At 69.8% G+C, this 54,728-nt stretch carries 61 protein-coding genes and 1 tRNA gene (1 of these 62 running past the window's edge); 30 read left to right on the top strand and 32 right to left on the bottom strand.

The window, feature by feature from the left end:
* The 4 genes from hisC to C469_RS01960 all read right to left on the bottom strand — a co-directional run.
* A protein-coding gene (gene hisC, locus C469_RS01975; RefSeq protein WP_049910921.1) for a histidinol-phosphate transaminase crosses the window boundary here: on the bottom strand, positions 1–732 show its 5' portion. The gene continues 363 nt to the left of window position 1, outside the view; the window shows 732 of its 1,095 coding nt (coding positions 1–732); the start codon lies at positions 730–732; its stop codon lies off the left edge, out of view.
* A 123-nt stretch (positions 733–855) separates the two neighbouring features.
* Complete coding sequence (locus tag C469_RS01970; RefSeq protein WP_008003371.1) at positions 856–1,599, bottom strand: fumarylacetoacetate hydrolase family protein; 744 nt, start codon at positions 1,597–1,599, stop codon at positions 856–858.
* A 58-nt stretch (positions 1,600–1,657) separates the two neighbouring features.
* Positions 1,658–2,737 (bottom strand): zinc ribbon domain-containing protein, encoded by a 1,080-nt coding sequence (locus tag C469_RS01965; protein WP_008003370.1) that lies wholly within the window; start codon positions 2,735–2,737, stop codon positions 1,658–1,660.
* A gap of 45 nt (positions 2,738–2,782) precedes the next feature.
* A complete protein-coding gene (locus C469_RS01960) occupies positions 2,783–3,889 on the bottom strand; it encodes a sensor histidine kinase (protein WP_008003369.1) in 1,107 nt (368 codons plus the stop codon).
* A 247-nt stretch (positions 3,890–4,136) separates the two neighbouring features.
* Here C469_RS01960 and C469_RS01955 point away from each other — a divergent pair, with 247 nt between their 5' ends.
* Positions 4,137–4,859: a metal-dependent hydrolase gene (locus C469_RS01955; protein WP_008003368.1), complete on the top strand. Its 723-nt coding sequence runs from the start codon at positions 4,137–4,139 to the stop codon at positions 4,857–4,859.
* Between the two features lie 120 nt (positions 4,860–4,979).
* Complete coding sequence (locus C469_RS01950) at positions 4,980–5,378, top strand: OsmC family protein (RefSeq protein ID WP_008003367.1); 399 nt, start codon at positions 4,980–4,982, stop codon at positions 5,376–5,378.
* Between the two features lie 100 nt (positions 5,379–5,478).
* Here C469_RS01950 and C469_RS01945 read toward each other — a convergent pair whose 3' ends face one another.
* Together C469_RS01945 and C469_RS01940 are read right to left on the bottom strand one after the other, a co-directional pair.
* Positions 5,479–8,073, bottom strand: coding sequence for a response regulator (locus C469_RS01945; protein WP_008003365.1), 2,595 nt, complete (start codon positions 8,071–8,073; stop codon positions 5,479–5,481).
* A gap of 62 nt (positions 8,074–8,135) precedes the next feature.
* Complete coding sequence (locus C469_RS01940; protein WP_008003363.1) at positions 8,136–8,321, bottom strand: hypothetical protein; 186 nt, start codon at positions 8,319–8,321, stop codon at positions 8,136–8,138.
* A gap of 172 nt (positions 8,322–8,493) precedes the next feature.
* Between C469_RS01940 and C469_RS01935 the strand changes: the two genes are divergently transcribed.
* The 3 genes from C469_RS01935 to C469_RS01925 all read left to right on the top strand — a co-directional run bounded on the left by C469_RS01935 (position 8,494) and on the right by C469_RS01925 (position 10,425).
* Positions 8,494–8,856: a hypothetical protein gene (locus tag C469_RS01935; protein ID WP_008003361.1), complete on the top strand. Its 363-nt coding sequence runs from the start codon at positions 8,494–8,496 to the stop codon at positions 8,854–8,856.
* Positions 8,857–8,915: 59 nt separating this feature from the next.
* Positions 8,916–9,476 carry a thioredoxin family protein gene (locus C469_RS01930; RefSeq protein ID WP_008003359.1) on the top strand — a complete coding sequence of 187 codons (561 nt, stop codon included), beginning with the start codon at positions 8,916–8,918 and terminating at the stop codon, positions 9,474–9,476.
* A 205-nt stretch (positions 9,477–9,681) separates the two neighbouring features.
* The gene (locus tag C469_RS01925; RefSeq protein WP_008003357.1) at positions 9,682–10,425 is read left to right on the top strand and encodes a ThuA domain-containing protein; all 744 of its coding nucleotides are present in this window, start codon (positions 9,682–9,684) and stop codon (positions 10,423–10,425) included.
* Positions 10,426–10,434: 9 nt separating this feature from the next.
* Here the strand turns inward: C469_RS01925 and C469_RS01920 are convergent, their stop codons facing one another.
* From C469_RS01920 to C469_RS01900, 5 genes are all read right to left on the bottom strand, one after another.
* A complete protein-coding gene (locus tag C469_RS01920) occupies positions 10,435–11,220 on the bottom strand; it encodes a PHP domain-containing protein (protein WP_008003355.1) in 786 nt (261 codons plus the stop codon).
* 110 nt (positions 11,221–11,330) lie between these two features.
* Complete coding sequence (locus tag C469_RS01915) at positions 11,331–12,503, bottom strand: MFS transporter (protein WP_008003353.1); 1,173 nt, start codon at positions 12,501–12,503, stop codon at positions 11,331–11,333.
* A 74-nt stretch (positions 12,504–12,577) separates the two neighbouring features.
* Positions 12,578–13,144 (bottom strand): MOSC domain-containing protein, encoded by a 567-nt coding sequence (locus tag C469_RS01910; protein WP_008003351.1) that lies wholly within the window; start codon positions 13,142–13,144, stop codon positions 12,578–12,580.
* Complete coding sequence (locus tag C469_RS01905) at positions 13,141–13,539, bottom strand: hypothetical protein (protein WP_008003349.1); 399 nt, start codon at positions 13,537–13,539, stop codon at positions 13,141–13,143. Before C469_RS01905 ends, C469_RS01910 begins: the two co-directional genes overlap by 4 nt.
* Before the next feature lie 86 nt (positions 13,540–13,625).
* Positions 13,626–14,543 carry a PLP-dependent cysteine synthase family protein gene (locus tag C469_RS01900; protein WP_008003347.1) on the bottom strand — a complete coding sequence of 306 codons (918 nt, stop codon included), beginning with the start codon at positions 14,541–14,543 and terminating at the stop codon, positions 13,626–13,628.
* 123 nt (positions 14,544–14,666) lie between these two features.
* Here C469_RS01900 and C469_RS01895 point away from each other — a divergent pair, with 123 nt between their 5' ends.
* On the top strand, positions 14,667–15,074 hold the full coding sequence (locus C469_RS01895; protein WP_008003346.1) for a TlpA family protein disulfide reductase: 408 nt from the start codon (positions 14,667–14,669) through the stop codon (positions 15,072–15,074).
* Positions 15,075–15,621: 547 nt separating this feature from the next.
* On the opposite strand, the gene C469_RS16605 is transcribed toward C469_RS01895, so the two are convergent.
* Positions 15,622–16,149 (bottom strand): hypothetical protein, encoded by a 528-nt coding sequence (locus C469_RS16605; protein WP_147587228.1) that lies wholly within the window; start codon positions 16,147–16,149, stop codon positions 15,622–15,624.
* Between the two features lie 3 nt (positions 16,150–16,152).
* Entirely contained in the window at positions 16,153–16,332 is a 180-nt protein-coding gene (locus C469_RS17810; protein WP_449272112.1) for a hypothetical protein, read from the bottom strand.
* Between the two features lie 229 nt (positions 16,333–16,561).
* Here C469_RS17810 and C469_RS01885 point away from each other — a divergent pair, with 229 nt between their 5' ends.
* On the top strand, positions 16,562–16,864 hold the full coding sequence (locus C469_RS01885; RefSeq protein ID WP_241429976.1) for a hypothetical protein: 303 nt from the start codon (positions 16,562–16,564) through the stop codon (positions 16,862–16,864).
* Between the two features lie 152 nt (positions 16,865–17,016).
* Here the strand turns inward: C469_RS01885 and C469_RS01880 are convergent.
* Positions 17,017–17,090 (bottom strand) — tRNA-Ile (locus tag C469_RS01880).
* Between the two features lie 136 nt (positions 17,091–17,226).
* Positions 17,227–17,901, bottom strand: a complete 675-nt coding sequence (locus C469_RS01875; protein ID WP_049910918.1) for an FxsA family protein — start codon at positions 17,899–17,901, stop codon at positions 17,227–17,229.
* Positions 17,902–18,032: 131 nt separating this feature from the next.
* Between C469_RS01875 and C469_RS01870 the strand changes: the two genes are divergently transcribed.
* Positions 18,033–18,743 carry a DUF1405 domain-containing protein gene (locus tag C469_RS01870; RefSeq protein ID WP_008003339.1) on the top strand — a complete coding sequence of 237 codons (711 nt, stop codon included), beginning with the start codon at positions 18,033–18,035 and terminating at the stop codon, positions 18,741–18,743.
* Between the two features lie 72 nt (positions 18,744–18,815).
* Positions 18,816–19,862 carry a hypothetical protein gene (locus C469_RS01865; RefSeq protein WP_008003338.1) on the top strand — a complete coding sequence of 349 codons (1,047 nt, stop codon included), beginning with the start codon at positions 18,816–18,818 and terminating at the stop codon, positions 19,860–19,862.
* A 750-nt stretch (positions 19,863–20,612) separates the two neighbouring features.
* Here the strand turns inward: C469_RS01865 and C469_RS01860 are convergent.
* The 3 genes from C469_RS01860 to C469_RS01850 form a co-directional block, all read right to left on the bottom strand.
* Positions 20,613–20,939 carry a hypothetical protein gene (locus tag C469_RS01860; protein WP_008003337.1) on the bottom strand — a complete coding sequence of 109 codons (327 nt, stop codon included), beginning with the start codon at positions 20,937–20,939 and terminating at the stop codon, positions 20,613–20,615.
* 41 nt (positions 20,940–20,980) lie between these two features.
* On the bottom strand, positions 20,981–21,433 hold the full coding sequence (locus tag C469_RS01855) for a hypothetical protein (RefSeq protein WP_008003336.1): 453 nt from the start codon (positions 21,431–21,433) through the stop codon (positions 20,981–20,983).
* A 72-nt stretch (positions 21,434–21,505) separates the two neighbouring features.
* On the bottom strand, positions 21,506–23,437 hold the full coding sequence (locus C469_RS01850; RefSeq protein WP_008003335.1) for an aldehyde ferredoxin oxidoreductase family protein: 1,932 nt from the start codon (positions 23,435–23,437) through the stop codon (positions 21,506–21,508).
* A gap of 241 nt (positions 23,438–23,678) precedes the next feature.
* On the opposite strand from C469_RS01850, the gene C469_RS17440 reads away from it, so the two are divergent.
* Positions 23,679–24,251: a hypothetical protein gene (locus C469_RS17440; protein ID WP_241429975.1), complete on the top strand. Its 573-nt coding sequence runs from the start codon at positions 23,679–23,681 to the stop codon at positions 24,249–24,251.
* Between the two features lie 16 nt (positions 24,252–24,267).
* On the opposite strand, the gene C469_RS01840 is transcribed toward C469_RS17440, so the two are convergent.
* Complete coding sequence (locus C469_RS01840; protein ID WP_049910927.1) at positions 24,268–26,157, bottom strand: bifunctional metallophosphatase/5'-nucleotidase; 1,890 nt, start codon at positions 26,155–26,157, stop codon at positions 24,268–24,270.
* Positions 26,158–26,406: 249 nt separating this feature from the next.
* Here C469_RS01840 and C469_RS01835 point away from each other — a divergent pair, with 249 nt between their 5' ends.
* Complete coding sequence (locus C469_RS01835; protein ID WP_008003332.1) at positions 26,407–27,501, top strand: archaeosine biosynthesis radical SAM protein RaSEA; 1,095 nt, start codon at positions 26,407–26,409, stop codon at positions 27,499–27,501.
* A gap of 172 nt (positions 27,502–27,673) precedes the next feature.
* The gene (locus tag C469_RS01830) at positions 27,674–27,874 is read left to right on the top strand and encodes a hypothetical protein (RefSeq protein WP_008003330.1); all 201 of its coding nucleotides are present in this window, start codon (positions 27,674–27,676) and stop codon (positions 27,872–27,874) included.
* A 44-nt stretch (positions 27,875–27,918) separates the two neighbouring features.
* Here C469_RS01830 and C469_RS01825 read toward each other — a convergent pair whose 3' ends face one another.
* On the bottom strand, positions 27,919–28,809 hold the full coding sequence (locus C469_RS01825; protein ID WP_008003328.1) for a 5-formyltetrahydrofolate cyclo-ligase: 891 nt from the start codon (positions 28,807–28,809) through the stop codon (positions 27,919–27,921).
* A 116-nt stretch (positions 28,810–28,925) separates the two neighbouring features.
* Here C469_RS01825 and C469_RS01820 point away from each other — a divergent pair, with 116 nt between their 5' ends.
* The 3 genes from C469_RS01820 to C469_RS01810 all read left to right on the top strand — a co-directional run bounded on the left by C469_RS01820 (position 28,926) and on the right by C469_RS01810 (position 30,766).
* Positions 28,926–29,636, top strand: coding sequence for a DUF4013 domain-containing protein (locus tag C469_RS01820; RefSeq protein ID WP_008003326.1), 711 nt, complete (start codon positions 28,926–28,928; stop codon positions 29,634–29,636).
* A gap of 96 nt (positions 29,637–29,732) precedes the next feature.
* Positions 29,733–30,353 (top strand): GTP-binding protein EngB, encoded by a 621-nt coding sequence (engB, locus tag C469_RS01815; RefSeq protein WP_008003324.1) that lies wholly within the window; start codon positions 29,733–29,735, stop codon positions 30,351–30,353.
* Between the two features lie 44 nt (positions 30,354–30,397).
* On the top strand, positions 30,398–30,766 hold the full coding sequence (locus tag C469_RS01810) for a hypothetical protein (protein WP_008003322.1): 369 nt from the start codon (positions 30,398–30,400) through the stop codon (positions 30,764–30,766).
* Between the two features lie 28 nt (positions 30,767–30,794).
* Here the strand turns inward: C469_RS01810 and C469_RS01805 are convergent, their stop codons facing one another.
* From C469_RS01805 to C469_RS01790, 4 genes are all read right to left on the bottom strand, one after another.
* Positions 30,795–31,151 (bottom strand): AzlD domain-containing protein, encoded by a 357-nt coding sequence (locus tag C469_RS01805; protein WP_008003320.1) that lies wholly within the window; start codon positions 31,149–31,151, stop codon positions 30,795–30,797.
* The gene (locus C469_RS01800; protein ID WP_049910925.1) at positions 31,148–31,789 is read right to left on the bottom strand and encodes an AzlC family ABC transporter permease; all 642 of its coding nucleotides are present in this window, start codon (positions 31,787–31,789) and stop codon (positions 31,148–31,150) included. The genes C469_RS01805 and C469_RS01800 overlap by 4 nt, the downstream gene beginning before the upstream one ends.
* A 110-nt stretch (positions 31,790–31,899) precedes the next feature.
* Positions 31,900–32,733 carry an RNA methyltransferase gene (locus C469_RS01795; protein ID WP_008003317.1) on the bottom strand — a complete coding sequence of 278 codons (834 nt, stop codon included), beginning with the start codon at positions 32,731–32,733 and terminating at the stop codon, positions 31,900–31,902.
* A complete protein-coding gene (locus tag C469_RS01790; RefSeq protein WP_008003314.1) occupies positions 32,730–33,320 on the bottom strand; it encodes a hypothetical protein in 591 nt (196 codons plus the stop codon). The genes C469_RS01795 and C469_RS01790 overlap by 4 nt, the downstream gene beginning before the upstream one ends.
* 97 nt (positions 33,321–33,417) lie before the next feature.
* On the opposite strand from C469_RS01790, the gene C469_RS01785 reads away from it, so the two are divergent.
* On the top strand, positions 33,418–34,050 hold the full coding sequence (locus C469_RS01785) for a DUF192 domain-containing protein (RefSeq protein ID WP_049910916.1): 633 nt from the start codon (positions 33,418–33,420) through the stop codon (positions 34,048–34,050).
* Positions 34,051–34,056: 6 nt separating this feature from the next.
* On the opposite strand, the gene C469_RS01780 is transcribed toward C469_RS01785, so the two are convergent.
* Complete coding sequence (locus tag C469_RS01780; protein WP_008003310.1) at positions 34,057–34,287, bottom strand: hypothetical protein; 231 nt, start codon at positions 34,285–34,287, stop codon at positions 34,057–34,059.
* 205 nt (positions 34,288–34,492) lie between these two features.
* Between C469_RS01780 and folP the strand changes: the two genes are divergently transcribed.
* Together folP and C469_RS01770 are read left to right on the top strand one after the other, a co-directional pair.
* Entirely contained in the window at positions 34,493–35,704 is a 1,212-nt protein-coding gene (gene folP / locus C469_RS01775; protein ID WP_008003309.1) for a dihydropteroate synthase, read from the top strand.
* A 186-nt stretch (positions 35,705–35,890) separates the two neighbouring features.
* Entirely contained in the window at positions 35,891–36,607 is a 717-nt protein-coding gene (locus C469_RS01770; protein ID WP_008003307.1) for a 6-hydroxymethylpterin diphosphokinase MptE-like protein, read from the top strand.
* 13 nt (positions 36,608–36,620) lie between these two features.
* Here the strand turns inward: C469_RS01770 and C469_RS01765 are convergent, their stop codons facing one another.
* Positions 36,621–37,394, bottom strand: coding sequence for a creatininase family protein (locus tag C469_RS01765; protein ID WP_008003304.1), 774 nt, complete (start codon positions 37,392–37,394; stop codon positions 36,621–36,623).
* 152 nt (positions 37,395–37,546) lie between these two features.
* Here C469_RS01765 and C469_RS01760 point away from each other — a divergent pair, with 152 nt between their 5' ends.
* From C469_RS01760 to C469_RS01715, 10 genes are all read left to right on the top strand, one after another.
* Positions 37,547–37,960: a nascent polypeptide-associated complex protein gene (locus C469_RS01760; RefSeq protein WP_008003302.1), complete on the top strand. Its 414-nt coding sequence runs from the start codon at positions 37,547–37,549 to the stop codon at positions 37,958–37,960.
* 10 nt (positions 37,961–37,970) lie between these two features.
* On the top strand, positions 37,971–38,711 hold the full coding sequence (locus C469_RS01755; RefSeq protein WP_008003301.1) for a methyltransferase domain-containing protein: 741 nt from the start codon (positions 37,971–37,973) through the stop codon (positions 38,709–38,711).
* A 47-nt stretch (positions 38,712–38,758) separates the two neighbouring features.
* Positions 38,759–39,811: a transcriptional regulator TbsP domain-containing protein gene (locus tag C469_RS01750; RefSeq protein ID WP_008003300.1), complete on the top strand. Its 1,053-nt coding sequence runs from the start codon at positions 38,759–38,761 to the stop codon at positions 39,809–39,811.
* A gap of 25 nt (positions 39,812–39,836) precedes the next feature.
* Positions 39,837–40,958, top strand: a complete 1,122-nt coding sequence (locus C469_RS01745) for a pyridoxal phosphate-dependent aminotransferase (protein ID WP_008003299.1) — start codon at positions 39,837–39,839, stop codon at positions 40,956–40,958.
* Positions 40,959–41,062: 104 nt separating this feature from the next.
* Positions 41,063–42,265 (top strand): methionine adenosyltransferase, encoded by a 1,203-nt coding sequence (locus C469_RS01740; RefSeq protein WP_008003297.1) that lies wholly within the window; start codon positions 41,063–41,065, stop codon positions 42,263–42,265.
* 112 nt (positions 42,266–42,377) lie between these two features.
* Positions 42,378–43,424 (top strand): sensor histidine kinase, encoded by a 1,047-nt coding sequence (locus C469_RS01735; RefSeq protein WP_008003296.1) that lies wholly within the window; start codon positions 42,378–42,380, stop codon positions 43,422–43,424.
* A gap of 77 nt (positions 43,425–43,501) precedes the next feature.
* Positions 43,502–43,954: a DUF5804 family protein gene (locus C469_RS01730; RefSeq protein WP_008003295.1), complete on the top strand. Its 453-nt coding sequence runs from the start codon at positions 43,502–43,504 to the stop codon at positions 43,952–43,954.
* A gap of 80 nt (positions 43,955–44,034) precedes the next feature.
* A complete protein-coding gene (locus C469_RS01725; protein ID WP_008003294.1) occupies positions 44,035–44,727 on the top strand; it encodes a hypothetical protein in 693 nt (230 codons plus the stop codon).
* Positions 44,728–44,767: 40 nt separating this feature from the next.
* Complete coding sequence (locus C469_RS01720) at positions 44,768–45,184, top strand: hypothetical protein (protein ID WP_008003293.1); 417 nt, start codon at positions 44,768–44,770, stop codon at positions 45,182–45,184.
* Positions 45,185–45,319: 135 nt separating this feature from the next.
* Complete coding sequence (locus C469_RS01715; protein WP_008003292.1) at positions 45,320–45,646, top strand: DUF5789 family protein; 327 nt, start codon at positions 45,320–45,322, stop codon at positions 45,644–45,646.
* 40 nt (positions 45,647–45,686) lie between these two features.
* On the opposite strand, the gene C469_RS01710 is transcribed toward C469_RS01715, so the two are convergent.
* The gene (locus tag C469_RS01710; RefSeq protein ID WP_008003291.1) at positions 45,687–45,989 is read right to left on the bottom strand and encodes a PRC-barrel domain-containing protein; all 303 of its coding nucleotides are present in this window, start codon (positions 45,987–45,989) and stop codon (positions 45,687–45,689) included.
* 226 nt (positions 45,990–46,215) lie between these two features.
* On the opposite strand from C469_RS01710, the gene C469_RS01705 reads away from it, so the two are divergent.
* Positions 46,216–49,293, top strand: coding sequence for an FAD-binding and (Fe-S)-binding domain-containing protein (locus tag C469_RS01705; protein ID WP_008003290.1), 3,078 nt, complete (start codon positions 46,216–46,218; stop codon positions 49,291–49,293).
* A gap of 154 nt (positions 49,294–49,447) precedes the next feature.
* On the opposite strand, the gene C469_RS01700 is transcribed toward C469_RS01705, so the two are convergent.
* From C469_RS01700 to C469_RS01690, 3 genes are all read right to left on the bottom strand, one after another.
* A complete protein-coding gene (locus tag C469_RS01700) occupies positions 49,448–49,765 on the bottom strand; it encodes an RPA12/RPB9/RPC11 RNA polymerase family protein (RefSeq protein WP_008003289.1) in 318 nt (105 codons plus the stop codon).
* 82 nt (positions 49,766–49,847) lie between these two features.
* A complete protein-coding gene (locus C469_RS01695; RefSeq protein WP_008003288.1) occupies positions 49,848–50,843 on the bottom strand; it encodes a DUF5787 family protein in 996 nt (331 codons plus the stop codon).
* Between the two features lie 73 nt (positions 50,844–50,916).
* Positions 50,917–51,363 carry a bis(5'-nucleosyl)-tetraphosphatase gene (locus C469_RS01690; RefSeq protein WP_008003287.1) on the bottom strand — a complete coding sequence of 149 codons (447 nt, stop codon included), beginning with the start codon at positions 51,361–51,363 and terminating at the stop codon, positions 50,917–50,919.
* Between the two features lie 205 nt (positions 51,364–51,568).
* Here C469_RS01690 and C469_RS01685 point away from each other — a divergent pair, with 205 nt between their 5' ends.
* On the top strand, positions 51,569–51,901 hold the full coding sequence (locus C469_RS01685; protein WP_008003286.1) for an uS10/mL48 family ribosomal protein: 333 nt from the start codon (positions 51,569–51,571) through the stop codon (positions 51,899–51,901).
* 32 nt (positions 51,902–51,933) lie between these two features.
* On the opposite strand, the gene C469_RS01680 is transcribed toward C469_RS01685, so the two are convergent.
* Both C469_RS01680 and C469_RS01675 read right to left on the bottom strand, forming a co-directional pair.
* Positions 51,934–53,283, bottom strand: coding sequence for an MFS transporter (locus C469_RS01680; protein WP_008003285.1), 1,350 nt, complete (start codon positions 53,281–53,283; stop codon positions 51,934–51,936).
* 586 nt (positions 53,284–53,869) lie between these two features.
* Positions 53,870–54,728, bottom strand: an 859-nt coding sequence (locus C469_RS01675) for a molybdopterin dinucleotide binding domain-containing protein (RefSeq protein ID WP_147587227.1), incomplete at its 5' end; no start/stop codon positions are given.

Raw genomic sequence — 54,728 nt, 5'->3', positions numbered from 1 at the left:
GTACGCCTCGCCCCACGCCTCCGGGACGACGCTGTACCCGATCCGGAGCCCGGCGAGGCCGTACGCCTTCGAGAAGGTGCGGAGCACCGCCACGTCGTCGCGCTCGTCGACCAGCGGGATCGCGCTGTCGACCGCGGCGAACTCGCCGTACGCCTCGTCGACGACGACGAGCGTCTCCTCGGCGGTCGCGTCCGCGATCGCCCGCACCTCGTCGAGCGGCATCACCGACCCCGAGGGGTTGTGCGGCGAGGTGAGGTAGACGATCCGCTCGCCGCCGTAGGCGGTCAGCACCGTCTCGGCGTCCTGCGCGAAGCCGTCGTCCGGCGAGAGCGCGTACTCCGAGACCTCGCCGTGGTGGTACCGGGCGGACATCGCGTAGTAGGCGAAGCCGGGCTCCGGGACGAGGACCTCGTCGCCGGGTTCCAACGCGGCCCGCGAGAGGTAGTCGATCGAGCCGTCGGCGCCGGGAGAGACCCACACCTGCTCGGTCGACACGTCCCACTTCTTGGCCAGCTTCGCGGTGAGGTCGGTATGCGAGGACTTCGGGTAGGCGCTCACGCGGTCGGCGTGCTCCCGGATCGCCTCGACGGCCGCCGGGCTCGGGCCGTGCGGGTTCTCGTTCGAGGAGAGCTTGATGAGGTCGTCGGGGTCGATCCCGCGCTCGCGGGCGACCTCCTCGACGCCCCGACCCGGCACGTACGGCGAGTGATCGGAGAGATCCCGTGGTTGCATGCGCGTGAATCCGGGCGGGGCGCTCTTAAGAGTGGCCGAACCGGTCGTTCACCGGAAACGCGGTGTGGGACCGGGCGGCACGGCGGAGGGTGAAACGAAGTCGGTCGAGCGGTGCGGACGGCGTCAGGGGACCCGCACGTCGTGTTCGAGCGTCCCGACGCCCTCGACCTCCACCTCGACGGTGTCGCCGTCCGAGAGGGCGCCGACGCCCTCGGGCGTGCCGGTCGAGATCACGTCGCCCGGCTCCAAGGTGAGGTAGGTCGTGATCTCTTCGATCAGCGTCGGCACGTCGAACATGAGGTGCGAGCGGTCGCTCGACTGCTTCGTCTCGCCGTTGACCCGGAGTTCGACGCTCGCGTCGGCGGGGACCTCGTCGGGGGTCGCGAGCACGGGGCCGAGCGGCGCGGCGCCGTCGAACGCCTTGCCCCGCACCCAGTTCTGCTCGCGGTTCTGGTCGTCGCGGTTCGACACGTCGTTCATGCAGGTGAAGCCGGCGACGACGTCCATCGCGTCGGCGGCGTCGACCGACTTGCACTGCTCGCCGATGACGACCGCGATCTCGGCCTCCCAGTCGATCCGGTCTTTCCCCGCGGGGACCGCGATCTCGTCGCCGTGGCTCGCCAGCGCGTTCGGCGGTTTCAAGAAGAGGAGCGGTCGGTCCGGCACCTCGTTGTCGAGCTCGGCGGCGTGGTCCGCGTAGTTGCGGCCGATACAGACGATCTTGGTCGGCTCCGCGGGCGGGAGCACGTCGATCGCGGGGTCGTCGAGGGCGTACGCCTCGCCCGCGAAGGCGACGGTGTCGGTCTCGGGGTCGTACGTCCCCTCGCGGATCGAGCCGGCCGGGTCGCGGAACCGTGCGTGGTGCATGTCTCTCGGATCGGGCGGCCGCCCGAAAAGCGTTCCCGGAGAGGCAAGCGGGACGGGGCTATCGGTCCCGTTCGACCGCGGGATCGGCGTCAGATTCGACCGCGGGATCGGCGTCGGCGTCGGTGTCAAGGTCGGAGTCGGTATCGAGGTCGGCATGAGGCTCGGAATCGGCGCCGACTTGAAACTCCGACGTGGAGTCCGGTCCCGCGCTCCCCCCGTCGAACACCTCTCGCCGGGCGCAGTCGACGCAGTAGTGATTGTGGCGAATCGAATGCGTCCGAACCGGGAAGCCGGCGACGACCGTCTCGTCGCGGCGCCGCCTGACGAGCCCGCGCTCGATGCGCTCGCCGCAGACGACGCAGGGCTCGTCGACGGACTCGGGCGGGCGAATCACCCGGTGATCCACCGTCTTCCGACGGCCGAACGTCGAGATCCCGTGCCGGCGGTCGAGGCGCCGCTGGACGGCCGGAACCATGCCGAGGCTGAGCAGGGCGAACGCGATTCCGACCAGCGCGACGGGCGGCGAGCCGCTCGTCGCCCTGATGGCCGTGATCCAACCGCCGATCAGCAACAGCAGCCCGGTCAGGAGGTACGCGGAGACGGTCTCCACCCGTCCGCCGGCCTCGCGACTCGACGGGGCGCGCGCGGGCGTCGCGTCGCCGCGGACGAGCCGACGCCGTTCGGCCAGCTTGGAGTAGTGCCACCAGCCGTACAGCAGGTTCCCGACGCCGCCGGTGATGAACAGTAGGAGGACGTGGACGCCGACGGATCCGACCCCCCTGTCGACGAGGACGACGCGGTCGCCGTCGTCCCGCTCGATCTCCCACCCGGCGTCGAGGTGGTCCTGAACGCGGCGGCGGAAGGCGCGGTCGCTCTCTCGCGGAGGCGGTGTCGGGCCGGACGGGGACCGGCTCTCCCCGCTCGATCGGCCGGACGCGGTCGCGGTCGACTCGCCGCCCGACCGCGCCCCACCGCAGTTCGAACAGAACCGGTCGCCGCACTCGGGGCAGTACGCGGGGGCGGACGGGTCGCCGAGGTCGGCGCCACACTCCGGACAGAAGTTCGTCTCGGACGCGACCGCCCGACCGCACTCGCGACACCGATCGGTCGGCGGGACGGCGTTCCGCTCGGAGGGCATCGGCAGACGGTTCGGGCGGCGGGCGGTTAACTCCTCTCCCGCCCCTCACGATCGGCGCAGCCGGATCGACACGTCGTTGCCGCCGAGGTCGCTCGCGCCGAAGGAGAGCTCCCCGCCGAACGTCTCGACGGTCAGCTCCGTGAGCCAGAGACCGAGCCCGCTGCCGTGGTGTGTCGGCGTGATCTCCGACCCGTCGAGGATCACGTCCCGCTCGGCGGCCGGGATCCGCGGCCCGTCGTCTTCGACGTGGATCGCGACCCACTCGCCGGACGCCGCGTCCGGGGGGTTCTCGGCGCCTCCGATCCGGAGCCGAACCCGCGGCTCCGAGCGCGGGTTGTGTTCGATCGCGTTGTCGACGAGGCTGTCGATCGCGTATCTGAGGCGGCTGTCGGCCATCACCGAGCCGACGTCGGAGACCTCGACTTCGAGCGCGGCGCTCGGCGCCCGCCCTCGGTGGTCGTCGACGACGGATCGAACTATCGGCTCGGGGTCGATGTCGGTCGCCTCGTCCGTCGGATGCTCGAGGACGCGACGGATGTGGCCGGCCTCCTCGGCCAGCCGCTCGAGCTCGTGGGCGGCCCGCTCGATCGTCGCCGCCACGTCGGTCGTCTCGCTGCCCTGATCGTCCAGTTCGGCCAAGAGCCGCGTCGTGTGCCCGGCGACGATGTTGGCGTTGTTCCGGAGGTTGTGCCGCAGGACCCGGTTCAACACCTCCAGGCGGCGCTCGTTCCGGGACACCTCGGTGAGGTCCGTGTAGACGGCGAAACCGCCGTCGAGGTCACCCTCGCCGCCCTCACCGCCCTCGCTCACGGCGTACGGAACCCCGCGGTACAAGAACTCGCGGAGTCCGGTGGCGGTCTCGCGAGTCACCTGCCGGTAGTTGACCTCGCCGGAGGCGGTGTTCGCGTCCAGGTCCTCCGCCTCCGCGAGCTTCCAGTCGGGGACGACCCACTCGTTGAGCGACTCGCCGCGTATCTCGTCGGCCTCGTAGCCGAAGACGTCCACGAACGCCCTGTTGACACCGACGACGACGGGTTCGCCGTCGACGAGACCGAACTCGACGACCGCGTCCTGAACGTGCTCGATGAGGTGACGATACCGGTCGCTCACCGGCTCGCCGTCGACGCGTCCGTCGACGGTCTCACGCGCCATGTCGAGGCTCCACTGTCACGGAGTCCGTAGGCCGATTCCGCTGTTAAGCGTGTAGTCGCGGGAAGATATTGCGATCGATCTCGATAGAACTGATCGTTCGCCGAAAACAGCCGGCAGAAAGGGGACGGACCGGGGACATCGGCCGCCTTCTTGTCGCGTCGCTCGCGGATCCGACTTCTCACCGCGTCGCTTCCGGATCCGCGGCGTCGGCTTTTATTACGACTCGATGAGACGTACAAGCCGTATCATGGAACTCACTTGGCACGGCCACTCGACGTGGCACGTCGTCGTCGACGACACGGAACTCCTGATCGATCCGTACTTCGACAACCCGAAGACCGACGTCGACCCGGAGGAGCTCGATCCGGACTACCTCCTCCTGACCCACGGACACGCGGACCACATCGCCGACGCGGACCGGTACGAGGGCGCGACGGTGGTCGCCACCCCGGAGCTGACGGGCTACATTCAGGACACCTTCGGCCACGACGAGGCCGTCGGCGGGATGGGGATGAACATCGGCGGCACCGCCGAGTGCGGCGACGCGTGGGTGACGATGGTTCGCGCGGACCACTCGAACGGGATCGACACCGGTTACGGCACCTCCGCCGGGATGCCGGCCGGGTTCGTGATCGGCGACAAGAAGCCGACCCAGGAGTCCGACGCCGACTGCACGACGTTCTACCACGCGGGCGACACCGGACTGATGTCCGAGATGGTCGACGTGATCGCACCGTACCTCGAGCCCGACGCCGCCGCGCTCCCCGCGGGGGACCACTTCACCATGGGCCCCGCCGGGGCCGGCATCGCCGCCGACTGGGTAGGTGCCGACGTGGTGTTCCCGATGCATTACGACACGTTCCCGCCGATCGAGATCGAGACGCAGGAGTTCGTCAACGAGGTGAAGGCGGCCGGCGCCGCGGCCGAACCGGTCGTCCTCGAGGGCGACGAGACGTACGTGCTGGAGTAGAGACCGACCGGGGCAGCCGCGATCGCAGCGGGCGTCGTCGCTCGATACGCCCCGTCTCGCGCCCCCGACGTTCCGATGCCGATAACCTTTATCCCCGCGAGACCGAATCGAAGAACGACCATGGCAGACATCGAGACATCCACCGTTTCCGAGGAGGGCTACGCCTGCACGAGTCAGGTCGGCGAGTTCGACCTGCAGATCGACGCGACCGACGAGACCGGGCCGAACCCGAACGCCGCGCTCGTCGCCACGTACGCCTCCTGTTACCTCCCCGCGTTCCGCGTCGGCGGGAGCCAGCGCGGCGAGGAGGAGCTCGGCAAGGTCCAGATCGACGCGAGCGCGGAGCTCGATGACGACGACGACCTCGAGGCCATCGCCTTCGACGTCCACGTCGAGGCCGACCTCGACGACGAGACCGCGGCCGACATCGCCGAGCGCGCCGAGGGCATCTGTCACGTCCACAGCGCGCTGCGCGACGAGCTCCACGCCGACGTCAGCGTCTACCCGGGCGCGTTCTGAGCCGCGGCGTAAGCGCGTCGACGATCCGACGGTTCACCCGTTTTTTCGCGCCGACCCACCCGATTCGAGAGGCCTGGGACCGTCGTCGACAAGCGGATCGTCAGCACCGTTCGACGCCCGTGAACTCGAAGCGAGCGCCGCCCTCCTCCCCCTCCGTCAGCGTCACCTCCCAGCCGTGGGCCTCCGCGATGCGCTCGACGATGGCGAGCCCGAAGCCGGTCCCCGACTCGGAGGTCGTGCGGCCGCTCTCGAACACCTCGTCGCGCCGGTCCTCGGGGATCCCCGGCCCGTCGTCCTCGACGTAGAACCCCTCGGGGAGGTCGCCGACGACGACGCGGTCCCCGCCGTGTTCGGCCGCGTTCCGGAAGAGGTTCTGAAGCAGGCGCTTGAGCCGGCCGGGGTCCGCCAGCACGTCGCCCTCGGTCTCGACGACGACCGCCGCCGAATCGCCCGGTCCGTCTCCGGAGCCTCCCCCGTCGGTTCCGCCGTCCCGTTCGATCGAGCCGAACACGTCGTTCGCGTGGCGGGTCGCCAGCTCGCCGAGCGGGACGGGGTCGACCGACCCCACGGCGTCGCCCTGCCGGGCGAGGGTGAGCACGTCGTCGATCAGCCGCTCCATCTCGTCGAGCGCGGACTCACAGCGCTCGAAGTACGACTCCTCTCCCGTCTCCCGGGCGAGACGGAGGTAGCCGGAGAGCACGTTGAGCGGGTTCCGGAGGTCGTGCGAGACGATCGAGGCGAACTCGTCGAGCCGCTCGTTCTCGCGTTCGATCCGGCGCTCGTACGCCTTCCGCTCCGAGATGTCGCGGCTGGTGGCGAGGAACCGGTCTTCGCCCTGCACGTCGACCCGCCGGACCTGTACCTCGACCGGCAGCGTCGTGCCGTCGGCCCGTCGGAAGGCCGTCTCTATCCGACGCGTCTCGCCCATCTCGATGCCCTGCCAGAGGTCGGTCCCCTCCGTCGGGCCCAGCTCCGCGTCGATCTCCCACACGTCCATCCCCACGAGCTCCTCGCGGTCGTAGCCGAGCTCGGCCGCCATCACCGGGTTCGCGTCCACGATCTCGCCCGCCTCGTCGTGGATATCGATCATGTCCGGCGAGTCCTCGTAGAGGGCCTCCAGCCGGGCCGAGGTGCGTTCGAGCTCCCGCTGGCGCCGGCGCTCCTCGGTCACGTCGCGGGTGATACCGAGCACGCCGTCGAACTCGCCGTCGATGACGAGCCGCCGCAGCGAAAAGTCGATGATCGCGTCGGACCGCTCGGGGATGTCGAGCTCGACGGTCCCCGACAGCGTCTCGCGGTCGCCCGCGACCAGCGCCGCGAACGGGTCGCCCTCGCGGGTCTCCCGGAGCCGCCGTAACAGGGGGCTCCGCCGACCGACGAGCTCCTCGCGGCTCGCGTCGTACACCTCTGCGATCCGGTCGTTGACGACCGAGAACCGCCCCTCGGCGTCGTACAGGGCCACGGAGTTGGGAAGCTCGTCGACGAGCCGTCGGTACCGCTCCAAATCGCGTTCGCGCTCCTTCTCCTCGGTCACGTCGATGTGGATCCCGACGGCGCGGACCGGCGCTCCGTCCTCGTCGCGCTCGACGACGCGCCCGCGGTCGCGGATCCACTTCCAGTCGCCCCCCTTCGTCTCCATCCGGTGGTCGTACTGGTAGTACTCCGTCTCGCCGGCGAAGTGCGCCTCCAGCGCCGCCCACACCTCGCCGAGGTCGTCGGGGTGAACGCGCTCCTCCCACTCCGAGAGCTCGAAGGCGATCTCGGACTGGTCGTACCCCAACATGCCGGCCCACCGCTCGTCGAACCGCACCTCGTCGGTCGTGAGGTCCCAGTCCCAGACCCCGACGTCGGCACCCTCGACCGCGAGCCGGAACCGCTCTGAGAGCTCGCGGAGCTCGCGCTCGCGCTCGCGCTGCTCGGTCACGTCGCGGAAGTACACCGACAGCCCGGTGTCGGAGGGATAGGCGTCGATCGCGAGTTCGAGGTCGGGGGCGTCGAAGCGGAACTCGAAGGCGGTCGGCTCCCCGGTCGCCATCGCCTCGCGGAACCGCTCCTCGATCTCGGTCCCGCGAAGCGTCTCGAACCGGTCCCAGATCCGCTCGCCGAGCAGGTCCCCGACGTCGCGGTCGAGCAGCGTCGCCGCCCGCTCGTTGAGGTACGTGAGCCGCCAGGAGTCGTCGAGGGCGCAGAACGCGTCCGTCATCCGATCGAGGTGTTCGGTCACCCGGCGCTCGGTGTGCGACCGAGACACGGCGCGGTCGACGCGGGACGCGAGCGTCGCGTAGGGGTCGTCGGTACCGGCGGAGTCGGTCTCACCGCCGTCGCCCACCGGGAGGTACTCGTCGACACCCGCGGCGACCGCCTCGCTCGCGATCGCCTCCGATCCGCGGGCCGTGAACAGCAGGAAGGGGAGGTCGCGGTCGCGGTCGCGGACGGCGCGGAGGAACTCGACGCCGTCCATCTCGGGGAGGTCGTAGCCGCTGACGACGCAGTCGACCTCGCCGGCGTCGACGAGGTCAAGCCCCTCGGCGGCGTCGGCGGCCAGCGTCACGTCGATCCGGTCGGCGCGGTTTTCGATGGCCGCGGCCGCGCGGTCTCCGACGTCCGGCCGGTCGGCGACGAGGAGCACCCGCGCCGGCTCGGACCGCCCGTCCGCCGCGAGCGCGTCCGACCGGCGTTCGTCCCGTTCCGTCATCTGTCTGCGTGTCGGCTCTCCGACATGGTAACTATTTTCATTTCACCTGTCAGGTCGCGTCGTCACGCCGACGCGTACGCGACGACGGCGCTCGACGCGGCGTACCCGATCGCCGCCATGATCGCCCCCGCGACGAGCGCGACCGCGAACTCCCGGGCGACCGCGAACGCGAGCAGGAACCCGGCCATACCGACCGCGTTCGCGCACAGCAGCCGGAGCGTTCGGTAGGACGGCTCTCGGGGAGACATACGTTGTCTAGGAGGGTTCGAAACAAAAAGCCACGAGTCGGCGGCAGGTCGGGGGTCGCCGGCGAGGCGCCCGCGGTCGACCGCAACGTGTGGCGGTTTCGGGCAGCGACGGGGGACGGTTTCGGGCAGCGACGGGGGACGGTTTAGGGCGGATGCCGGGGCCACCCGCCCCATGCGACGGCGAGACGATCCGATAGAGCGGCGACGCCCGACGAACCGGCGGCGGTACCCGACGAACCGGCGGCGGCAGTCGAGCGACCGCGAGCGGTCTCGTCCACCTCGCGGATCCGGCCGTTCCCGGAGCGGTCTCGCGTCTCGGAGCGCGGCGTCGCCGCTGGCGGTTCCGGGAGCGACGCTCGTCGCGCTGACGGCCGTCACCGCTCTCGCGGTGGCGCGGGCGGCGCGCTGGCCCATCCGGGAGTGGTCGCTCGCGCTCGCGGCGCTCGTCGCCGTCGGCGGGTGCCTGCTTGGGACGGTCGGCGTCGCGCACGTCGCGGCCGGACTCGCCGCGAGGCGCGTCGGTGCGGGTCGGTGAGTCGCCGGCGGCGACGACCCCGCGGAACGGTTTTGGGGACGGCGACGGAAGGAGCGCGTATGGTCGCGATGGAATCCGACTCGGAGCTCGACCGGGGCGACGCCGCGCCGGCGTTCGAGCTGCCGGGCACCGACGGCGAGACGCACACGCTCGACTCGTTCGACGCGGACGCCCTGCTCGTGGTGTTCACCTGCAACCACTGTCCGTACGCGCAGGCGAAGTTCGACCTCCTCAACGAGCTGGCGGCCGAGTACGACGACCTGGCCGTCGTGGGGATCAACCCGAACGACGCCGAGGAGTACCCCGACGACTCCTTCGAGGCGATGCGCGAGCGCGTCGCCGACGGGACGATCGCGTACGACGCGTACCTCCGCGACGAGACCGGCGAGGTCGCGGACGCGTACGGCGCCGTCTGTACCCCCGACCCGTTCCTGTTCGGTCGCGACGGCGACGACTTCCGACTCCGGTACCACGGCCGGCTCGACGACGCGCTGAACCCCGACGACGAGCCGACCGAGTTCTACGTCCGGGACGCCGTCGACGCGGTGCTCGCGGGCGACGAAGTCGAGGTCCCGGACCGCCCCTCGCGCGGCTGTTCGATCAAGTGGCCGGAGGAGTGAGAGCCGGGCAAGCGAGAACCGGCCGGATTCAACCCGAGCGAGAGCGCGCGACGAGGCTTTTTCAAGATGTCGTTTTTTTTAAGATGTCGGGCGGCGGCCTCGGCGCCGGGACCGGGCCCGAGGGTTTGAAGCCTATTTATAAACGGCCAACCGCGTCGACCCCCAGAATGCGATCCTACAAGTCGGTTCGACGGCGAACGGGCCCATGGCACGCGTCACGGTCTGGAACGAGTACCGCCACGAGCGCGAGAACGACGCCGTCGCAGAGGTGTATCCCGACGGGATCCACGCGGTCGTCGCCGACGCCCTCCGCGAGGGCGGCCACGAGGTCCGCACCGCGACCCTCGACGAGGGGCCGGAGCACGGGCTCTCCGAGGCCGTCTTGGACGACACCGACGTGCTCACGTGGTGGGGTCACGCCGCTCACGACGAAGTGCGCGACGAGGTCGTCGATCGGGTCCACGAGCGCGTCCTCGACGGGATGGGCCTGTTGGTGCTCCACTCCGCGCACTACTCGAAGATTTTTAAGCGGTTGATGGGCACCAGCTGCTCGCTCAAGTGGCGGGAGGCCGCCGAGACCGAGCGGCTGTGGGCCGTCGAACCCGGGCACCCGATCGCCGACGGGGTCGGCGAGTACATCGAGCTCGACGAGACGGAGATGTACGGCGAGCGGTTCGACATCCCGGCACCGGACGCGCTCGTGTTCAACTCCTGGTTCGCCGGCGGCGAGGTGTTCCGCTCCGGCTGCTGTTACCACCGGGGAGACGGGCGGGTGTTCTACTTCCGTCCCGGCCACGAGACGTACCCGATCTACTACGACGACGACGTGCGGCGGGTGCTCCGGAACGCCGTCGAGTGGGCGGAGCCGGGCGACGGGCCGACGCCCGACTTCGGTAACGCCGACCCGATCGAGGAGATCGACACCGACGACGACCGGACGGTCCACTGAGCAGGAGATTCAGCGGGCGAGTTCCGCCGGCCGGACGGGGTCGAGCCCGCGCCGGTCCAGTTCGGCCTCGATCTCGTCGAGCCGGGGCGAAACGACGCTCGGGTCGTGGCTGTCGGTACCGACGCTCACTCGGAGCCCGGCGTCGACGAGCCGGTCGAGGAAGGCGGGCGCCGGATGGAACTCGCCGTAGTCGTCGAGGAGCCGCCCGGCGTTGATCTCCGGGACGGTCTCAGAGTCCCGGAACGCCTCTGCGACCGCCGCGTAGTGGTCCTCGGTCGCGAACCCGCGGAGGTGGGGGTTGCGCTCGATCAGGTCCGGGTGCGCGGCGATCGCGAACAGCCCCGAGTCGACGAGCCCGACCAGCTTCTCGAAGTAGCGGTCGACCAGCGCCCGCCGTTCGTCGGCCGGTTTGTCGGCGAAGTGCGAGCGCGCGTGGACGTTCGCGCCGTCGAGCTCGTGGACGCTCCCGATCGCGTAGTCGAACCCCGCCTCGGCGAGGAAGTCGGCGATCGCTCCCTCGTGGTCGGGGTCGTAGTCCATCTCCACGGCGTCGAACACGTCGACGTCGACGCCGGGGTCCGCACGGAGCCGCTCGATCGCCTCGCGCCGCCGCTCGTAGGTGAGATCGAGGTTGAAGCCGAGCGCGCGCTTGAACCGCTCCGCGCTCGGGTCGGGCGAGACGTTGCAGTGGTCGGCGATCCCCACCCCGTCGATCCCCGCGTCGGCGGCGGCGTCCACCATCCGACGGAGGAACGCCCCGTCCGAGTAGTTCGAATGGACGTGGTAGTCGTGCACACCCCGATTTCGTCCCGGACCGACTCGTAGTTTCGGGTCGGGTGCGAACTCGTCTCACGGCCCGCCGGCCGCCACCTCGCGTCGGTCCACGCCGGGCCGCCGCTCCCTCGTCAGTACCCCGTTCCGAGCGCCCAGTTCGCGACGAGCACGGCGAACGTGACCCCGAACAGGGCCGCCAGGATCGCGAAGGAAATCCCCCAGCCGAACAGGTCGGCGGCGAGCCCGACGCCGAACGAGCCCGCGGAGCCGATCACGGTATACACCGTGCGAACGAGCCCGAACCCGGCGCCCCGCTCCGCGTCGCCGAGCGCGTCCATGAACCGCGGGTCGATCGCCGAGAAGAAGCTCGCGCCGGTGCCGGCCAAAAGCACCGCGACGGCGACGCCGGCGACTCCGGGGCCGACGACGAACGCGGCGATGCCGACCGTGCCCGCGAGCATCGCCCCGCCGATGGCGGCGTCGCGGCTCACGCTGTCGGAGAACCGACCGAGCCCCACCTGCGCGACGGCGCGGACGACGAAGAACGCGGAGAAGACGCCGGCGGCGCCCGACGGCGAGTACCCGCGGAAATCGACGAGGAACGTCGGGAGAAACGACATCACGCCCTGCACGACGTACGTGCCGACCATCGCGACGAACAGGGGGAGGAGGACGCTCGGGCGCGAGAGGAGTTCGACCAGGGGCGCGAGCGCGAACCGCTCCCGCATCGGCTGATCGGGGCGCCGGGGTTCGGTCGGGCGGACGCGCCACGCGAACAGCAGGAACACCGGCGCGCCGACCAGCGCGGCCAGCGCGACCGCGGGTCGCCAGCCGAGCCGGACGCCGACCCACGCGGCGGCGACGGGCGCCGCGAGCCCGGCGAGCGGCCCGCCCACGGAGTGGAGCCCGAACGCCGTCCCGATGTCGTCGAAGGTCCGGGAGAGCAGCGTCGTCGCCACGGCGTAGTGGAGCCCGGCGACGAGCCCCAACAGCACCGCCGCCAGCACGAACGCGGGGAAGACGGGCGCGAGCGCGAGCACGACGCTCATCGCCGTCGTCCCCCCGACGGCGACGAGGATGACGCGCCGCTCCCCGTACCGGTCCGCGAGCACGCCGCTGGGGAACTGGGCGGCGCCGTACGCCAGCCACATCCCGGAGAGCGCGACACCGATGGCGGTGTTCGACACCGCGAAGTCCTCGACGATCAGCGGGACGACGGGGCTGATCGCCAGTCTGGCGAAGTAGGTGACGAGGAACGCGAGCATACACAGCGACAGCACCGTGTGGCGGTACCGCCAGCTCATCCGACGGTCACGGCGAGTCGTCGGTCCGGTCCGCGGTCAACGCTTTCGGTTCCGGACGACGCCGCGGCCGGGGGTCACTCCCCGTGCGAATCGGCGCGGTCGGGGCCGTCGGATGCGCGCGCTCGCAATCGGTCCGCGATCGCGGCGCCCGCGGTCTCGGGATCCGGCTCCGCGACGCTGACGGGGTCGCCGACGGCGACGCGGCCCGGCTCGATCACGTCACAGCAGAGCCCGCCGCGGTCTGTCAGCGCCCCGGCCAGTCCCTCCTCGCCCGCCAGCGCCTCCACGTGCGCGCAGGGCGGTCGCCGGCGAGTCGGTCGGAGGCGCGCGTCGCCGACCGCGACGGTCGCGTCCAGCAGGTCGTCCATCCCGTCGCCGAACCCGTCGACGACGACGTTCCGCCGGTGGCGACCGTCGGAGACGTCGATCCCGGTCTCCTCGCGCACCGCGGCGAGCGCCTCCGCGGCGACGAGCGTGACCGCGCAGGCGTCGAGCTGGAAGGTCCCCTCGCCGAGCCGGTAGCGGTCGCCCGCGACCCCGTCCGGACGGATCTCGACCGCGTCACGCGGCTCGGGCGGAGCGCCGCTCTCGGGGGCGGTGACGAGGGACGCCACGGAACCGCCGGCGGACTCCCCCGTCATCTCGGTCCCCCGAGCAGGGCCGGATCGCCCGGTTTCAGCCACTCGCGGTGCGCGTAGTAGACGACCGCGACCGGCGGCGCGACCAGCGCGACGAGCGCGTACAGCCATTTGAAAAGGCCGAAGTCGGCGACGCCCCGCTCGGCGAGCGAGAGCGCGTCGAGGAGGACCGCCGCGGTCGCGAGCGGCGCGAGGAGGTAGCCGTGCGCGAACCCCACGGCGGCGCCGATAGGGGTGCCGGCCGTCAACAGGGCCCAGTCGAGCGCGTAGAGGAGCGTCCAGCCGCCGGCGGCGACCGCGAGGAAGCGCAGCCACGGCCCGTCGAACCGCCGGTCGTCGGCGTCCGCGCCCGGCCCGGGGTCGGCGCCGTCGGAGAGCGATGCGGGATGAGTGGTCACGACCGATCTGCGGGGCGGACGGTAATCAACGTCCGGGTCGCGGGAGGTCGCTCTCCGGCCGCGTCGGCCCGCTCACGGCGGCCCCCTCACTCGTCGAAGGTGCCGGCGGTGAGGTAGCGCTCGCCGCTGTCCCAGAAGACGGTGACGACGAGGGGCTCGTCGCCGGCGAACGCGCCCGACTCCCGGAGCTCGGCGGCGACCGCCTTGGCGGCGAGGTTCGAGGCGCCGGAGGACTGGCCGACGAGCAGCCCCCCCTCGCGCGCGAGCCGGCGGCACTCGGCCTCGGCGCTCTCGATGTCGACGGTGTGGACCCGGTCGATCAGGTCCGTGTCGAGGTTGGGCGCGATAAAGCCCGGCCCCATCCCCTGGAACTCGTCGATCCCGGGCTCGCCGCCGGAGAGGACGGCGTTGTCGCTCGGCTCGACCGCGTCGATCCGCACCTCGGGGAACGCCTCGCGGAGCCGTCGCCCGACCCCCGTGAGGGTGCCGCCTGTGCCGACGCCTGCGACGAGGGCGTCGACGGTGCGGTCGCCCACCTGCTCGAGGACCTCCGGCCCGGTGGTCTCGTAGTGGGCCCGCGGGTTCGCGGGGTTCTCGAACTGGCGGAGCTGGACCATCCCCCGCTCGCGTTCGAGCTCGTCGGCGCGCTCCTTGGCCTCGGAGATGTCGCCGTCGACGAGCTCCACGTCGGCGCCGTACGCGCGCATGAGCCGGCGGCGCTCGATCGACTTGCCGTCCGGCATCACGAGCGTCACGTCGTACCCCTTCACCGCGCCGACCATCGCCAGTCCGATCCCCGTGTTGCCGGAGGTGGGCTCGACGATCCCGTCGCCGGGCGTCAGGTCGCCGGCCTCCTCGGCGGCCTCGACCATGTACAGCGCCGGGCGGTCCTTCGCTGAGCCGCCCGGATTGCGCGACTCGACCTTCGCCGCCACCGTCGTCGCGGTCGGAGCGTCGACTCGCACGAGCGGCGAGCCGAGCGTGTCCAACGCGTCGTCGTCCATGGGAGAACGGAAGAGTGCGCCACTCAAATGCCCCCCGGACTCCGGCAAATGGCGTCCGATGGCCCCCGCCGACCCGTTGCCACCGACGCGGCGTTTACAAGCGTCGCCGGCGTACGGCCGAGTATGACGCTCGAAACGCTCGATCCCGACTTCACGGACGGCGACGCCCCGGACTCCCCCGACGCCGACGAGTTCGACCCCGCCGTGCTCGACGCGCTCTCCGCCGCCGACTACCGGTTCAAGGTGTGGGGCGGCGACTGGTGTGGCGATTGTCAGCGACAGCTTCCGACGTTCGGCGCGGCGCTCGACGCGGCCGGCGTCCCCGACGACCGGATCGAGGACTTCCCGGTGACGAAGGGCCCGAACGGCAAGGAGGGCGAGGGCGTCGAGGCGTACGGGATCGAGCTGATCCCGACGGTCGTCGTCGAGACCGCCGAGGGCGAGGAGGTCGCTCGGTTCGTCGAGGAGGCGGACGTGTCGATCGCCGAGTTCCTCGCGCGGGAGCTCGAGGGCGCGGACGTCCGGGCTTGAGGGCGCGGGAAAGGCGCCGGTGAAGAAACCGAGACGGGTCGACGCGGGCCGGCGAAGCCGCGAACACCGACGCCCGGGACACTCGCCCTGAGCGACCCGCGCTCCGTCCTCTCGAGCGAACTCGAACAGGACCTCGATCGTCGACGGTCCGGGCATCCTCGCGGATCGCGAGTCGGGCCACGATCTCGCCGTCGGATCCGTGCCGGCGATCGACCGGGTCAGAGAGCGACTGCGGCACGGCCCGGTGGCCGGCGAGCAGGCGCGGCGCACGGTCGCGGTCGGCGTACGCGAGCACCGACCGTGGCGGATTCGCCGGACTTCGACGTCGACGGTCGGACTCGTTCGCCCATGCCCTCCCCTTCGAGTGCGGAATCGAGACTCTCACGGCCTCGTGACAGCAGCTCGCGGCCGCGATCGGTGACGCGGTAGGCGTCGGTCCGGCCGTCGCGTATCACGTTCTGGTCGGTCTCGGTGTGAGTATATAAGCCGACCCCCGAGTGTTCCGGACGGTTCCTGATGCACCCCGGCGACTCGCTCCGTTGTATATCTATTTTGTATTAAATTTGGAACGGAACTTGTCGTCGAAGCCGTCATCGAACGAGACGCTGAATTTCACCGAGACACCCTCCCGATCCTCCTTGATGGACTTCGGAGTCGTGGTGTCATATGACACGAACGGAGCCTCCTCAACAGGGGATGTCGACGGAGTGACCACTTCAGCCGGAGGATCAGGTATTTCGTACGGTTGGAATTTGCCATCCACGACATCATCCACGTGATTGACGACCAGATCAGGAAGCGGATCGGCAATTGGGTCGGGAATGCCTTGGGTGATATCCACATTGAATCCGGTTTCGAATCCAGCTTGTCGCAACGCGTCATCGTGAGCTTGCGCTGCGGCTATCCGTTCCTGCTCACGCCATCCGAGTTCTTTCTGAATCGCCCGTTGCTCACGAGGGCCAGCGCTGTACGCCTCTGGTTGCGTCAACGCTCGATCTAGGTCGGGCTCGCGCATCAGCCCGACCTGGCGCTGGAGTTCGTGCTTCGGCAGTGTATCGAGGTCGGGAGTATACATACGTTAGTTCCTCGTGTATGACGTTGCAAATGTCGCACCGCAGTTCTTACAACTGGTAGTAGAGCTCCCTTCGCCCCTGGTGTTCGATGTCTTTTTCTTAACGTCATAGAGCTTTGCATCCCGTGGGATGCTTGCGTTTGCCTCTTCACCACAGTATGGGCAGGCGACGTTCACAATAGCCATCTGTTAAACTTCTGTCTATTCTAATACAAAAATGTTACCACGAAATGTCTTGAGACAGACAATTTACAAGAGGCTCAGGTGACGTGATAGATACATCCCCTAGATAATATATGAAATCTGAGGGTATTGGCAATTAAGAGTTTCAACAGAGCCCCTCTGCCTCTTTACTTCCAGTTTCACTCTGTGCCTATGGCTCACATCCTTTGCGTTGACTACCAGTTCTACGGATATGGCAACGACGGACTCGGGAGAGAGGATTCGGCGCCGCGGTGTCTTCGTGAACCCCGCTGAAGAACTCCAACTTCGACGATCGAGTGTCCACAGCGCGAAAATGGCGGAGAATCTATTCAGATTCGAGGAGGGCCGAGGTCTCGTCGGGATCGGGCACGAGACCGAGCGAGCGATCTACTACGAAACCGCCTCGCGATCGCTTGTCGCCGTTCAATTCGACAAACACAGGGTGGACGCCGGTGAGCAGGAACGTCTCCAGCGTGAGATCGGAACAACATCATGCCGACACCACCTCGGCTAACGCGGATCGGGAGACGGTAGTGACTACCGGCTTAATTCTTGCCCGGACAAGACACGCTAGCGGTGCCTCTAGGGGTGTAGAACGACGAAATTGGGTGGCTGGGGAGTCCCAGCCCACCAATTCATTCGGGCGAAGCCCGAATTCAATTAAGGTGGGCCAACACGGATTTGAACCGTGGACCTCCCGGTTATCAGCCGAGCGCTCAACCTGACTGAGCTATTGGCCCAGGTGAGCGCATTCGTTCGTTGCGCCGGTAGGATTTTAAGGGTTTCCTTTCGCGAATCGGCCGCAGTCAGCCGATTTCGGATCGAGTCAGAAACAACTCACGCGGCGGGGAACGCGCGCAGAAAGCGGTCCGTGCCTCAGTCGCTCCGGTCCGTCTCGTCGTCTTCGACCGTGAAGTCCACGTCGACCACGTCGTCCGCGCGGTCCGCGTCGTCGAACCGGTCGCCGTCGGCGGCATCGCCGGTGCTGTCCCCGGTGGAGCCCTGTCCGTTGAACTCGTCGGTGCCGCCGGCGTCTCCGGCGTCGAAGCCGTCGCCGTTTCCGAAGTTCCCGCCACCGAACGCGCCGCCGCCCATCGTGAACCCGGCACCGGCGCCGTTTCCGTCGCCGCCGGGGAACCCGCCGATGTAGACGTTACCGGTGGTGAACCCGTCCGTCTCGCGGTCGAGGTACGGGATCACGACGTACTTCTTGAGAGCCATGCGGATCGGGACCCGCGAGAGCGGGAGTGCGAGCAGGAACCCGACCGCGTCGGTAACGAGTCCCGGCGTGAGCAGGAACGCGCCGGCGGCGATCAGGAGGCCGCCGTCGAGCAGTTCGTCGGTCGGGGGCTCGCCGCGGGCCAGCTTGCGCTGGACCCGAGCGAGCGTCGCGCGCCCCTCGGCGCGGAGGAGGAGCATTCCGAGCACGGCGGTCAACACGACCAGCGCGACCGTGACCGCCCACCCCAGCCGCGTCGCGACGACGATCAGGAACAGCGCGTCCACGAGGGGGACGACGAGGAGCAGCGCGAGCAGCGTTCGCGGGCGCATACCGTCGCCTTCCCGCCGGGGACCCATAGCCCTTTTCGTCCGGGCGTTGCGGGGGCGGTCGTCTCGCGGACAGTGGCTCTCCACCGCCACGCGACCGCCACGGCTTTGACCGGTCGGTCCGAGCCGACCGTATGGACATCGTCGGCGCGCTCGGCCGCGACCCGCCGGACCGCGAGTCGCTGCCGCGGTGGCTCGCCCCGCTCCCGAAGGCGCTGGAGGACGTGGCCTTCCGGTTCGTCTGGGTGATCGTCGCCATCAACCTCCTCGGCACCGCGTTCGGGTTCTGGTACTACCGGTTCCAGTTCCGCGAGCTCCCGGTCGAGATGTGGCCATTCGTCCCCGACAGCCCGGGCGCGACCCTGTTGATCGCGCTCGCGCTCGCGGCGTGGGCGCTCGGCCGGTCGAGCGACACGCTCGCGACGCTCGCCTTCTTCGGGAACGTCAAGCTCGGGCTCTGGACCCCGTACGTGCTCGTCGTCTTCCACCCCGCGTTCCTCGCGAACTCGGGGCCCGCGATGTACGCGTTCCTCCTCGTGAGCCACCTCGGGATGGTCGTGCAGGCGTTCGTGCTCCACCGGATCACCGACTTCCCGCTGAAGGCGGTCGCGGTCGCGACCGCGTGGTACACCGTCGACCTGCTGATGGACTACTTCGTCCCCGTGATCGGCGAGGTGACGCACACCTCTATCCCCTACCCCGACGCCGAGCCGTGGTTCACGACGACCGTGCTGCAGGTCGCGGCGGCCGGCGCCGTCGCGCTCACCGTGATCCCGCTGTTCTGGGCGCTCGCGACGCGGGTCGCAGCACTCCGTCTCCGACTCGGGCGCGGCGAGGGCGCCTGAATCGGAGGCCGCGACCCCCTCCCCTGGAGTAGCGTCTCCCGTTTAAGTCCCCGCGGACCGTCATGGGACAGCATGAGCGCGTACGAGCGGATCGCGGACCTATCGGTCACGATCGAGTCGGTGGATCGCCGCCGGTACACCGGCGAGACGACGAGCGGGTTCGAGCGGACGACCACCGAGTTCCGCCTCGCCGGCGACGGCGTCGTCGGTCGCGGCGAGGACGTGACCTACGAGACCGCCGACCACGACGCCCTCGTCGGAACCGACCCCATCGACATCGAGGGCGAGTGGACGATCGACGAGCTGTCGGCGCGCCTCGAGGAGATCGACCTGTTCGCGCACAAGCCACCGGAACAGGAGTACTTCCGAAATTACCGCCGGTGGGCGGTCGAGAGCGCCGCGCTCGATCTGGCGCTCCGACAGCGCGGGGAGTCGCTCGGCGAGTGCCTCGGGATCGAACCGGAGCCGGTCCGGTTCGTCGTCTCGACGCGACTGGGCGAGCCGCCGACCACCGACCGCGTCGAGGAGCTGCTCGCGCTCGACGACGAGTTGGAGTTCAAGCTCGACCCGACCCCGGACTGGCCGGAGGAGGCGTTCACGGCGCTCAGGGAGACCGACGCGGTCCGGATCCTCGACCTGAAGGGCTGGTACGAGGGCACCGACGTCGACGTCGAGGCCGACCCAGAGCTGTACCGCGACGTGTTCGCCGCGTTCCCGACCGCGATCGTGGAGGACGCCGCGTTCACGCCCGAGACGCGCCCGCTCGTGGAGCCGCAGGCCGACCGGCTCTCCTTCGACTACCCGATCGACGGCGTTGAGAGCCTCGAGTCGCTTCCGGTCGATCCGGGGTGGTGTAACGTGAAGCCCTCCCGGTTCGGGACCCTCGAATCGCTGTTCGAGACGATCGCGTACTGCGAGGAGCGCGGCATCGAGCTGTACGGCGGCGGCCAGTTCGAGCTCGCCAGCGGGCGGACCGCGGTCCAGACGCTCGCCGCGCTCTTCTACCCGGGCGGGCCGAACGACGTGGCGCCTCGGCCGTTCAACGACCCCGAGGCGTCGCCGCCGTATCCGGGGAGTCCGATCCGGCCCGACCGCGACGCCGTCGGCTTCGAGTTCTAGTGAGGGAGCTCTGTTGAGGGTCTCAGCGGTTGATCGCTTCCCACGGCCTCAATCGTTCTGTATAGGAACAGCGGTGAGCGAGAGCGGGAGTGGGTATCGCAGATCGGTGGCAGCAATTCAGTATTTAAACAGCCGTGAGCGATAGCAGCGACCACGTATAAAACGGGGCGGTGGCGTGCGCCTGTGAGCGCCCGAAGGGCGCGAGCAGCGCCGCGCGAGGTCGCCGGCGCTGCGCGCCGGCTGCCAGAGGGACCTCTGGTCCCTCGCTGGAGTCAGTCGCCCGGAGCAACGCGGAGGGCGACTGACGAGGCTGGGGAGGCGTGAGGTGCGGTGCTGTGCGGTGCGGGGTGGGACTCAAAGGGGCAGTCGCGATTCCCGCGAGCAACGCGAGCGGGAAGACGGGAGACAAAGTCTCCCGGAAGGACGAAGCACNGGGGTGGGACTCAAAGGGGCAGTCGCGATTCCCGCGAGCAACGCGAGCGGGAAGACGGGAGACAAAGTCTCCCGGAAGGACGAAGCACGCTGCAGCAAGCACCGCAAGGAGCGAGTGTAACGAGCGACTGAGGAGCGCAGCAAAGCGCGCGAGTCGTCGCGACTGGGGCTTTGGAGGTGTTCACCGCAAAGTCGTCGATCACGTATAAATAGCCGACGGCAACACCACTCGTTCACTTATAAACAGCCGATCAACCGAATTGACACACATACTCCCACAGTGGTTCAACAGGGCCAAGGGGAGCATTGGATCTCCGCCTACCGTTCGCGCTCCGCGAGTCGGTCCGACGACTGCGACGACGGGGCGTCACGCTCGGTCGCGGAGTCGAACCGAGCCGCCTCGTCGGCCTCGCGATCGCGGGCGTCGGCGATCCGCTGGGCCGCGTCGGCGAGCGCGTCGAGCGCGGCGAACAGCCGGTAGGAGAGGTACAGGCTGGCCGGGAGTGCGACGCCGACGATGAGGCCGAACAGGACCTGTCCCACGATCACGAGCGAGTAAACGAGCGTGAGGATCGAGACGACGGCGAGCGTCGCCCCGGTCCGCGTTCGGAGGGCTTCGGAGGGGGAGAGCGGGTCGTGCGCCATGCGCGGCGCTACCGTCGCGGGATATTTAAAAATGACCGGCGCTACTCCGCGTAGATCGTGTCGCAAGTCGGCTCCAACTGCACCTCGCCGTCGGGGAGGAGATACACGTCGACGCCGCCTGCCGAGCGCGTCCCCTGTTGCTCGCAGTTCGGGTCCGGCCACTCGCGCTCGACCGGCTCGCGGTCGTCGACCGTCACGACGATCGTCGTCGGCGTCCCGGTGAAGGGTTCGGTTCCCTCTCGGGCGCGGTCGCCCTCGATCTCGAAGGTCCGGCGGTACAGCGCGTCGCCGTCGGCGTTCTCGACTCGAACTGAGAGCGTGTGGGCGGTGTCCCGGCGGTTGTACGCCTCGACCTCGTGCGCGAGTTCCTCCGGGCCGAGGAGGTCCGCACAGCCGGCGAGGCCGGTTGCGGCGGCGGCACATCCCGCGGCGAGGAGAGACCGACGGGACGAGGACCGTCCAGACGGGGACCGACGAGTCGGATTCGGGGACATACGGAAGCCGTGCGGAGGGCTCCGTCATACCGGTTGCGGTCCGCAAAAAATACGGCTGCGGGCGGCGAGCGCTCAGTCGTCGGCGGGGGCCGCGGAGTCGCCGGCGGAGACGCCGGTACCGGGGCCGATGTCGATGCCGAGCGCCTCGAGCTTCTCGTCGGGGACGACGCCGTCGACCCAGTCGCGGGTCTCGTAGTACTCCGCCTTCATCTCGTCGAGTTCGACCAGTTCGCCCTCGCTGGCGCCCGTGCCGGGGATGGCGTCCGGGTGCCCCTCGACGAAGCGGTTCGGCAGCGTGTCGTCCGTGCCGTCGAAGCCGGCGAGGTTGTTGAAGTAGCGCTCGAGGTTGTACACTCGCTCGCCCGCCTCGAACAGCTCGTCCTCGCTGAGGTCGCGGCCGGTCATGCCGTTGTACTGGAGCACGTACTCCTCGATCCCCTCCGCGAACGCGCTGAACTTGCAGATGTCGAAGGAGTCCGACACCGCGTGCAGGTCCTGGAAGGTGGCGGTGAGCTCGCCTTTGCCCTCCCACTCGTACGGGTCGACTTTCTCCGGAATGCCGAGGATCTCGGCGGCCGGGGTGTACCCGCGCAGGTGGCAGGCGCCGCGGTTGGAGGTCGCGTACGCGATCCCCATCCCCTTCATGCAGCGCGGGTCGTAGGCGGCCATCGTCTGGCCCTTGACCGAGAGCTTGTTGCCGTGCGCGTCCTTCGCGTCGGCGACGCGTTCGGGGCCCTCCGCGAGGAGGTCGCCGAGGTCCGAGGAGCGGTGACCGATCTCGTCGAGGAGGTCGATCATCGTCTCGGAGTCGCCCCAGTCGAGGTGGCCGACGCCGTCGAGCTTGCCCTCCTCGCTCATCTCCATCGCCATCGCCATCATGTTGCCGGACTCGATGGTGTCGATGCCGAGGTCGTTACACCGGTCCAGCATGACCGCGATCTCGTCGCGGTCGTCGTGGCCGGAGTTCGGGCCGAGCGCCCACGCGGACTCGTACTCGTACGACTCCATGCGGACGTTCAGGTCCTCGCCCTTGTGCGTCACGTCGACCTCGACCTCCTTCTTGCACGCGACCGGACAGGAGTGACACGTCGGCTCGTCGACGAGGATGTTCTCGCGGACGTTCTCGCCGGAGACCCGCTCGGCCTGCACGTCGACGCCGTCGGCCTCGCTGAACGCCTCCGTCGACGTGTGCTGGGCGTTCTTCGTCGGGAGCCCGTCCATCTCCTCGGTCGCGTTCATCAGGACGTTGGTGCCGTACATCGAGAGCCCGCCCTCGTTGGGCGCGGTCACGTCGGACTCGCGGATGACCTCCATCGCCTGCTGGTAGCCCTCCTGGAACGTCTCCGGGTCGGCGGGCTTCGGCATGTCGGTCCCCGATTTCACGACGACCGCCTTCACGTTCTTCGCGCCCATGACGGCGCCCGTGCCGCCGCGGCCCGAGGCGCGGTCGTCCTCGTTGATGACGCAGGCGTAGCGGACGCCGTTCTCGCCGCCCTGCCCGATCGTCATCACGGAGAGGTTCTTGCCGACCGACCCGTCGACCTCCTCGCCGAGGGCGTCGATCGTGTCGTGGACGCCCTGGCCCCAGAGGTGGGAGGCGTCGCGTACCTCGACCTCGCCGTCCTCGACGAGCAGGTAGACGGGGTCGTCGCTCTCGCCGTCCAGCAGGATCCCGTCGAGCCCGGCCCACTTGAGCCGCGCCCCGGACCAGCCGCCGTGGTGCGAGTCGGTGACCGTCCCCGTCAGCGGGGACTTCGTCACCAGGGCGATCCGCCCGCTCATCACGGTCTGGGTCCCGGTGAGGGGACCCGTCATGAGCGCGAGTCGGTTCTCCGGCCCCAGCGGGTCGACGTCCGGCCCGGCGTCGAAGACGTACTTGACGCCCAGCCCGCGCGCGCCGATGTACTTCTCCGCGTCTTCCTCGTCGATTCCTCGGTAGTCGACCGCCCCGTCCCCGAGGTCGACCTGTGCAACTCGGTCTCTGTAGCCGCCCATTTCAGTCATGTAATGCTCGTTCATTATAGATGGACCGGAGCGAGTTAGTTGTTCACCTCCGAGCGAAACGACTACCGGTTACGTCTGTGGCCCGTGGTCGTCCTCACGATATATAAATAACGACCGTGAGAGCTGGGAAGAAAATCGCCGGCTGAAGCGGGGGTAGCCGGTCTTCCGACGCTCGAAGCGGCCGCCGTACTGCCGAGCGGTTTCGGCGCGGCCGGCGTACCGGGGGCGACGCGTCCGCTCCGTGACCGCTAACTTCGAGGGGCGAGAACTGCAGCGCGTGATCGGTCTCGACCGCGACACCGACGGCGACGACGAGCGCGACGACGACGACGAGCGCGACGGCGACGCTGAGCGCGACGGCGACGCTGAGCGCGACACCGACGCCGACGGCCGGAGCGACCGGTGGACCGGCACCGCGGCGTTCGGGCTGGCACTCCTCGTCGCGTCGCTGATCCCGGTGTCGTGGGTCGCGCCGGGCGGCGGGGCGGGCGGCGGAAGCGATGTCGGCGGCACGGGAGCCGGAATCGTCGGCGCGTTCCCCGTCGAGGTCGGCTTCACCGACCCCTTCCACCTCGTCGGCTACGCCGTTCTGACGGTGCTCGCGAGCCGCGCGATCGGGCGGGGTCGGCGCGGGCTCCTCCTCGCGGCCGCCGCGGCGGTCGCGTTCGGATTCGGGATCGAACTCGTGCAGGCGCCGATCCCGTGGCGGTCGTTCGCGTGGGGCGACGCCGCCGTCAACGCGCTCGGAGCGGGCATCGGTGCGGGAGGGCAGGCGCTCTGGCGGTCTCGTTCGGCCGAACGGGGCTCCCGGTGAGCCCGATCGGCGCCCGTTAGCGCGCCGCGAGAGCGTTACGGCCGCGACCGCGCTGCTCGACGACGGCCTCCACGTCGGCGTTCAGCCGCGAGCGCTCGAAGTACACGTGGTCGAACTCGCTCGACTCGTACTCGGCGTAGAGGTCGAGGGGGATCTCGTCGCCGTCGTCCGCGTCCCCGACCGTCTCCGCGAGGTCGCCGTCGTCGACGCGGACGACCAGCGTCCGCTCGTCCGCGTCGAAGACGACCTTCTCGGCCCCGAGGTGCTCGCCGTCGAGCGCCCACACGTCGACGGTGTCCTCGGCGACGGACTCGACGTCGTCGGGCGCGTCGAACTGGCAGACGACCTTGCCGTTCCCGTCGACCGTGACGGACGCGTCGGGCAGGTCGCGGTCGACGCGCTGCATGCGCCCCTCGACGCGAGGGGCGATAGTTCCCTTCCCCTCCAGGTAGTCGACGACGGTCGTCGCGAGCAGCTCGCCCGTCTCCGCGAGCACCGGCTTGTCCCCGAGCGGGTAGCCGCTGCCGCCGCCGGCCATGAAGCTGTTGACGGCCACCTCGTAGGTGGCGTCGCCGTCGAGCGGCTCGCCGCCCACGCGCACGTCGCGGACCAGCTCGTCCGCGTCGTCGTGGGGGACCCACTCGAAGCGCACGCCGCTGACCTGCTGGGTCACCTCCTCGCCGAACTCCTGCCCGCCGCCGCTCTCCAGCGTGACGATCTGACTCTCCAGCGTCTCCACGAGCTCGTCGCCGGTGAGCTCCAGCGTGACCAGCGTGTTCGGGAACGGGAGGGTGTTGAACACGTCGCCGCCGGTGATCTCGCCGGGGCCGTACACCGAGTCCGAGCGGATGCCGCCGGCGTTCGTGATCGCCACGTCGGCGTCGGCCCGCTCGCGCATCGCGTCGGTGATCAGGTTGCCGTAGTTGGTCTCCCGGTGGTAGTTCGAGGAGAACGTGGCGTCAAGCGCCGTCTCCGTCTCCACGACCGGCGAGTCGAGGCTCACCTCCGCGCGGTAGTCGTTGATGATGTCGGAGGCGGTGGGATCCTTCTCGATGTCGTCCGTCACGGGGATCAGCTCACCCTCCCACGAGGTGACGGCGCCGTCGGCGACGGTCAGCGTGATCTCGCTGAGGAAGTTCGCGCGAGCCTGCGCCTCGGAGACGATCGACCCGCTGACCTCCGCCGGCGGGTACTCCAGTTCGTCGTCGCCCACGACCACGACGTCGATGTCGTCGTCCGCGTCGGCCTCGGCGAGCGCCTCGGCGTCTGGGACGCCCGTGTGCGCGAGGGCGACGACGACGTCGACGCCCTCATCCTCCTTGAGTCGCTTCGCCTCGGCGGGCCCCGTCTCGGTGTAGTCCTCGAGGGTGAGCCCGCGCTCGTTGAACTCGATGTTCGTCTTGCCGAACGTCGCGCCCTCGTCCACGAGACCGATGATGCCGACACTGACGCCATCCTGCTCGACGACCCGCGTCGACTCCGTGCCGTCGAACGCCTCGCCGGTGTCGCTGTCCACGAGGTTGGTCGCCAGCCACGGGAAGTCGGAGTCCTCCGTCACGTCGGAGACGGCGTCGAGCCCGTAGTCGAACTCGTGGTTCCCGATCACGTCGGCGTCCGGTCCGACCTCGTTGAGCACGTCGACCGGCGCGCGCCACTGCGAGACGGGACTGAGCGCGTGCGGACCGATCTGGTCGCCCCCGCCGACCACGACGACCGGTCCGTCGGCGGCCGCCCGGCGCTGCTCGATGAGCGTCACCAGCCGCGGGAATTTCTTGTCCTCCGCGGCGGCCGTCTGAACGTCGTTGTACGACAGCAGCGTCAGCGTCGTCGACCCGTCGCCGTCGGCGGCCGCCGCCGACCCGGAAAGGACCGATCCGCCGAGTACGATTCCACCCGCTCGAAGCACCTCGCGCCGACCGTAGTCACGGTTCCGTGACATCATCTTCTTTCATTTAGCGTTATTTATAAAATCTTTCTATATATTAGATAATATATGTAATGGGCGCACCATATCTATCGGAGATTGCCTCGACACGTCGCGGTCGCGGGCCGCGGGTCGCGACCGGGTGGGACCCCGGGCTCCGCCGTGTTCGATCCCCGCTCGGTGGTCCGCGATGACGACACGGCTTTACGCGCTCGGCCGCTCCCTCCGGTAATGAGCAAGCCGAGCCCCGACGCGTACGAGCAGGGGCGCGGGATGGACGCGCACAACGCCGTGATGCGCGACATCCGCGCCGAGCGCTCGGAGACGTACGACCCGACGCAGCCGACCCGCGTGTGGATCGACGAGGACAACACGCCCGACGGCGTCGTGAACTCCCTCACGATCATCCTCAACACCGGCGGCTGCCGGTGGGCCCGCGCCGGCGGCTGCACGATGTGCGGCTACGTCGCGGAGTCGGTCGAGGGCGGGAGCGTGAGCCACGAGGCGCTGATGAACCAGATCGAGGTCTGCCTCGACCACGAGCGCGAGGAGGCGGAGGCCCCCGCCGAGCTGATCAAGATCTACACCTCCGGCTCCTTCCTCGACGAGCGCGAGGTGCCCGCCGAGACCCGCCGGGCCATCGCCGAGACGTTCGCCGAGCGCGACCGGATCGTCGTCGAGTCGCTGCCGGACTTCGTCAGTCGGGAGAAGATCGGCGACTTCGCGGACCACGGCATCGCGACCGACGTGGCGGTCGGGCTGGAGACCGCGACCGACCGCGTCCGCCACGACTGCGTCAACAAGTACTTCGACTTCTCGGACTTCGAGGAGGCCTGCGCGGAGGCGGCCGCCGCGGACGACGACTTCCCGGCCGACGTGGGGATCAAGGCGTACCTCCTGATGAAGCCGCCCTTCCTCGCGGAGCCGGAGGCCGCGGCCGACATGATCGACTCGATCCGTCGCTGCGCCGACGTGGACGGCTGCCACACCGTCTCGATGAACCCGACGAACGTCCAGCGGTACACGATGGTCGACGAGCTGTTCTTCGAGGGGGGGTACCGCCCGCCGTGGCTCTGGTCGGTCGCGCACGTCCTCGAGGAGACCGCAGACGTCGACGCCATCGTCGTCTCCGACCCGGTCGGGCACGGCTCCGACCGCGGCGCGCACAACTGCGGGGAGTGCGACGACCGCGTCCAGACCGCGATCAAGGACTTCGACAAGCGACAGGACCCGAGCGTCTTCGAGCAGGTGTCCTGCGAGTGCGAGGCGACGTGGGAGCTCGTGATGGAGGAAGAGACGAGCTACAACATGCCGCTCGCGCGATAGGAACGTCCGAAACGGGCGGGGTCGGAGGCGACTGCGATCAGTAAAAGTCGGAAAATCGAGACGGACGATCCGTTTTGTACGAATTTCTGAACAGAATGCGCGTGTGAATACGGATCATACCGATCGATCAGGTCGAAAAAGACCCTTATACCTCCGGATACTGAGAGGAACCATGAACGCAGACGCCAGCGGTCCCGGGTCCTCCCGCGGGAAGTCGGTCCTGTTCTGTGTAGAGTGCAGCTTCGAGAACCCCGTCTCCGAGGGGTGGCTCGTCGTCAGCGACGGCGACGAGCGCACCATCGTCTGTCCGGAGTGCGGCCACGTCGCCGACCACCGGACGGAGCGGTCGGCGCCGGCGCCGCGAGCGGACTGAGCGATCGACTCAGCGAGCCGAGCGCGTCTCCGCGCCGCCTCCACTCACCTCCCCTCCGGCGCGCGCTCGGCCAACACCGGAATCTCGTCCAACGTCTCGTCGTCGAGCGCGTCCCAGTCGATCCCCTCCGGACGCGCGTAGGGCGTCTCGGTCCGAATCGTTCGTTCCGGAGTCACCACCAGATCGAGGGGGACGTCGTGGGCGTCGGGCCCTGGAAGCTCGCCGGGGTCCGCGATCGGTGACTCGGGACCGTCGAGGACCGACAGCTCGTGGACCGTGGTCGCCACGACGGTCGCGTGGTCGTCGGACTGCGTCCGGCTGCTAGCGCGGAGCGCCTCACTGTCGTCGGACTGCGTCCGACTGTCACCGGGCGAAGCCCGGTTGCCCGAGGGACGCTGTCCCTCGCCGCTAGAGGCGCTTTGCGCCTCTCTGTCGACGGCGCCGAGCTCGCTGAGCACGCCCCACTCCAGGTCGCTGTACCCCTCGCCCTTCCCGATCCGGGTACCGTCGGTCGTGACGCCTACCGAGCCGGCGACCACGAGGTCGACGTGCGGCACGTCCTCGGGCGCGACCGGGGTGCCGTGCGTCGAGATGCCCGAGACGGTGGTGGCGTCGTCGATATCGGCGTCGTCGTCGGCCTCGATGGCCTCCGGGTCGAGCCGGAGGAAGGGGTCGGCGTCGCGGAGCCGCGGCTGGGCGACGTACACCGTCTTCCCGTCGCGGAGCGCGGCGCGTCGCACGGGGAGCTGCGGCGCGTCGGGGTTGCACTTCAGCGTCGACGCCGCCGCCCACGCGTCGGTGTCGGTCAGCCGCTCGCACGCGGCGTCGGCGCCGGCGAAGTTCGGGATCCGGTCGCGGGACGGGAACGGGAACCGCGCCTGGTCGCCCGCCTCGAAGGCGTCCCAGACGGCCTCGCGGACGGCCTGTTTGTCCATGGTCGAAACAGGAAGCCCGGTGACAAGTAGTCCCCGAACTCGCGTCCGCCGCGGTTTCATCTCTCGATCGATGAATTACCGGGGCGTTTATATATCAGATGCGTGTGAATTCATCCATGCTCGAAGACGGACTCTCGTACCCGGTTCGCGGCGACTGGATCGGACGGATAATCATCGGCGGCGTACTGGGCTTCCTCTCGGTGCTCCTCCTCCCGGCGTTCGTCATCGTCGGCTACCTCGTTCGCGTGCTCGAACGGACGGTCGGCGGCGACGACGTGCCGCCGGAGTTCGACGAGTGGGGCGACCTCCTGATGAAGGGGATCATCGGGTCGGTGATCACGCTCGCGTACGTGATCGTCCCGGTGGTCGCGTACACGCTTCTCGTGACGGTCGTGTTCGGGGCCGGCGCCGGGATCGGCGGCGACGCGGGCGCGCTCATCGGAGTCGTCGGCCTCCTGCTCGCGCTGGCGTTCATCCCCGTGCTGTTCCTCATCTACTACGCGGTTCCGGCCGGGCTGACGGCGTACGCGGCCCGCGGGGAGATGAGCGCCGCGTTCGACATCGACCTGCTGAAGCCCACGCTGTTCAGCACGGAGTACCTCGTCGCGGTGCTGATGCCCATCGTCGTCGCGATGGTCATCTGGATCGTCACCGCGGTGCTCTCGGTGACCGTCATCGGCCTCCTGCTCGTCCCCTTCGTCCAGTTCTACGGGCAGGTCGCGGTGTTCCGGATGTTCGGTTCTGCGTTCGCGAGCGTGAACGACCGGATCGAGACGGGCTCGGTCGGCGACGCCGGCGCCGTCGGCGACGACGACCTCGCGTACTGAGGCGGCTTCGAAACGACGGTCGACGCGTCCCGCGACGCAACCGCTGACGCGTCCCGCGACGCGCCTTTTAAACCGCTCAACCGCCCACGTACGGGTATGTTCGAAGACCGGCCGGACCGCGACGCCGAGGTCGTCCTCGTGGGGCGCTCGAACGTCGGCAAGTCCACGCTGATGCGCGAGCTGACGGGTCACGACTTCTCGACCGGCGGCAAGCCGGGGGTCACCCGCCAGCCGAACCACTTCGACTGGGCCAGCGAGAGCTTCATGTTCACGGACCTGCCCGGGTTCGGGTTCATGTCCGGCGTCGAGGAGGAGCACCGCGAGGCGATCAAGACGAACATCGTTCACTACCTGGAGGACAACGCCGACTCGATTCTGGCGGGCGTCGTCGTGATGGACGGGAAGGCAGCCGTCGACATCATCGACCGCCACGCCGAGCGCGGGAACATTCCCCACGACGTGGAGATGTACGGCTTCCTCGAGGACGTGGGCGTCGAGCCCATCGTCGCCGTCAACAAGACCGACAAGATCGACGACCTCGACGAGCGACTCGACGAGATCTGCGACCGCCTCGGGCTCTACCCGCCGTGGCAGCAGTGGTCCGACCGGATCGCGCCGATCTGCGCGAAGCGCGGCGACGTCGAGGCGTTGGAGGAGTGCCTGCGCACGCGGTTCCACGAGCACAACCGCGACGACCTGCTGAAGTTCGTCGCGTGAGACGGCCCTCCTCTTATAAATAGCGAGCCGACGATCGGGGTCGCATGAACGCCCGTCCCGTCGCGGCGCTCGGCGTCGCGCTCACGACGTTCCTCGCCGTCGCCGCGCTCCTGACCGAACTCCTCGCGGCCCGGATCGCGTTTTCGGCGCTCGTCGGACTCCCGATCGGGATCGTCGCGGGCGTCGCGGCGGGAATCGCGACGTGGACGCGTCTCTGGCGCGCTCCGCGGGCTCGACCGCCGCTTCTCGGAACCGCCGCGTTCGGGTACGCGCTGCTCGCCGCCGCCGCGGTCTCGTACGCGGTACCCCCGGCTCGCGCCGTTGTGAGCGTCGGCACGGCCGTCCCGTTCGCCACGGTCTGTGCGGTCGCCGCGTTCCTGCTCGCTCGCCGGTACGCGGACCGGATCGCGTGACCGCGAGCGAAGGAGGTCGGCTCCGCCCTCAGGCGAACACGACGAACCGGAACAGCCACAGGGTGACCATCCCGCCGGCGATGGTCGCCGTCACGTTCTCCGTGCGCCACGCGACCGCGCCGGCGACGACGCCGGCGATCAGCTGCTCGTCGGCGAGCGTCGCGGCGACCGAGGGCCGGATCGTCACCAGATAGGGGAGCGCGAGCGCCGCGAGCACCGCCGGCGGAACGTATCGGAGCGGGCGCTTGATCCGGTCGGGCACCTCGTCGACTCGGCCGAACAGGTGGATGAAAGAGAGCCGGAAGCCGTACGTCGCGACCCCGATGAGGACGATGGCGATCCAGACCTCGAGCGAGCCGCCGAGGAGCGGGGACCCGCCCGTCACTCCCCGAACACCTCCGTCAGCAGGCCGACGAGGATTCCGGAGACGGCCCCGGTGAGCAGGCCGAGGTTCAGGGGAAGGCCGGCGGCGACGACCGCGACGGTCCCGGCGGCGACGCCCGCGGCGGTGGTCGGCCGGTCCTTCATCGCGGGGACGAGCAGCGCGATGAACACCAGCGGGACCGCGAAGGTCAGCCCCCATGCGTCGGGGACGCTGGCGCCGACGACGACGCCGAGCACCGTCCCGATCTGCCAGACGACCCACAGCCCCCCGCCCGCGCCGAGGTAGTAGCGCCACCGGCTCCGCTCCGGGTTCGCCTCGAACTCCGCGACCGAGATCGCGTACGCCTGATCGGTGAGCAGGTACGCGAGACCCGCCCGGAGCCTGCGGCCGTAGTCCGCGAAGTGCGGCGCGATCGACGCCGAGTACATCACCACTCGGAGGTTGATCACCACCGCGGTGCCGACCACGACCGCGAGCGGCGCGTTCTCTCCGATCAGCCCGAGCGCGGCGAGCTGGGAGGCGCCCGCGAACACGATCACCGACATCCCGACCGCCTCGGCGAGCCCGAGCCCGGCGTCGACGGCGGCGATGCCGGCGACCAAGGCGAACGGGGCGATCCCGAGCAGCAGCGGCGACACGTCTCGGACCCCGGCCCAGACGTCGCCGTAGAGACCCGCGTCGTCCGGGGAGGTGGCATCCGGAGAGGTTCCGTCCGGGGAGGTGTCGTCGGAGATCTCTCCCTCCACGGTCACTCGCGCGGGTAGACGGGCTCGTCGTGCTTCGCCGCGAGGTGGTCGGCGTGCTCCAGCTTCGCGTTGGCCTTGCGGAACGTGCCGAGCAGCGAGTGGACCTCGCGTTCGGTCGGGTGCGCGCGCCCGAGCAGCCGACGCATCAGCAGCGCGTTCTTCTCGCGGACGTGCTCGCGCTGGCCGGTGGCTTCGAGGAAGTCGCCGAAAAAGTCGTGGAAGCGCTCCACGTCGGCCTCGGGGGCGCGGGTGACCGCCGTGTCGGGGAGCTGCGTCTCGTCGACGGTCAGATCGCGGAGCTCGTACAGGAGCACGGTCGCGGCCTGTCCGAGGTTCAAGACGGGGTAGTCGTCGTCGGCCGGGATCGAGCATACCTCGTCGAGCCGGGAGAGCTCCTCGTTGTTGAGCCCGCGGCCCTCGCGGCCGAAGACGATCGCCGTCGGCGCGTCCACGGCCTTCAGCGACTCCCGCAGCTCGGCGGGCGTCTTGAACGGGAACCGCTCGTGGCTCTGGTCGTCCTCGCCCGTGATCGCGGTGGTGCCCACCGTGTGGTAGTTCGCGACGACCTCGTCGAAGGTCACCTCATCGGCGTTCGGGAGCACGTCCTCGCGGGCGTGACCGGCGAAGCCGTACGCCTCGCCGTCCTCGCTGAGCTCCGGGGGATCGACCAGCTTGAGGTCGGTGAGCCCGAAGTTCTTCATCGCTCGGGCGATGGTGCCGACGTTGCCGGGGGTCTCCGGCTCGACGACGACCACGACCGGCTTGCGGCGGGTCGACCGATCGCGGTCGTCGCGGTCGTCGCCCTCGACGCTCGCGTCCGCGTCGCCTCCGCTCATCGGTTCGACGGGTAGTCGGTCGAGAGGTCGACGCCTTCGAGGTCGTCCTCGCTCAGCTCGTTCTCCCCGTCCCCGCCGCCGCTCTCGCCGGCGAGTTCGAGGATGTCGATCCGGTCGCCCTCGAAGTCCTGCTCGACGCGCTCCTGGATGTCCTGCTGGTCCGGCAGGTCGGGGAGCCCGTCGGGGTCCTCGTCGACGTGTTCGACGGACTCGTACCCCTCCGGGGCCTCGTTGCCCGCGGCGACCCACTCGTGGAAGCGGTCGCCGAACTCGAGGGAGCCGGCGTGCTCGCCGCCGCCCTCCTCGCGGAACCAGTAGAGCAGGTCCGGCTCGTGTTCGGGACAGAGCAGCACCTCTCCCTTCGGCTCGCCGTAGACGATCTCGGCCTGGTTACAGCGGTGGACCTCGGCCTCGCCGTGTTCGAGGTAACAGACGTCGCAGGGCTCCTCGACGAGGCTGACGAGCCTGAAGAGTCGCTCCCGCGGCTCCTCGGGGATCTCGTCGAGGGGCTTCAGCTCCTCGTCGTCGGTGAATATCTCCTCCTCGTCGAACCGCCATCCGCGGAGGCCGACGCTCACTTTCGCCATGCGCGAGGCTACGCGCGGCGCGGATAAAAACGCGTCCTTCCGGGGACGAGCGCCCCGTTCGCGAGGCATATACGGACGCGGCCCGTATCGCCCGCCAATGCGACGACGGGGAGTCCTCGCGGCGATGGGTGTCGCGTCGATCGGCGGGCTCGCGGGGTGCGGCGGGAGCGCCCCGATGGCGGACGAGGGGGATGACGGGGAGGGGAGCGGCGACGACGAGGAGGGTGGCGGCGACGACGGGAGCGGCGACGGCGACGGCCAAAGCGGAGAGAACGGCGGCGAAACGGACGCCGTCACCGACGACCTCCCGACCGACTGGCCCTCCGGGGCGTACGCCGACTACGACGCGACGACGGTCACGGTTCGGGACCCGGACGGCGACGATCTGGGTGCGGTGCGGGCCGCGATCGCGGATACGCGCGACAAGCGGACCCTCGGCCTCAGCGACGCCCCCTCGCTGCCCGAAAACGCCGGGGTGCTGTTCGTGTACTCGGAGCCGCGAGAGACGTTGACGTTCATCATGCCGAACATGGACTTCGGGATCGACATCGTCTACGTCGACGCCGATCGGACGATCACCCGGATCCACAACGCGCCGGAACCGGGGCCGAACGAGGACGGGAGCGAGCAGCGGTACCCCGGGTCTGGCCAGTACGTGCTCGAAGTCCCCTACGAGTGGACCGACCGGCGCGGCGTCGAAGTCGGCGATTCGCTGGCGTTCGAACTGTGACCCCGCTCAGCGGGCCCTGTCTGTAGCCGTCGGCTCGAGGGCGTCCAGCTCCGGCGAGCGAGCGACGCTCACCGCGAGCACGGCGGTCATGACCGCGAACAGTGCCGCGAGCGCGACGACGAATCCGACCGCACCGGCCGTGATGAGAAGTTGACTCCCGAGCAGTTCGCCCCCGAGCGTCGCGACCAGGGCAGCCAGCGCAACTCCGAGCAATCGGTCTTCTGCTTTCGTGTCCATCCCTCACCTCCGTGCTGGACGGCATTAACGCGTGCCCGACTGCTGTCGTCGTGTCTCATACTGGCACGTCTCGCGCCGATCGGGGGCCGATCCGCGACCCTGCGCCGGTCACCGCGCGCCCTCGACTCCCGCGTGCACTCGCCGCGTACATTTGCCCCCTTCGTACACTCGCCCCGTTTATACCGCTCGCGCCCGTGGGAACTGTATGCGAAACGTGGACGCGGCGGGCCTCGGAATCGGCGACGACCACCCGCCTCGGGTCATGGGCGTGCTCAACGTCTCCGCCGAGTCGCCGTACGATCCGAGCGTGTACGACGACCCCGGCGAGGCGGCCGAGTACGTCGACGAGGAGCTGATCGGCGAGGGCGCCGACATCGTCGACGTGGGGCTCGAATCGGCCAACAAGGACCTGGACGTGCTCTCGGCCGACCAGGAGCTGGATCGCCTCGACACCGCGGTCGAGACGCTCGAGTCGACCTCGGGCGACGCGGTCTGGTCGATCGAGACCCGCTACCACGAGGTCGCCGACGCGGCGCTCGCGCGCGGTTTCGACATGGTCAACGACATCTGCGGGTTCGCCGACCCCGAGATGCCCCGCGTCTGCCGCGAGCACGACGCCGCCGTCTCGAAGATGGCCTCGCCGCCGGACCTGGAGCGACCGGGAGCCATCGAGGAGGTCGATGACATCTACGAGGCGCTCTCGAGGAACGGGTTCACCGACAAGACGATCCTCGACCCCGCCTTCGGCGGCTGGTCCGAGGCGAAGACCCACGCGGACGACCGCGAGACGTTCGACCGGCTCCGGGAGTTCCGGGGCTACGGTCGCCCGCTGCTCGTCTCGATCAACCGCAAGAGCTTCCTCAAGACGATCGCCGGGCGGAGCACCGAGGAGGCCCTTCCGGTGTCGCTCGCCGCCACCTCGATGGCGGTCGAGCGCGGCGCCCGCGTGATCCGCACCCACGACGTGGCCGAGACGCGCGACGCCGCCCTCGTGGGCGCCGAGTTCGCCCGGGACCGAGTCCGCTCGGAGGCCGGCGAGGTCGCCGTCGAGGAGCTCGACGTGACGACCGTTCGAGAGGCCGAGCGCCACCTCGACCGGCTCGACACCGACCCGTCCGTCGCCGACGACGCGGTCGTTCACACCTACGAGCTGCGCGGACTCACCGACGAGGCTGCCGGCGCGCTCCGAGCCGCGACCGCCGAGCCGGGCGTCGGCGCGGCGTTCGCTCTCGCCGGCTCCGGTTCCGACGAGGCCGAGATCCCGCCCTCCGCGACCGACGGCGGAGCACCGAGGGACGGCCGATCCGGCCTCCTCGTCGCGACGCCGGCCGAGGTGTCCGCGGTTCGATCGGCCGTTTCGGGCGTGTCAGCCGCGCTCGACGCCGCACTAGAACCGATCGACCGCGGCTCTAAGTAAGAGAAAGTTTATGCCGTCGTGCAGACAACCCGTTCAGTGGACGCCGGAGGGGCACGCGGGTAGGGGTACTCTGTGCTACTCCGGCCCATACCATATTCCACCCCGCCAGCGGCGGCGCCGTCTCCCGCCGCGATCGGACGGTCGCGACCGGTGCGGTATCGACGACCCGACAGCGAGGGATCCCAGATGAATTTCGAGACCTTCGAACCCGTCTACGAGGCGATCCTCGCCGACTTCGGCTTCGACCGCGCGGCCGACGAACGCGCTCGCGACGCCGCGGCCGACATCGCGACGGCGTTCCCCCTCGACCGGCTCGGCGGCTGGCGCGGCGAGACCGTGGCGATCGCGGGCGCCGCTCCCTGCCTGTCCGAGGAGGTCGAGACCGCCCGCGACGCCGACGTCGTGGTCGCCGCCTCCACCGCTGCCGACGCGCTCCGCGACCGCGGCGTCGCCGTCGACTGCATGGTGACCGACCTCGACAAGAACCCCGAGACCGCGGCGGAGCTCACGCGAGAGGGCGTCCCGGTCGCGGCTCACGCCCACGGCGACAACGTCCACGCGGTCCGCGAGTGGCTCCCCCGGTTCGCGGACGACGCGACGCTGGCGACGACGCAGGCGGCCCCCGTCGGCCCGGTCCGGAACCTCGGCGGGTTCACCGACGGCGACCGCGCCGCCTTCCTCGCGGACCACGTCGGCGCCGGGCGCCTCGTCTTCCCGGGATGGGACTTCGACGACCCGGACGTGAACCCGATGAAGGCGCGGAAGCTCGACTGGGCCGCGCGGCTGTTGCGGTGGCTCGAGCGCCGCCGCGACGAGCGGTTCGCGGTCCTCGACGGGCGCCGCGAGGGGCTCGACGACGCGCTCGAACCGGTTCTCCGCGAACGCGACGGGGACGGTATTTAAAAGAGCGAGGGGGCTACGCCACGCGGTCCTTCGGCAGCAGCTCCGCGCGGTCGCGGGCGTCGAGCCACTCGACCAGCCGGACGAGCTGGTCGCTCGCGGCCTCGAACAGCCGCTCCGCTTTTTCGGGGGTCACGTCGGTCGGGTCGCCGAACGCCCCGTTCGCGGAGTTGTCGACCGCGTCGTAGAACGTCCGGGCGCCGTGGACCACCGCGTCCGACTCGTCGAGGTGGACGAGCCCGTCGTCGCGGGCGTCTTCCAGCCGGTCGGTGTCGACCAGGTCCGGGGCGATATGCGTGATCATCGCGGTCTCTTTCGGGCCCGCGTGGGGGCCGTTGTGCTCGAACAGGTCGTCGACGAGCTCCGGGATCGACTCGTCCCACATCCACTCGATCGCGTAAGCCGTCTCGTCCTCGTGGAGCCGGCGCCCGACCTCCCGGAGGTGCTGGACGTTGCCGCCGTGGGCGTTCACGAACACGACGCGGTCGATCCCGTGGTACGCGAGGTTCCGCGTGAACGACTCGACGTAGTCGCGGAACTCCGGCGGGTCGACCCACATCGTCCCCGGGAACTGCCGGTGGTGCGGGCTGACGCCGACGGTTACCGTCGGGGTGCGGACGACGCCCGTCTCCTCGGCGGCCGCGGTCGCGAGCGCCTCGGCGATCAGGTGGTCGGTCGCCAGCGGCAGGTGCGGACCGTGCTGTTCGGTGGAGCCGAGCGGGACGAGCGCGACGGACTCGTCCGACAGCGCCTCCCCGAGCTCCGGCCACGTGTGGTCGGCGAGATACATACTCGATCACCGGGTTCGCGGACGTATCAACCCCGCTCTCTCGGTCGCGTTCGCCGGGATCGGGGGTCGCAAGCCGCGGCGAGATCCCCCGATCGCCACTTCCTCGGCCCGTGTCGCCACCCTTTTTGTGTCGTCCCGCCGAATTCGGGCGTATGTTCGGAGGAGGCGGCATGAACCCGCGAAAGATGAAACAGATGATGAAACAGATGGGGATCGACGTCGAGGAGCTCGACGCCGAGCGGGTCGTCATCGAGACGGCCGACGGCGACGACCTCGTCTTCGACGGCGCCCAGGTGACCAAGATGGACGCCCAGGGCCAGGAGACCTACCAGATCGTCGGCTCGCCCGAGGCGGTCGCCGACGCGGGCGCCGGCGGGAGCCCCTCGGCGGTCGAGGGCGACTCGGGGACGGCGGCGATCGAAGAGGACGGCGCGGACGACGCGGGCATCCCCGACGAGGACGTGGCGCTCGTCGCCGAGCGTGCGGGCGTTCCGAAGTCGACGGCCCGCGAGGCCTTAGAGGACGCCGACGGTGACCTCGCGGCCGCGATCGCGGAGCTGGAGTGACTGATTCGGCGTGACGGACGCCGCGTATCTGCTGGTTCACGAGGACCGAGAGTACCTGCTGGAACCCGGCGAGGAGTTCGGCACGGACCTCGGCGTGCTCGAGGTCCCCGACGACGTCGAGGGCGGCGACGCCGTCGAGACCCACCTCGGGACCGTCTTCGAGGTCCGCGAGCTCCGCGGCCCCGATCTGTTCAACCACCTCGAACGCACCGGCGCGCCGATGATGCCCCGCGACGTGGGGCTCGTGATGGGCCACACCGGCGCCTCGGGGGGCGACCGCGTGCTCGACGCCGGCACCGGCACTGGGATCCTCGCGGCGTACCTCGGCCGCGCCGGCGCCGACGTGACCACCTACGAGATCGACGCCGAGTTCGCCGAGGTCGCCCGCGGGAACATGGCGACCGCCGGCGTGGCGGACCGCGTCGAGGTCCGCACCGGCGACCTGACCGAGGAGTTGGACGCGCTCGCCGACGGGGACCCGTTCGACGTGCTGACGCTCGACACGGGAGACGCCCCGGCGGTCGTCGAGCGCGCGGACGACCTGCTCGCGTCCGGCGGACGCCTCGCCGTCTACTCCCCGTTCGTCGAGGGGACCCGCGAGGCGGCCCTCGCCGCCCGCGAGGCCGGCTTCGAGGGCGTCGAGACCCTCGAAACGATTCAACGAGAGATGGACTTCTCCGACCGCGGCTCCCGCCCCTCCACCGCGGGCGTCGGCCACACCGGCTACCTGGTGTTCGGCCGGGCGCCGTAGCCCGTCACCGGCGCAACGTTCTTTCCGGTTCCGCCGCCACTGGCCGTATGGCTCCGCCGACGACTGGCGAAGACTCCGGGAATCCCGACGGCGACGATCCCTCCGAGGTCGCCGTCGCGCTCGCCGAGATCGACGACGGGCTCGCCGACGCGGTCGAATCGGCGCTCGCCGGGCGGTCCGAGGTCGTCGCCGTCGGCGTCCCGCTCGGGCTGCTCCCGCCGGTCCTCGCGGCCCGAGAGCGGACCGAGGGCGACGGAGCGTGGCGGGTCGCCTGCCGGCCGGGCGTCGCCGACGCGCTCGGGCGGGCGTTCGTCCTCGGCACCGAAGTCGCCGAGGCGGTCGCGGAGGGGGAGATCGAGCTTCGGACGGTCGCGAAGGGTCCCGAGTCCGAACGGGTCCTGTTCGCGACTCACGCCCGCGTCGACGCGGTCGCCGGCCCGGAGGGAGCCCGGACGCTCGTGGCCGAGGAGGCGCCGGATCGGGTCGCACCCGCGGCCCGAGCGGTCCGCGAGCGGTACGCGGCGGCGACCCCCGCGACGGTCGGCATGCCCGCGCGAAGCCGCCTGCTCGCGGCCGCTCGCGAGACGCTCGACGACCGGTTCGCGGACGACGTGGCCGCGGCGCTCGACGCGCTCCCGTACGGCGCGGTCGGTCGGACCGGCGAGGTGACCGACCGGACGCTCCTCGTGGCGATGGCGGCGCGCCACGACCACCTGCTGTGGGACCTCCGGCGGTGGATCGGGACGGAAGCGAACAGCGAGCGCGACGGCGGGAGCGGCGGGAATGGCGACGGGAGCGGCGGGGACGAGGCGAACACCGAAGGCGTCGGGATCGCCGCCGGACAGGACCTCACCGCCGACCGGCGGGCCTTGGTACGGCGGGACCTGATCGAGTCGCTCAAGATGCCCGCCGGCGACGGCCGCCCGCAGCTCCGGCTTCGGGCCGTCGACGACGCGCTGCTCCGCGCGAGGCCGGAGGAGGTGCTCAGCGTCCTCCGGGGTCGGTTCGCGCTCCCGCTCGACGCGGACGGACGGGTCCGGGATCCCGGACGCGACGAACGCCGACCGGTGTGGGCGCGGAGGCGACGTGACAAGAACTAACTCCCGGCGGCGCCCCCGGACGGGTATGCCGAACTTCTCCGACAGGGTCGAGCGGATCTCGATCAGCGGGATCCGCGAGGTGTTCGAGGCGGCCGGCGACGACGCGATCAACCTCGGGCTCGGCCAGCCCGACTTCCCGACGCCGGACCACGCGCGACGAGCCGCGGTCGACGCCATCGAGTCCGGGAAGGCCGACGCCTACACCGAGAACAAGGGGACCCGGTCGCTCCGCGAGGCGATCGCCGAGAAACACCGGACGGACCAAGGGATCGACCTCGACCCGGACGACGTGATCGCCACCGCGGGCGGCAGCGAGGCCCTTCACATCGCCCTCGAGGCCCACGTCGACTCCGGCGACGAGGTGTTGATCCCGGACCCCGGGTTCGTCTCCTACGACGCGCTGACGAAGCTGACGGGCGCGGAGCCGGTCCCGGTCCCGCTGCGCGACGACCTCACGATCGACCCCGCCGCGATCGAGGCGGCGATCACCGACGACACCGCGGCGTTCGTGGTGAACTCGCCCGGGAACCCCACCGGTGCGGTCTCCTCCGAGGCGGACGTGCGCGAGTTCGCGCGCATCGCCGACGAGCACGACGTGCTCTGCGTCTCCGACGAGGTGTACGAGTACACCGTCTTCGACGGCGAGCACTACTCGCCGATAGAGTTCGCCGAGACCGACAACGTCGTGGTCGTCAACTCCGCCTCGAAGCTGTTCTCGATGACCGGCTGGCGGCTCGGGTGGGTGTACGGCTCTACGGAGCGCGTGGAGCGCATGCTGCGCGTCCACCAGTACGCGCAGGCCTGTGCGTCGGCGCCCGCGCAGTACGCCGCCGAGGCCGCGCTGCGGGGCGACCGCGGGGTCGTCGACGAGATGACCGCCTCCTTCGAGCGCCGACGCGACCTCCTCCTCGACGGCTTCGACGACATCGGGATCGACTGCCCGACGCCGCAGGGCGCGTTCTACGCGATGCCGCGGGTCCCCGAGGGGTTCGTCGACGAGTGCCTCGACCGCGGCGTGGTCGTCGTGCCCGGCGAGGCGTTCGGGGAGGGCGGGCGCGGCCACGCCCGGATCTCGTACGCGACCGACGAGAGCGAGCTCCGGGAGGCGCTCGACGTGATGGGCGAGGCGTACGAGGCGGTGCGGTAGGAACCGAATTGCGGCAACACCTGCCAAACAATAACTCTAGGGCATTACCCGGTGTCGGGAGGTTTCCGCAAGTTATACTGCCGCCGGCGAAGTACCGAACCGTAATGGACCGGAACATTCAGGTCAGCCGCCTCGATCGCCGAGCGGTCGAGGACCAGGAGGTCGAAATCGTCGAGCGGAAGGGTATCGGACACCCGGACTCGATCTGCGACGGAATCGCGGAGTCGGTGTCGCGGGCGCTCTCGCAGCTCTACTTGGACCGCGTCGGGAAGGTGCTCCACTACAACACCGACGAGACGCAGCTGGTCGCCGGCCGCGCCGCGCCCGCGTACGGCGGCGGCGAGGTCGTCGAGCCGCTCTACGTGCTCATCGTCGGCCGCGCCACGAAGGAGTACGAGGGCGAGCAGCTCCCGGTCGACTCGACCGCGCTGGCGGCCGCCCGCGACTACCTCGGCGAGGCGATCCCGGAGCTGGAGTACGGCACCGACGTGGTCGTCGACGCCAAGCTCGGCGAGGGGTCCGGTGACCTCCAAGACGTCTTCGGCGAGGAGACCCAGCAGGTGCCGATGGCCAACGACACCTCCTTCGGCGTCGGCCACGCGCCCCTGACGGAGACCGAGGCGATCGTCCACGAGGCCGAGCGCGAGCTCAACACGACCTACCACGCGGACCACCCCGAGCTCGGGCCGGACGTGAAGATCATGGGCAAACGCGAGGGCGACCGGATCGACATCACCGTCGCGGCCGCGATGGTCGACGCCTACGTCGACGGGCTCGACGAGTACGACGACGCGGTCGAGGACGTGCGCGAGTTCGTCACCGACCTGGCCGAGGACCGCACCGACCGAGAGGTCCACGTCGACGTCAACACCGCCGACGACTACGACGAGGGCTCCGTCTACCTCACCGTCACCGGCACCTCCGCGGAGCAGGGCGACGACGGCTCCGTGGGCCGCGGGAACCGCGCCAACGGGCTCATCACGCCGAACCGACCCATGTCGATGGAGGCGACCTCGGGCAAGAACCCCGTCAACCACATCGGGAAGATCTACAACCTGCTGTCGACCCGGATCGCGGAGTCCGTCACCGACGAGGTCGACGGGATCCGCGACCTGCAGGTCCGCCTGCTCTCGCAGATCGGGCGCCCGATCGACGAGCCCCACGTCGCCGACGCGCAGCTCGTCACCGAGGAGGGAGTCGCGATCGGCGACATCGAGCCGGCGGTCCTCGAGATCGTCGACCGCGAGCTGGCGAACGTCACCGACGTGACCCGGAGCGTCATCGACGGCGACGTGTCGACGTTCTGAGGTCGTCGTTCCGCCGGCGCGGCGGCAAGTTCGGCTCCGGAACCGCCCGACTCCCACCGATTCGCCGATCGGTCTCCGAAGCCCTTTTGCTGCTCTCGGGTGACAGCGAGGCATGACTTCGACGCGGGCGTGGCCCGTCATCGCGCTGATCGGGGTCACCGGGGTCGTCGCCCGCGTCGCGGAGTTCTCGGTGTCGCCGACGGACGACCCGTTGACGGTGTTCGTCGGGTCGCTGATCCCGATCGGATTCGCGCTCGCGCTCTTGGGACTGGTGTGGTGGATCCGGTACGACGACCGGACGACGATCACCCGTCGGACGATCGGCTGGTGTCTCCTGGGCGGGTCACTGATCGCCGGCATCGAGGGCACGACGATCCTCTACCAGCAGACGCAGGGCGTGGTGCTCACCGAGCGGCGGCTCACCGTGGTGAACGCGTTCGTGCGCGGGACGCTGCTCGGGCTGCTGATCGGGCTGTACGACCACCAGCGCCGCGCCGCGATCCGCAGCTCCCGAGAGCGCGAGTCCCAGCGGGACCGACTCGCGGAGTTCGCGTCCGTCGTCGCTCACGACCTCCGGAACCCGCTGTCGGTCGCGCAGGGGTACCTCCTGCTCGCTCGCGAGGGCGACGAGTCGGCGTTCGATCGCGTCGAGAACGCCCTGATGCGGGCGGATCGCATCATCGACGACACGCTGACGCTCGCGCGCGAAGGGGAGGCCGCAACGGAGACGGAGCCGGTCTCGCTCGCGGCGGTCGCACGCGACGCGTGGTCCACGACCGAGGCGGCCGAGGACGCGGCGACCGCCGGGGCCGGGCTCCGGATCGACTCCGACGCGACCTTCGACGCGGACGCCCCTCGCCTGCGTCGGCTGTTGGAGAACCTCTTCCGGAACGCGATCGAACACGGCGGCGTCGACGGCTCGGTGACGGTCTCCGTCGGCGCCCTCGACGACGGGTCCGGTTTCTACGTCGCCGACGACGGACCGGGGATCCCCGAGGCCGACCGCGAGTCGGTGCTCGACGCGGGGTACTCGACGGAGACGGACGGGACGGGGTTCGGGCTCGCGATCGTCTCGCGGATCGCCGACGCGCACGGGTGGACGGTCGCCATCGACGAGAGCGACGAGGGCGGGGCGAAGTTCGTCTTCGAGACGACGTGAGGCCTCCGCGCCGTCGGCCCCGCCCGGACACCCCCGCGACCGCAACCGATTTGTGGAGCGGCCGACTCCGATAGCGTGTGACGCGGGTGTGTCTCCTCGGCGACCCCGACGTGAACCTCACCTACGAGCTGCTGTCCCGCGAGACGGCCCGGGACGCCCTCGCGACCTACGAGATCGAGGAGCCCTTCGAGAACAGCGTCGCCGTCGACACCGTGAGCCTCGGTGCGGCGGTGTCCCTGTTAAACGACCTCAACTGGTACCTCGTGCGCTTCGTCGACGAGGCGCTCGTCCGCGAGCCGTCGGTCTCCGCCGACGAGTGGCTCTCTCGCGACCTCGCCCGCGAGGTTCGCGACGGCGCGGTCCCGCCAGAGGAGACCGACCAGCGCCTCAAGCTGTTCGGGCTCGTCGACGGCCGGCCGGTCGAACCCCTCTACGTCCGGCGGACGCAGGGCGAGACGCCCGAGTACGACCTGCGCGACGTCGACGAGACGGTGATCGTCCGAGTGAGCGAGTCCGAGTTCTCGGGGTAGTCGGCGGTCGCGGATCGGTGGACCCGTGGATCCGGCGGAGACGGGTTGAAAAGGGTTCGGACCGAACGCGTGGTATGGGAATGAAAGCTGACGGCGACGCGGCGCTCCACGAGATCGATCGCTTCGGCCGCGGTGTCGGCTGGATCGCGTACCCGGGCGAGTCGATGGAGCGGGCGAGCCACGCGGTCGCGGTCCCGAACGAGGAGAGCGAGACGAACGACGTCTGGGTGTTCGATCCGATCGACGCCCCCGGCCTCGACGACCTCCTGGCGGACCTCGGGACGGTCGCGGGCGTCGTCGTCGGGCTCGACCGCCACAAGCGCGACAGCGCCGAGATCGCGACCCGACACGGCGTCCCCGTCTACGTCGCCGACTGGATGACCGGCGTCGCCGACGAGCTCGACGCCCCCGTCGAGCGGTTCGGTTCGCGGCTGGCGGACTCCGGCTTCGAGGCGTTCCGGATCCGCGACTCGTCGGTCCCGCCGTGGCAGGAGGTCGGCTTCTTCGACGGCGAGACGCTGATCGTCCCCGAGTCGCTCGGCTCCGCCTCGTACTTCCGGGGCGATCGCGAGCGGCTCGGCGTCCACCCGATGCTCCGACTGACGCCGCCGACCAAGGCGCTCTCGGGGCTGAACCCGGAGCGGGTGCGCGTGGGCCACGGCGTGGGCGTGGACGAGCGAGCGGCCCTCGCCGTCGAGGACGCGCTCTCCGGGTCCCGCCGCAAGGCGCCCCGGCTGTACGCGCGGACCCTGCGCTCGGCGCTCGGTATCTGACCGTGTCGACAGTCGTCCGCCGGTCGTCGACGCTCCGCTCGTGATCCACGTCACCCGCGACCTGTTGACGGTGCTGCTCGACCACGCCGCCGAACGCGACCCCGACGAGACGAGTCTGAAGCTCTCGGCCACGCGCGCCGGCGAGTTCGACGAGGAGACCGACCTCGACCCCGCGACCCCGGTGTTAACCCACTTCACGCCCGCGGGAGTCGGCGGGTCGGTGAACGCCGTGTTCGGCGTCGACATCGGGACGCCCGTCGGACGGGGCGGGGCGCGGTTCGTCTCGCACCCGGACGGGTTCCTCGGCGTGTCGAAGACGGACGACCTCGCCGCGGTCGTGCTGGTGGCGGTCCCGCCGTACGACGACGACGCGCTCGCCGCGTTCGACCGCGCCGGCGACGGGATCGAACTGGGGGTCCTCGACGCGGCGCCGCCCGAGGAGTCGCTCCCGGAGTGACCGCGGCCGCGGCGCCGAGCGGGACCCGCGTGACCGACCCGTCACTCGCACGACCGACCCGTCGCTCGCACGACCGCCTCGCCGCCCGCGCTCCGAGCATGGGTTTCAAACGTCCCGAGCGAGTAGCACGCCGCAATGGCAGCACGCCCACCCGGCGGCGGCGGAGCCTCGGAGCCGGACGCGATCGAGTTCGGTATCGCCGTGCTCGACGAACGGATCGAGGAGGCCGGCGTGTCGTTCCCGGCGACGGCCGAGGAGGTCCGCGACGCCCTCGGCGACCGCGAGATCCCCTACGACGCCAAGGGGCGGACGATCGCGCTCGGCGAGGCGCTCGACCAGGTGCCACAGAGCCGGTTCGAAAACGAGACGGAGTTCCTCGACGCGCTGTACCCGGTGTTCGACCGCAAGCGGCGGGAGGGCGGCGGGTTCCTGACGAGCCTGCGGGACGCGCTCCCGTTCTGACGCCGCGGTTCCCCGGGGTCGGCCGCTCGGCGGGCGCCCGCTAGACCTCGATTTCCGCCTCGCCCTCGGCGTCGTCGCTCCCGGTGTCGAGCCGCTCGATGATGTCGTTTATCAGCACCACGTCGCCGACGGCCCGGACCCAGCGGTAGGGGAGGATGACGCCGGTGTTCCCGCCAACGCGGCCGGCGAACAGCTCGTGGTTGAGCTCCGCGAGCGCGAGCCCGGTCACGGCCTGTGCGTCCAGATCGAGGCGCACGTCCTCGATCTCGCCGACGAAGACGCCGTTGTTCGAGTACACCTCGCGACCGACGAGAGACGTGATCTCCTCCGGAGCAGCGTTCATATGCGATACGGTCACGAGCGCGCCTATTAAGCGTTCGTTGTCGAACGACGCCCGTCAGACGAGGCGGGCGGCGTTTTCCGTCTCCCGCGGTCACGTGTCTCCCGCGGTCGACTCCTTCCAGGTCGCGTGTCTCCAGCGGGCAACTCCATCGAAGTCCGGGGAAGCGGGTTTCTCACGACTCGACGACTGGGGGAGGTTTTTCACGGTTCGACCGTGATGGATTCGCATGGCGACACACACGCCTGACCCGGATCCGCGGGACGGGGGGAACTTCGACTACACTGGCGGCGCGGTGGAGCGACCGGACCTCGTGGACGCGCTGGAGGCTCGGGTCGACGGCGACGTGCGGTTCGACGAGTACTCGAAGCGGCTGTACGCGACCGACGCCTCGGCGTACGAAGTCACGCCCATCGGCGTCGTGATGCCGGAGTCGACGGCGGACGTGGCGGCGGTCCACGAGTACTGCTACGCGGAGGGGATCCCGGTGTTGCCCCGAGGGGGCGGCACGTCGCTCGCGGGCCAGACCGTCAACGAGGCGGTCGTCCTCGACCTCACCGACTCGATGGACGCGGTGCTGTCGACGGACCCGGTCGCGGGGACCGCCCGGGCGCAGGCCGGGGCGTACGTCGGCGACCTCAACGCCGCCGTCGAGCCCCACGGGCTGAAGTTCGCGCCCGACCCGGCGTGGCGCGACAAGTCCGCGATCGGCGGCGCGATCGGCAACAACTCCACCGGGGCGCACTCGCTGAAGTACGGGAAGACCGACCACTACGTCGAGGAACTGGAGGTCGTGCTCGCGGACGGGACGGTGACGACCTTCGGGGAGGTCGCCGTCGACGACCTGCGCGAGTCCGCCGACCCCGACGCCGACGACCTCCTACCGCGGATCCACGCCGAGATCGTCCGGGTCCTCGACGAGGAGGCCGAGGCGATCGACGAGCGCTTCCCGGAGATGAAGCGGAACGTCTCCGGATACAACCTCGACCGCCTGCTCGCCGAGTACCGCGGCGAGTACGGCGAGGAGGGAACGGTCAACCTCGGGCGGCTCATGGCCGGGAGCGAGGGGACGCTCGCGACCGTCACCGAGGCGACCGTCTCGCTCGTCGAGATCCCCGACACGAAGGCCGTCGCGCTCTTAACGTACGGTGACCTCCTCGACGCGATGGAGGACGTGGCGCCGATCCTCGAACACGACCCCGCCGCGGTCGAGGTGATGGACGACGTACTCTTAGGGCTCGCCGCCGACACGCCCGAGTTCGAGGACGTCGTCGGGATGTTGCCCGAGGGGACGGACTCGGTCCTCCTCGTCGAGTTCTACGCCGAGAGCGACGCGGAGGGGAAGCGGAAGGTCGCGGACCTGATCGCGGACCGAGTGGGCGACGACGGCGCGGCCGACAGGGTCGTTCCCGAGACCGAGGTCGACCCGAGCGAGGGCGCCGCCGACGTGACGACCCAGCCCCGCCGCGCGGTCGACGCGATGGAGGCGCACGACCCCGCGAAGCGCGACCGGTTCTGGAAGATGCGCAAGGCCGGGCTCCCGATCCTCCTGTCGCGCACCACCGACGAGAAGCACATCTCCTTCATCGAGGACTGCGCGGTCCCGCCCGAGCACCTCCCCGAGTACACCCGGGAGTTCCAGGAGATCCTCGACGACAACGACACGTTCGCGACCTTCTACGCCCACGCCGGCCCGGGCGTGCTCCACATCCGCCCGCTGATCAACACGAAGGACGTCGACGACGTGGACGCGATGGTCGACATCGCCGACCGCGTCACCGACGCCGTGGTCCGGCTCGGCGGGTCGGTGTCGGGCGAGCACGGCGACGGCCGCGCCCGGACCCAGTGGAACCGGAAGCTGTACGGCGACGACCTCTGGGAGTCGTTCCGCGAGCTGAAGACCGCCTTCGACCCGGACTGGCTGCTCAACCCCGGGAACGTCTGCGGCGACTTCGACATGAGCGAGAACCTCCGGTTCGACTCGGAGTACGAGTACGACGCCGGCTTCGACCCCGCGATGGAGTGGGCGATCGACAACGGGATGCAGGGGATGGTCGAGCTCTGTCACGGCTGCGGCGGCTGTCGGGGGCCACAGGAGACCACCGGCGGCGTGATGTGCCCGACCTACCGCGCTAGCGAGGAGGAGATACAGGCGACCCGCGGCCGGGCGAACATGCTCCGCGGGGCCATCTCGGGCGAGCTCCCAGACGACCCGACCGACGACGAGTTCGTCACCGAGGTGATGGACCTGTGCGTCGGCTGTAAGGGCTGTACGAAGGACTGTCCGAGCGGCGTCGACATGGCGAAGCTCAAGGCCGAGGTCGAGCACGCCCACCACGAGGAACACGGGATCGACCTGCGGACCCGGCTGCTCGGGAACTTCGAGCGGTTGGCGCCGCTCGGTTCGGCGCTCGCCCCGCTCTCGAACCTCCCCGGGAAGCTCCCGGGCGCCGGCCTCGTCGCGGAGAAGGTCCTCGGGATCGCCAAGGAGCGGGAGCTCCCGACCTTCCGCTCGGAGAGCCTGACGGACTGGTTCGAGGCCCGCGGCGGCGCGGGAATCGCCCGCGCCGAGGCGGACCGCGACGTGCTGTTGTTCCCCGACGTGTACACCACCTACACGAACCCCGGCGCGGGGAAGGCGGCGGTCAGGGTGTTAGAGGCCGCGAACTGCCACGTCCGGATCCCGGACGTGGACGGCAGCGGGCGCCCGCCGCACTCGAAGGGGATGCTCGACGAGTCGCGGACGGCCGCCGCGGACGCCGTGGAGACGCTCGCGCCCGACGTTCGGGACGGCTGGGACGTGGTCGTCGTCGAGCCCACCGACGCCGTGATGCTCCAGTCCGACTACCACGACCTGCTCGACGGCGGCGCCAGCGACGTGCCCGACGCCGACGTGGCGACCGTCTCCGAGAACACTTACGGCGTCATGGAGTACGTCGACGCGCACCGGCTCGACGAGGACCTCTCCCTCGACGCGCCCACGGAGTCGCTCACCTACCACGGCCACTGCCACCAGAAGGCGACGAAGAAGGACCACCACGCGGTCGGCGTGCTCCGGCGCGCCGGCTACGGCGTCGACCCGCTCGACTCCTCCTGCTGCGGGATGGCCGGCTCGTTCGGGTACGAGGCCGAGCACTACTCGATGAGCAAGGCGATCGGCCGGATCCTCTTCGATCAGATCGACGAGAGCGACGGCGACGAGGTCGTCGCGCCCGGCGCCTCCTGCCGGAGCCAGCTGAAGGAGCGCGACGCGGGCGCCCCCGAACCGCCGCACCCGGTGGAGAAGCTCGCGGCGGCGCTGGCGTAGGCGGGCGATTCGAGCGGGGGACTCTCACTCCTCCTCCTCGTCACACCGTCACCGAGACTCCGAGAGATTCTCAAAAGCGAGGGCACGCTGGCAGCTGCCGCTTCCCGACTGAGCGTGAAGAGCTATTGAGCGGCGGGGTTCGCGAGACCCGCCGTCAGGAGTCGCGCCACTTGTGGCCGCACTCGACGCAGGTGAACAGCCGAACCTCGTAGGAGCCGCCCGGCTTCGGCAGCATTTCGTAGGAGGCTCGGTCGCCGTCGCAGTCGTCCGCCGGACATGGCTCCTGCATCGTCTCGGTGGAGTCCTGAGTCGCGTCGGCCACGGCGGGTGCCGCGTCCTCCCGCTGTACATCTTGGGTCGCCATCGCCGCATCCGCCTGCGAGTCCCGCGGCTCCTCGTTCTCACAGGAGCGACACACCCACGTGTCGCCCTCCGTGTGCATTATCGAACCGCACTCGTCACAGAATTGCATATGACGCGGGAATACTCGGTCGTCGGATATATGCGTTAACTTCCGATCCGCCGCGGATTTCGACGAGGGCGAATCGAGTCATCTACTCGCCGCCTTCGATCCGGTCGCGCTCTCGCTCCCGTCGCCGGTGTAAGACCAGTTTCAGCCCCTTCCCCGGTCCGCCCTCGATCGGCCAGCCCTTCGTCCGCCACTGAGGCGGTTCCGGCGAGAACGACGGACAGGAACCCGAACACTCCCGCCCGGTCGGGACCTTCTCCTTCGCCGCGCAGTACGGGACGAGCGCCCGACCCTCGCGGCGGAGCTCGAAGTGGCGACAGTCCGGGCGCATCGTGTCGGCGAAGGAGCGCCATCCCTTCCCGTAGGCGCGCTCGGCGATCTCGAGTCGCAGCGTCTCGGTTTCGGGATCGCGACGCTCGCCCTCCGCGGGACCCAGACCGCTCGGGTGCCACGCCACGTCGGCGGCGTCGGCGTCGACGCCCCCGGAGAAGTCGGTCGCGAGGATGCCGGCCTCGACGGGCATCTCGCGGAGCAGGGCCGGCTCGACGCGCTCGCCGGTCGTCTCGGTGGCGAGCCACGCCTCGTCGGCGAGCCCGGTCTCGACGTCGTGTTCCAGTTGGTCGGCGAGGCGGTCGGCGGCGGAGCGGTCGAGGTCCGGCTTGTTCTCGATCGCGACGATCCGCTCGACCCAGTCCGGGTACGGTCGCTTCCGGCGGAGCTCGATCCGGTTGTTCCGCCGTCGCTTCTCGATCAGGTCGCGGCCCGCCGCGCGGTGGACCGCCCGCCGGACGTAGCGCCACGGGTAGCCGGGGTGCGGGAGCGCGTCGCGGTACCACGCCCACTCGGCGGGGGCGCCGCGCACGACGTGGAGGAGGTCCGAGTCGATGGTCCGGTCGCCGAACGCGCGGCGGGCGGCGAACGCGGCCGGGTCGACCTCGATCACGACCGTGTCCCAGCGGCGCTTCTCGGTGCCGAGCTGGCGGGCGACGAGCGACGGGCGCGGCCCCTCACCGGGGCGCCACGCAAGCTCGGCGTACCGACAGACCAGGAGCTCGTAGCCGAACTCGGCGTCCGGAGTCACGGTTCGGGTAGTCGGCGGCCGCTTAAAAATGAACGGGGCGGGACGAGCCGAGGCGGAGCGCGCCGCTCGGCGGTCAGATGTACTCGCCCGTCTCCTCGTCTTTCCGCTCGTCGAGGTACTCGTGGGCGTCTTCGAGGATGTCGCGGGGCCCGTTCTGCGTGATCGTGTTGAGGGCCTGATCGTAGTCGCGCCACTGCAGGTCGCGGTGTTCGTTCGAGATCTCGGCGCTCGCTTCGAACGAGCGGGCGATGAACAGGTGCACCGTCTTGTGGATGGTGTTGCCGTTCGCCTCGAACACGTAGTCGTACTCCTTGCGGAAGCCGTCGATCAGCCGGAAATCCTCGATCCCGGCCTCCTCGCCGACTTCCCGTATCGCCGTCTGCTGGAGCTCCTCGTCCCCCTCGACCCCGCCTTTGGGGAACTCCCAGTCCCCCGGTCGGCTCTTCAGGAGCAAGTACTCCCGTTCGCCGCGGGTGTCGCGGAAGAGGATGGCTCCAGCGCTGGTCGCTTCGACCGTCATTAGCGTCAGGTAAGCCACCACCCCTAAAGAGGGTGTCGGAGTCGCGAACGCACCGGCCGTTACGGCCCTCTTCGGCCGATCTGCGCGGCGTTAATCGCCCCCCATCGGGGTTTTTATACGGTGCTCACGCCGTTGGATGTAGCGTTTCGCTCTCGGTAGATGCGCTTTTACTCCTCGGGCCACCATGCACGGACGACCCCCAGCCATGACCTTCGTCACGAAACTCTCCTTCGCGTCCGGCGACCGCGACGTGCTCGCCGAGACCGTTCAGGAGCTCAAGTCGACGCTCGAACGAAAGGGCGCGGAGTGTAAGGGCCCGCACGCCACGCCCGCCGAGACCGTCCGCGTTCCCCTTTATAAACAGCTCCGCGCCGGCGACGAGTTCTCGCCGTGGACCTACGACGTGTACAAGCGCTCGATGGAGATCCACGGGGCGGACGACATCGCCCGCGAGGTCGTCGGTCGCGACTTCCCCGACTCGATACACGTCGAGGTCGAGGTCGACCAGAAGAAGCCGCTCGGGCACCGCCGCGACTGAATCTTTTTTAAATAGCCGCGGAACCGGGCGGCTCAGTCGTCGTCGCCGGTCGCGACGATCCGCTCGCCGGAGACGAGCCACCCGTCGTCGTTCGCACGCGCCGCGATCTTCGGCTGGAACACCCACGCGGCGAGGCCGAGGATCGGGATCATCGACGCCCCGACGATCGCGTAGCCGACGTGGAGGTTCGGGAGGAACGCGGCCGAGAAGGCCAGCGGGTAGACGACCCCGCCGACGGTACCGATCCCGCCGACGATCCCGGTGACCGACCCGGAGTTGTTGGGGAACATCGTGGGCACCTGCGCGAAGATCGCGCCCTCGGAGAACGCGCATCCGGTGCCGACGAGGAAGCCGGCGACGACGGCGACGTAGATGTTCCCCGTCAGCCCGGCGAGCGTCATGCCGAACATCGACAGCACGACGAACGAGAGCGTGGCGAAGGTCCACTGGTTGCGGTACTCCCCCGCGAAGACGGGGAGGATGTCCCGCTCGTTGCGCGCGACCACGTCGCTGACGTACCCCCCGATCGGCCGGAGGAGTCCGGCGGCGACCGAGAACGTCGCCGCGAACGTCGCCGCGATCACCACGTCGCCCTGTCCGAACGCCTCGCGGTAGTAGGTCCCCAGCCAGCCGTTCATCGCGAGTTCCAGCCCGAACGACATCACGTACGCGACGGAGAGGACGACCGCGCCGTAGCGCGTGGCGATGAACCGCCACTGGTCCCAGCTCACGCCCGCCTTCGTCGCCTCCCGCTTCGCCTCGCTCTTCGCGGCGGCCCCGAAGACGTAGTAGACGACCCCGAGCAGCACCGCGAGCGCGCCGGTGTAGAAGAACGCCGCCCGCCAGCTCGACGAGGTCCCGAGAAACGCCGGACCGAAGAGCGGGTCGACGTACCCTTCCCCGAAGATCCGCGGGAGCGTGAAGTACGCCCCCAGTCCGGCCCCCGCGTTGCCGATCCCGGCGAAGATTCCCTCCGCGGTCCCGAGGTTCTCCTCCTCGAACCACTCGGAGACGTGCTGGATACCGATGACGAACGTGATTCCCGACAGCGACGCGACGATCCGCGACCCGATGAACACCTCGTACGTCTGTGCGAACGCGCTCAGGATCGCGAACGCCCCGACGGTGACGAGCGTCACGCCGCCGGTGACGTTGGCCCCGAACCGGTCCGTCAGCGGCCCGATGAGGATGCGACCGAGCGGGACGGCGACGATGGCCGCGCTCGCGACGATCCCGAGCTGTTGGACCGAGAGCCCGAACTCCTCGGCGATTCCCCCCGTGAAGGGCGCGAACGAGAACCAGATGACGAATCCGAGGTTGAACATCGCCGTCGCTAAGATGAGGTTCCGGTACTTCCCGTACAGCAGGTCGGTCGGCTTCACCGCGAGTCACCTCCCGCGAGGCGATCGGCGTCGCCCGAGCGGCAGCGGTCGGCGGACCGACCGATCGCGTTCTCGCGCTGGAGTGAGCGGTTCGGGAGGACCCCGGCGGTATCGCTACCGGGATCACATATCGAATCCGGATTGAATTGTTCGAACATAGTTTTTCTCACGTGACAAAGACACATACCAGATATTAATAAACGAATCGCTTAACAAAAGGCGTGTTTAGATAGAAGATATTAGTTCATTCTCAATAACGCTTCATACAGAGATACATCCAAGACTGAGGATCTGAAATTATAATGTGGGAACATTATCGGACTCCTTCTTGAATAACGACACGCCACCCCGAACGTCGGCGATCTGTTTTAATTATATAATCGTGAGGAGATCTGCTCCGGCCCCGAGACGCCGGTCGACGAGGTGCGATCGACTGACGAACGAGGAGAGAGCGGGACGGCGATGGCGACGGCGCGCTCGGCGTGGGGTCGGCGACGGCGCGCTCGGCGTGGGGTCGGCGACGGCGCGCTCGGCTGTGGGGTATCGCTTCGCACGAGAGAACATTCGCGCGAGGGAACGAGAACCGTCAGGAGTACGAACCGGTGCCGTTCGCCTGCCGCCCGCCGGTGGGTTCAGTCCCGCCGCGGTCCGGAGCGGTCAGCCCGATCGCGCACTGCTTGAGGTTCGGCTCGGCCGATTCCGGGTCCGCGGCGGACAGCGTGAGCCGGTTGGCCGCCGGGTTGTGGACCGGGAGCCAGACGAGCCCGGGCGGCACGTCGGAGTCGGGCGCGACGCCGACCGTCACCGCGGAGCGACGCGACTCGATCACCGTCTCGCCCCGGTCGAACGCCCGCAGGTTGTCGGCGATCGTCTCGGGGTGCATCCGCGCTGCCATCGCGCCCTCGTCGCCGGCGTCGTCGGATCGGGTCCGGACACCGGTGTTGTACGCGTCCGGGCGCCGACCCGTGGTGAGGGTGAGCGGGTACTTCTCGTCGATCGGCTCCGGCACGGCCTCGTGAGAGGCGTTCGAGAACTGCGCTCGGCCCGAGTCGGTGTGGAACGACCACGGGCCGTCGTCGGCCGGGTCTCCGTCCCTCTCGCCGTTTCGGGCCTCTCCCGCGTAGTACCGGTACCCGCCCTCGCCGGTCTCGTCCGGGGCGGGCCACCGGAGGGCCAGCTCCTCGGACAGCCGCTCGTAGGAGATCCCCGAGAGGTCGGCGGTCGTGCCGCGCGTCAGCGCGCTGACCTCGTCGAACAGCGCTTCGGGGTCGAGGCGCACCGAATCGAACAGCTCGGGAACGATCCGGTCGGCGACCGCGCCGATGATGTCCGCGTCCTGCCGGACATTCCCGGGCGGCTCCCGCACCGCCGTGACCCGCGAGACGCGCCGCTCCATGTTCATCACCGTCCCCTCGGACTCGCCCCAGGTCGCCGCCGGTAACACC

Origin of the sequence: Halorubrum lipolyticum DSM 21995 (assembly GCF_000337375.1) — an archaeon.
GTDB classification, from domain to species: domain Archaea; phylum Halobacteriota; class Halobacteria; order Halobacteriales; family Haloferacaceae; genus Halorubrum; species Halorubrum lipolyticum.
This window is presented reverse-complemented; position numbering and strand designations above follow the sequence as displayed.

Bases quoted from the DNA above. Each gene is read 5' to 3' on its own strand.
- C469_RS01745 (WP_008003299.1), top strand. From the start codon at position 39,837: ATGCCGAACTTCTCCGACAGGGTCGAGCGGATCTCGATCAGCGGGATC.
- C469_RS01935 (WP_008003361.1), top strand. From the start codon at position 8,494: ATGCGACGGCGAGACGATCCGATAGAGCGGCGACGCCCGACGAACCGG.
- engB (WP_008003324.1), top strand. From the start codon at position 29,733: ATGTTCGAAGACCGGCCGGACCGCGACGCCGAGGTCGTCCTCGTGGGG.
- C469_RS01705 (WP_008003290.1), top strand. From the start codon at position 46,216: ATGGCGACACACACGCCTGACCCGGATCCGCGGGACGGGGGGAACTTC.
- C469_RS01770 (WP_008003307.1), top strand. From the start codon at position 35,891: ATGAATTTCGAGACCTTCGAACCCGTCTACGAGGCGATCCTCGCCGAC.
- C469_RS01760 (WP_008003302.1), top strand. From the start codon at position 37,547: ATGTTCGGAGGAGGCGGCATGAACCCGCGAAAGATGAAACAGATGATG.
- C469_RS01830 (WP_008003330.1), top strand. From the start codon at position 27,674: ATGAACGCAGACGCCAGCGGTCCCGGGTCCTCCCGCGGGAAGTCGGTC.
- C469_RS01915 (WP_008003353.1), bottom strand. From the start codon at position 12,503: ATGAGCTGGCGGTACCGCCACACGGTGCTGTCGCTGTGTATGCTCGCG.
- C469_RS01965 (WP_008003370.1), bottom strand. From the start codon at position 2,737: ATGCCCTCCGAGCGGAACGCCGTCCCGCCGACCGATCGGTGTCGCGAG.
- C469_RS01870 (WP_008003339.1), top strand. From the start codon at position 18,033: ATGGACATCGTCGGCGCGCTCGGCCGCGACCCGCCGGACCGCGAGTCG.
- C469_RS01685 (WP_008003286.1), top strand. From the start codon at position 51,569: ATGACCTTCGTCACGAAACTCTCCTTCGCGTCCGGCGACCGCGACGTG.
- C469_RS01895 (WP_008003346.1), top strand. From the start codon at position 14,667: ATGACGCTCGAAACGCTCGATCCCGACTTCACGGACGGCGACGCCCCG.
- C469_RS01910 (WP_008003351.1), bottom strand. From the start codon at position 13,144: ATGACGGGGGAGTCCGCCGGCGGTTCCGTGGCGTCCCTCGTCACCGCC.
- C469_RS01925 (WP_008003357.1), top strand. From the start codon at position 9,682: ATGGCACGCGTCACGGTCTGGAACGAGTACCGCCACGAGCGCGAGAAC.
- C469_RS01940 (WP_008003363.1), bottom strand. From the start codon at position 8,321: ATGTCTCCCCGAGAGCCGTCCTACCGAACGCTCCGGCTGCTGTGCGCG.
- C469_RS01900 (WP_008003347.1), bottom strand. From the start codon at position 14,543: ATGGACGACGACGCGTTGGACACGCTCGGCTCGCCGCTCGTGCGAGTC.
- C469_RS01850 (WP_008003335.1), bottom strand. From the start codon at position 23,437: ATGACTGAAATGGGCGGCTACAGAGACCGAGTTGCACAGGTCGACCTC.
- C469_RS01740 (WP_008003297.1), top strand. From the start codon at position 41,063: ATGGACCGGAACATTCAGGTCAGCCGCCTCGATCGCCGAGCGGTCGAG.
- C469_RS16605 (WP_147587228.1), bottom strand. From the start codon at position 16,149: ATGTATACTCCCGACCTCGATACACTGCCGAAGCACGAACTCCAGCGC.
- C469_RS01785 (WP_049910916.1), top strand. From the start codon at position 33,418: ATGCGACGACGGGGAGTCCTCGCGGCGATGGGTGTCGCGTCGATCGGC.
- C469_RS17810 (WP_449272112.1), bottom strand. From the start codon at position 16,332: ATGGCTATTGTGAACGTCGCCTGCCCATACTGTGGTGAAGAGGCAAAC.
- C469_RS01885 (WP_241429976.1), top strand. From the start codon at position 16,562: ATGGCAACGACGGACTCGGGAGAGAGGATTCGGCGCCGCGGTGTCTTC.
- C469_RS01950 (WP_008003367.1), top strand. From the start codon at position 4,980: ATGGCAGACATCGAGACATCCACCGTTTCCGAGGAGGGCTACGCCTGC.
- C469_RS01970 (WP_008003371.1), bottom strand. From the start codon at position 1,599: ATGCACCACGCACGGTTCCGCGACCCGGCCGGCTCGATCCGCGAGGGG.
- C469_RS01715 (WP_008003292.1), top strand. From the start codon at position 45,320: ATGGCAGCACGCCCACCCGGCGGCGGCGGAGCCTCGGAGCCGGACGCG.
- C469_RS01810 (WP_008003322.1), top strand. From the start codon at position 30,398: ATGAACGCCCGTCCCGTCGCGGCGCTCGGCGTCGCGCTCACGACGTTC.
- C469_RS01765 (WP_008003304.1), bottom strand. From the start codon at position 37,394: ATGTATCTCGCCGACCACACGTGGCCGGAGCTCGGGGAGGCGCTGTCG.
- C469_RS01865 (WP_008003338.1), top strand. From the start codon at position 18,816: ATGAGCGCGTACGAGCGGATCGCGGACCTATCGGTCACGATCGAGTCG.
- C469_RS01860 (WP_008003337.1), bottom strand. From the start codon at position 20,939: ATGGCGCACGACCCGCTCTCCCCCTCCGAAGCCCTCCGAACGCGGACC.
- C469_RS01855 (WP_008003336.1), bottom strand. From the start codon at position 21,433: ATGTCCCCGAATCCGACTCGTCGGTCCCCGTCTGGACGGTCCTCGTCC.
- C469_RS01700 (WP_008003289.1), bottom strand. From the start codon at position 49,765: ATGCAATTCTGTGACGAGTGCGGTTCGATAATGCACACGGAGGGCGAC.
- C469_RS01930 (WP_008003359.1), top strand. From the start codon at position 8,916: ATGGTCGCGATGGAATCCGACTCGGAGCTCGACCGGGGCGACGCCGCG.
- C469_RS01790 (WP_008003314.1), bottom strand. From the start codon at position 33,320: ATGGCGAAAGTGAGCGTCGGCCTCCGCGGATGGCGGTTCGACGAGGAG.
- C469_RS01725 (WP_008003294.1), top strand. From the start codon at position 44,035: ATGAAAGCTGACGGCGACGCGGCGCTCCACGAGATCGATCGCTTCGGC.
- C469_RS01710 (WP_008003291.1), bottom strand. From the start codon at position 45,989: ATGAACGCTGCTCCGGAGGAGATCACGTCTCTCGTCGGTCGCGAGGTG.
- C469_RS01780 (WP_008003310.1), bottom strand. From the start codon at position 34,287: ATGGACACGAAAGCAGAAGACCGATTGCTCGGAGTTGCGCTGGCTGCC.
- folP (WP_008003309.1), top strand. From the start codon at position 34,493: ATGCGAAACGTGGACGCGGCGGGCCTCGGAATCGGCGACGACCACCCG.
- C469_RS01750 (WP_008003300.1), top strand. From the start codon at position 38,759: ATGGCTCCGCCGACGACTGGCGAAGACTCCGGGAATCCCGACGGCGAC.
- C469_RS01960 (WP_008003369.1), bottom strand. From the start codon at position 3,889: ATGGCGCGTGAGACCGTCGACGGACGCGTCGACGGCGAGCCGGTGAGC.
- C469_RS01690 (WP_008003287.1), bottom strand. From the start codon at position 51,363: ATGACGGTCGAAGCGACCAGCGCTGGAGCCATCCTCTTCCGCGACACC.
- C469_RS01875 (WP_049910918.1), bottom strand. From the start codon at position 17,901: ATGCGCCCGCGAACGCTGCTCGCGCTGCTCCTCGTCGTCCCCCTCGTG.
- C469_RS01825 (WP_008003328.1), bottom strand. From the start codon at position 28,809: ATGGACAAACAGGCCGTCCGCGAGGCCGTCTGGGACGCCTTCGAGGCG.
- C469_RS01795 (WP_008003317.1), bottom strand. From the start codon at position 32,733: ATGAGCGGAGGCGACGCGGACGCGAGCGTCGAGGGCGACGACCGCGAC.
- C469_RS01955 (WP_008003368.1), top strand. From the start codon at position 4,137: ATGGAACTCACTTGGCACGGCCACTCGACGTGGCACGTCGTCGTCGAC.
- C469_RS01835 (WP_008003332.1), top strand. From the start codon at position 26,407: ATGAGCAAGCCGAGCCCCGACGCGTACGAGCAGGGGCGCGGGATGGAC.
- C469_RS01820 (WP_008003326.1), top strand. From the start codon at position 28,926: ATGCTCGAAGACGGACTCTCGTACCCGGTTCGCGGCGACTGGATCGGA.
- C469_RS01945 (WP_008003365.1), bottom strand. From the start codon at position 8,073: ATGACGGAACGGGACGAACGCCGGTCGGACGCGCTCGCGGCGGACGGG.
- C469_RS01735 (WP_008003296.1), top strand. From the start codon at position 42,378: ATGACTTCGACGCGGGCGTGGCCCGTCATCGCGCTGATCGGGGTCACC.